This window comes from Brevundimonas sp. TWP2-1 (assembly GCF_049897645.1).
GTDB lineage: Bacteria > Pseudomonadota > Alphaproteobacteria > Caulobacterales > Caulobacteraceae > Brevundimonas.
In genome coordinates, this window is sequence record NZ_JAFCWR010000001.1 from 775,500 (window position 1) to 832,247 (window position 56,748).

52 protein-coding genes (2 of these 52 running past the window's edge) are annotated in these 56,748 nt (G+C 65.9%); 17 read left to right on the top strand and 35 right to left on the bottom strand.

Translation table 11 applies throughout. The annotated features are described in order from the left end of the window. Positions 1–304, bottom strand: the 5' portion of a protein-coding gene (locus ACP7BH_RS04000) for a helix-turn-helix domain-containing protein (protein WP_425983512.1). The gene continues 26 nt to the left of window position 1, outside the view; only the first 304 of its 330 coding nucleotides appear in the window; the start codon lies at positions 302–304; its stop codon lies beyond the left edge, outside the window. Positions 305–461: 157 nt separating this feature from the next. Here ACP7BH_RS04000 and ACP7BH_RS04005 point away from each other — a divergent pair, with 157 nt between their 5' ends. The 4 genes from ACP7BH_RS04005 (at position 462) to ACP7BH_RS04020 (ending at position 3,300) form a co-directional block, all read left to right on the top strand. Next, positions 462–713: a hypothetical protein gene (locus ACP7BH_RS04005; RefSeq protein WP_426043329.1), complete on the top strand. Its 252-nt coding sequence runs from the start codon at positions 462–464 to the stop codon at positions 711–713. 2 nt (positions 714–715) lie between these two features. After that, complete coding sequence (locus ACP7BH_RS04010; protein WP_425983508.1) at positions 716–1,063, top strand: hypothetical protein; 348 nt, start codon at positions 716–718, stop codon at positions 1,061–1,063. A gap of 196 nt (positions 1,064–1,259) precedes the next feature. After that, positions 1,260–1,673 (top strand): TadE/TadG family type IV pilus assembly protein, encoded by a 414-nt coding sequence (locus ACP7BH_RS04015; protein WP_425983506.1) that lies wholly within the window; start codon positions 1,260–1,262, stop codon positions 1,671–1,673. A 1-nt stretch (position 1,674) separates the two neighbouring features. Beyond that, the gene (locus ACP7BH_RS04020; RefSeq protein ID WP_425983504.1) at positions 1,675–3,300 is read left to right on the top strand and encodes a TadG family pilus assembly protein; all 1,626 of its coding nucleotides are present in this window, start codon (positions 1,675–1,677) and stop codon (positions 3,298–3,300) included. 432 nt (positions 3,301–3,732) lie between these two features. Here the strand turns inward: ACP7BH_RS04020 and ACP7BH_RS04025 are convergent, their stop codons facing one another. Further along, positions 3,733–3,945, bottom strand: coding sequence for a hypothetical protein (locus ACP7BH_RS04025; protein WP_425983502.1), 213 nt, complete (start codon positions 3,943–3,945; stop codon positions 3,733–3,735). A 285-nt stretch (positions 3,946–4,230) separates the two neighbouring features. Here ACP7BH_RS04025 and ACP7BH_RS04030 point away from each other — a divergent pair, with 285 nt between their 5' ends. Beyond that, on the top strand, positions 4,231–4,407 hold the full coding sequence (locus ACP7BH_RS04030; RefSeq protein WP_425983500.1) for a hypothetical protein: 177 nt from the start codon (positions 4,231–4,233) through the stop codon (positions 4,405–4,407). A 67-nt stretch (positions 4,408–4,474) separates the two neighbouring features. Here ACP7BH_RS04030 and ACP7BH_RS04035 read toward each other — a convergent pair whose 3' ends face one another. Both ACP7BH_RS04035 and ACP7BH_RS04040 read right to left on the bottom strand, forming a co-directional pair. Continuing rightward, positions 4,475–5,569, bottom strand: a complete 1,095-nt coding sequence (locus tag ACP7BH_RS04035; RefSeq protein WP_425983498.1) for a cytochrome-c peroxidase — start codon at positions 5,567–5,569, stop codon at positions 4,475–4,477. Positions 5,570–5,590: 21 nt separating this feature from the next. Further along, positions 5,591–8,089, bottom strand: coding sequence for a hypothetical protein (locus tag ACP7BH_RS04040; RefSeq protein ID WP_425983496.1), 2,499 nt, complete (start codon positions 8,087–8,089; stop codon positions 5,591–5,593). Between the two features lie 106 nt (positions 8,090–8,195). On the opposite strand from ACP7BH_RS04040, the gene ACP7BH_RS04045 reads away from it, so the two are divergent. Beyond that, a complete protein-coding gene (locus ACP7BH_RS04045; RefSeq protein WP_425983494.1) occupies positions 8,196–8,963 on the top strand; it encodes a TonB family protein in 768 nt (255 codons plus the stop codon). Between the two features lie 77 nt (positions 8,964–9,040). Here the strand turns inward: ACP7BH_RS04045 and ACP7BH_RS04050 are convergent, their stop codons facing one another. Continuing rightward, entirely contained in the window at positions 9,041–10,249 is a 1,209-nt protein-coding gene (locus tag ACP7BH_RS04050; RefSeq protein WP_426043330.1) for a tyrosine-type recombinase/integrase, read from the bottom strand. Between the two features lie 193 nt (positions 10,250–10,442). Next, positions 10,443–11,234: a hypothetical protein gene (locus ACP7BH_RS04055; RefSeq protein ID WP_425983492.1), complete on the bottom strand. Its 792-nt coding sequence runs from the start codon at positions 11,232–11,234 to the stop codon at positions 10,443–10,445. 153 nt (positions 11,235–11,387) lie between these two features. Between ACP7BH_RS04055 and ACP7BH_RS04060 the strand changes: the two genes are divergently transcribed. Continuing rightward, positions 11,388–12,719 (top strand): Hsp70 family protein, encoded by a 1,332-nt coding sequence (locus ACP7BH_RS04060; RefSeq protein ID WP_425983490.1) that lies wholly within the window; start codon positions 11,388–11,390, stop codon positions 12,717–12,719. On the opposite strand, the gene ACP7BH_RS04065 is transcribed toward ACP7BH_RS04060, so the two are convergent. From ACP7BH_RS04065 to ACP7BH_RS04105, 9 genes are all read right to left on the bottom strand, one after another. After that, positions 12,716–13,834 (bottom strand): acyl-CoA dehydrogenase family protein, encoded by a 1,119-nt coding sequence (locus ACP7BH_RS04065; RefSeq protein ID WP_425983488.1) that lies wholly within the window; start codon positions 13,832–13,834, stop codon positions 12,716–12,718. The genes ACP7BH_RS04060 and ACP7BH_RS04065 overlap by 4 nt on opposite strands. Positions 13,835–13,838: 4 nt before the next feature. Next, a complete protein-coding gene (locus ACP7BH_RS04070; protein WP_425983485.1) occupies positions 13,839–15,020 on the bottom strand; it encodes an acyl-CoA dehydrogenase family protein in 1,182 nt (393 codons plus the stop codon). 131 nt (positions 15,021–15,151) lie between these two features. Beyond that, positions 15,152–16,306, bottom strand: coding sequence for a rod shape-determining protein RodA (gene rodA, locus ACP7BH_RS04075; protein ID WP_425983483.1), 1,155 nt, complete (start codon positions 16,304–16,306; stop codon positions 15,152–15,154). Beyond that, complete coding sequence (mrdA, locus tag ACP7BH_RS04080; RefSeq protein ID WP_425983481.1) at positions 16,303–18,333, bottom strand: penicillin-binding protein 2; 2,031 nt, start codon at positions 18,331–18,333, stop codon at positions 16,303–16,305. Before mrdA ends, rodA begins: the two co-directional genes overlap by 4 nt. Beyond that, entirely contained in the window at positions 18,330–18,848 is a 519-nt protein-coding gene (locus ACP7BH_RS04085) for a hypothetical protein (RefSeq protein ID WP_425983479.1), read from the bottom strand. Before ACP7BH_RS04085 ends, mrdA begins: the two co-directional genes overlap by 4 nt. Then, positions 18,845–19,993 carry a rod shape-determining protein MreC gene (mreC, locus tag ACP7BH_RS04090; protein ID WP_425983477.1) on the bottom strand — a complete coding sequence of 383 codons (1,149 nt, stop codon included), beginning with the start codon at positions 19,991–19,993 and terminating at the stop codon, positions 18,845–18,847. The genes ACP7BH_RS04085 and mreC overlap by 4 nt, the downstream gene beginning before the upstream one ends. Before the next feature lie 151 nt (positions 19,994–20,144). Continuing rightward, on the bottom strand, positions 20,145–21,185 hold the full coding sequence (locus ACP7BH_RS04095; protein ID WP_135195469.1) for a rod shape-determining protein: 1,041 nt from the start codon (positions 21,183–21,185) through the stop codon (positions 20,145–20,147). A 209-nt stretch (positions 21,186–21,394) separates the two neighbouring features. Continuing rightward, positions 21,395–21,850: a hemerythrin domain-containing protein gene (locus tag ACP7BH_RS04100; protein ID WP_425983475.1), complete on the bottom strand. Its 456-nt coding sequence runs from the start codon at positions 21,848–21,850 to the stop codon at positions 21,395–21,397. A gap of 73 nt (positions 21,851–21,923) precedes the next feature. Next, positions 21,924–22,637 (bottom strand): TVP38/TMEM64 family protein, encoded by a 714-nt coding sequence (locus ACP7BH_RS04105; RefSeq protein ID WP_425983473.1) that lies wholly within the window; start codon positions 22,635–22,637, stop codon positions 21,924–21,926. A 125-nt stretch (positions 22,638–22,762) separates the two neighbouring features. On the opposite strand from ACP7BH_RS04105, the gene ACP7BH_RS04110 reads away from it, so the two are divergent. After that, positions 22,763–23,968, top strand: coding sequence for a pyridoxal phosphate-dependent aminotransferase (locus ACP7BH_RS04110; RefSeq protein WP_425983471.1), 1,206 nt, complete (start codon positions 22,763–22,765; stop codon positions 23,966–23,968). A gap of 48 nt (positions 23,969–24,016) precedes the next feature. Here the strand turns inward: ACP7BH_RS04110 and ACP7BH_RS04115 are convergent, their stop codons facing one another. The 9 genes from ACP7BH_RS04115 to serS all read right to left on the bottom strand — a co-directional run bounded on the left by ACP7BH_RS04115 (position 24,017) and on the right by serS (position 32,433). Then, positions 24,017–24,292: a hypothetical protein gene (locus ACP7BH_RS04115; protein ID WP_425983469.1), complete on the bottom strand. Its 276-nt coding sequence runs from the start codon at positions 24,290–24,292 to the stop codon at positions 24,017–24,019. Positions 24,293–24,378: 86 nt separating this feature from the next. Continuing rightward, entirely contained in the window at positions 24,379–25,368 is a 990-nt protein-coding gene (gene secF / locus ACP7BH_RS04120) for a protein translocase subunit SecF (RefSeq protein WP_425983467.1), read from the bottom strand. Further along, positions 25,368–26,960, bottom strand: a complete 1,593-nt coding sequence (secD, locus tag ACP7BH_RS04125) for a protein translocase subunit SecD (protein ID WP_425983465.1) — start codon at positions 26,958–26,960, stop codon at positions 25,368–25,370. The genes secF and secD overlap by 1 nt, the downstream gene beginning before the upstream one ends. A gap of 34 nt (positions 26,961–26,994) precedes the next feature. Continuing rightward, positions 26,995–27,312, bottom strand: coding sequence for a preprotein translocase subunit YajC (gene yajC, locus ACP7BH_RS04130; protein ID WP_135195462.1), 318 nt, complete (start codon positions 27,310–27,312; stop codon positions 26,995–26,997). Between the two features lie 104 nt (positions 27,313–27,416). Continuing rightward, on the bottom strand, positions 27,417–28,517 hold the full coding sequence (locus ACP7BH_RS04135; protein WP_425983463.1) for a peptidoglycan DD-metalloendopeptidase family protein: 1,101 nt from the start codon (positions 28,515–28,517) through the stop codon (positions 27,417–27,419). Positions 28,518–28,613: 96 nt separating this feature from the next. Continuing rightward, positions 28,614–29,345, bottom strand: a complete 732-nt coding sequence (locus ACP7BH_RS04140; protein ID WP_425983461.1) for an OmpA family protein — start codon at positions 29,343–29,345, stop codon at positions 28,614–28,616. 10 nt (positions 29,346–29,355) lie between these two features. Then, the gene (locus ACP7BH_RS04145; RefSeq protein ID WP_425983459.1) at positions 29,356–30,000 is read right to left on the bottom strand and encodes a protein-L-isoaspartate(D-aspartate) O-methyltransferase; all 645 of its coding nucleotides are present in this window, start codon (positions 29,998–30,000) and stop codon (positions 29,356–29,358) included. After that, positions 29,997–30,791 (bottom strand): 5'/3'-nucleotidase SurE, encoded by a 795-nt coding sequence (gene surE / locus ACP7BH_RS04150; protein ID WP_425983456.1) that lies wholly within the window; start codon positions 30,789–30,791, stop codon positions 29,997–29,999. Before surE ends, ACP7BH_RS04145 begins: the two co-directional genes overlap by 4 nt. 160 nt (positions 30,792–30,951) lie before the next feature. Beyond that, on the bottom strand, positions 30,952–32,433 hold the full coding sequence (gene serS, locus ACP7BH_RS04155; protein ID WP_425983454.1) for a serine--tRNA ligase: 1,482 nt from the start codon (positions 32,431–32,433) through the stop codon (positions 30,952–30,954). A 799-nt stretch (positions 32,434–33,232) separates the two neighbouring features. On the opposite strand from serS, the gene ACP7BH_RS04160 reads away from it, so the two are divergent. After that, entirely contained in the window at positions 33,233–34,990 is a 1,758-nt protein-coding gene (locus ACP7BH_RS04160; RefSeq protein ID WP_425983452.1) for a patatin-like phospholipase family protein, read from the top strand. Here ACP7BH_RS04160 and ACP7BH_RS04165 read toward each other — a convergent pair. After that, complete coding sequence (locus tag ACP7BH_RS04165; protein WP_425983450.1) at positions 34,987–36,792, bottom strand: aminopeptidase P family protein; 1,806 nt, start codon at positions 36,790–36,792, stop codon at positions 34,987–34,989. The genes ACP7BH_RS04160 and ACP7BH_RS04165 overlap by 4 nt on opposite strands. A gap of 15 nt (positions 36,793–36,807) precedes the next feature. Then, positions 36,808–37,671 (bottom strand): 50S ribosomal protein L11 methyltransferase, encoded by an 864-nt coding sequence (locus ACP7BH_RS04170; protein WP_425983448.1) that lies wholly within the window; start codon positions 37,669–37,671, stop codon positions 36,808–36,810. 184 nt (positions 37,672–37,855) lie between these two features. Here ACP7BH_RS04170 and ACP7BH_RS04175 point away from each other — a divergent pair, with 184 nt between their 5' ends. Then, the gene (locus ACP7BH_RS04175; protein WP_425983446.1) at positions 37,856–38,362 is read left to right on the top strand and encodes a hypothetical protein; all 507 of its coding nucleotides are present in this window, start codon (positions 37,856–37,858) and stop codon (positions 38,360–38,362) included. Positions 38,363–38,433: 71 nt separating this feature from the next. Here the strand turns inward: ACP7BH_RS04175 and ACP7BH_RS04180 are convergent, their stop codons facing one another. After that, positions 38,434–39,330 carry a LysR substrate-binding domain-containing protein gene (locus ACP7BH_RS04180; protein WP_425983444.1) on the bottom strand — a complete coding sequence of 299 codons (897 nt, stop codon included), beginning with the start codon at positions 39,328–39,330 and terminating at the stop codon, positions 38,434–38,436. A 104-nt stretch (positions 39,331–39,434) separates the two neighbouring features. Here ACP7BH_RS04180 and ACP7BH_RS04185 point away from each other — a divergent pair, with 104 nt between their 5' ends. Both ACP7BH_RS04185 and ACP7BH_RS04190 read left to right on the top strand, forming a co-directional pair. Then, positions 39,435–40,469, top strand: coding sequence for an aldo/keto reductase (locus tag ACP7BH_RS04185; protein ID WP_425983442.1), 1,035 nt, complete (start codon positions 39,435–39,437; stop codon positions 40,467–40,469). Positions 40,470–40,490: 21 nt separating this feature from the next. Beyond that, the gene (locus tag ACP7BH_RS04190) at positions 40,491–41,660 is read left to right on the top strand and encodes an MFS transporter (RefSeq protein WP_425983440.1); all 1,170 of its coding nucleotides are present in this window, start codon (positions 40,491–40,493) and stop codon (positions 41,658–41,660) included. 7 nt (positions 41,661–41,667) lie between these two features. Here ACP7BH_RS04190 and ACP7BH_RS04195 read toward each other — a convergent pair whose 3' ends face one another. From ACP7BH_RS04195 to ACP7BH_RS04205, 3 genes are read right to left on the bottom strand one after another with little or no spacing between them, the layout of a single operon-like run. Next, positions 41,668–45,030, bottom strand: a complete 3,363-nt coding sequence (locus tag ACP7BH_RS04195) for an error-prone DNA polymerase (protein ID WP_425983438.1) — start codon at positions 45,028–45,030, stop codon at positions 41,668–41,670. Next, the gene (locus ACP7BH_RS04200; RefSeq protein WP_425983436.1) at positions 45,027–46,583 is read right to left on the bottom strand and encodes a Y-family DNA polymerase; all 1,557 of its coding nucleotides are present in this window, start codon (positions 46,581–46,583) and stop codon (positions 45,027–45,029) included. Before ACP7BH_RS04200 ends, ACP7BH_RS04195 begins: the two co-directional genes overlap by 4 nt. Then, positions 46,510–47,289 (bottom strand): ImuA family protein, encoded by a 780-nt coding sequence (locus tag ACP7BH_RS04205; RefSeq protein WP_425983434.1) that lies wholly within the window; start codon positions 47,287–47,289, stop codon positions 46,510–46,512. The genes ACP7BH_RS04200 and ACP7BH_RS04205 overlap by 74 nt, the downstream gene beginning before the upstream one ends. Before the next feature lie 251 nt (positions 47,290–47,540). On the opposite strand from ACP7BH_RS04205, the gene ACP7BH_RS04210 reads away from it, so the two are divergent. The 3 genes from ACP7BH_RS04210 (at position 47,541) to ACP7BH_RS04220 (ending at position 51,092) form a co-directional block, all read left to right on the top strand. Continuing rightward, on the top strand, positions 47,541–49,145 hold the full coding sequence (locus ACP7BH_RS04210) for a DEAD/DEAH box helicase (RefSeq protein ID WP_425983432.1): 1,605 nt from the start codon (positions 47,541–47,543) through the stop codon (positions 49,143–49,145). Between the two features lie 110 nt (positions 49,146–49,255). Next, a complete protein-coding gene (locus tag ACP7BH_RS04215) occupies positions 49,256–50,305 on the top strand; it encodes a GGDEF domain-containing protein (protein ID WP_425983430.1) in 1,050 nt (349 codons plus the stop codon). A 37-nt stretch (positions 50,306–50,342) separates the two neighbouring features. Next, positions 50,343–51,092 (top strand): lysophospholipid acyltransferase family protein, encoded by a 750-nt coding sequence (locus tag ACP7BH_RS04220; RefSeq protein WP_425983428.1) that lies wholly within the window; start codon positions 50,343–50,345, stop codon positions 51,090–51,092. Between the two features lie 59 nt (positions 51,093–51,151). On the opposite strand, the gene clpX is transcribed toward ACP7BH_RS04220, so the two are convergent. Continuing rightward, the gene (gene clpX, locus ACP7BH_RS04225; RefSeq protein ID WP_135195870.1) at positions 51,152–52,420 is read right to left on the bottom strand and encodes an ATP-dependent Clp protease ATP-binding subunit ClpX; all 1,269 of its coding nucleotides are present in this window, start codon (positions 52,418–52,420) and stop codon (positions 51,152–51,154) included. Positions 52,421–52,614: 194 nt separating this feature from the next. On the opposite strand from clpX, the gene ACP7BH_RS04230 reads away from it, so the two are divergent. Then, positions 52,615–53,262 carry an HAD-IB family hydrolase gene (locus tag ACP7BH_RS04230; RefSeq protein ID WP_425983426.1) on the top strand — a complete coding sequence of 216 codons (648 nt, stop codon included), beginning with the start codon at positions 52,615–52,617 and terminating at the stop codon, positions 53,260–53,262. A 6-nt stretch (positions 53,263–53,268) separates the two neighbouring features. Here ACP7BH_RS04230 and ACP7BH_RS04235 read toward each other — a convergent pair whose 3' ends face one another. From ACP7BH_RS04235 to tig, 3 genes are all read right to left on the bottom strand, one after another. After that, positions 53,269–53,589: a hypothetical protein gene (locus tag ACP7BH_RS04235; RefSeq protein ID WP_346495330.1), complete on the bottom strand. Its 321-nt coding sequence runs from the start codon at positions 53,587–53,589 to the stop codon at positions 53,269–53,271. 74 nt (positions 53,590–53,663) lie between these two features. Then, positions 53,664–54,311 (bottom strand): ATP-dependent Clp protease proteolytic subunit, encoded by a 648-nt coding sequence (locus tag ACP7BH_RS04240; RefSeq protein WP_135195868.1) that lies wholly within the window; start codon positions 54,309–54,311, stop codon positions 53,664–53,666. A 160-nt stretch (positions 54,312–54,471) separates the two neighbouring features. Further along, positions 54,472–55,818, bottom strand: coding sequence for a trigger factor (gene tig / locus ACP7BH_RS04245; protein WP_425983424.1), 1,347 nt, complete (start codon positions 55,816–55,818; stop codon positions 54,472–54,474). Positions 55,819–56,022: 204 nt separating this feature from the next. Between tig and ACP7BH_RS04250 the strand changes: the two genes are divergently transcribed. Beyond that, positions 56,023–56,724 carry an MBL fold metallo-hydrolase gene (locus tag ACP7BH_RS04250; RefSeq protein WP_425983421.1) on the top strand — a complete coding sequence of 234 codons (702 nt, stop codon included), beginning with the start codon at positions 56,023–56,025 and terminating at the stop codon, positions 56,722–56,724. Between the two features lie 14 nt (positions 56,725–56,738). Here the strand turns inward: ACP7BH_RS04250 and ACP7BH_RS04255 are convergent, their stop codons facing one another. After that, positions 56,739–56,748: the final stretch of a hypothetical protein gene (locus ACP7BH_RS04255; protein WP_346495334.1), read on the bottom strand. It continues 284 nt past the right edge of the window; only the last 10 of its 294 coding nucleotides appear in the window; its start codon lies off the right edge, out of view; the stop codon is at positions 56,739–56,741.

Genomic DNA, 56,748 nt, shown 5'->3' on the forward strand with positions numbered 1-56,748 from the left:
CGACGGCCAGGACAGCTAGCCGCTGATCCTGGCGCAGCGAGGAAAAGGCATGCAAGAGCGGCCGCGCTTCCGGAGCGATACCGTCCTCGCCGCAGAGCGCCGCGACGGACGTGTCGAGGGCATCGGCGCATTTCATCAGCGTGGAGGCTGACACCCGATTCACCCCGCGCTCGTATTTCTGCACCTGCTGGAAGGAGACGCCAATGGCGTCTCCGAGCTGGGCCTGGGTCACGCGGCGGGATTCTCGCGTCTCTCTAAGGCGAGACGCAATCGAGATATCCAAAGGGTCGGGGCCGTCGATCATGCGGCGAAGCTAGCAGGGTCCAACGGCGCCGCCCATGAGCAATGTGACGTCTAAATACAGAATTAATCAATCCGCCCGCAAACTGAGCGTGTGTAGATACGCGTCTTACTAGTCCCGGCTGTTTCCATAGGAGAGACCCATGGCCGCTAGACTTCAGATGATCGGTGCTGCCTTCAACGCCTGCCGACACGCTACCGAGGGCGACGATATGGATCATATCGAAAGACTCGAACAGTTGATCCTCAAACACAAACCTCTCGGCGCCGAGGACGCCGGCATCGTCCTGTTCACCGCTTTGGGCAACCTCCGCAACGGAGGGCGACCCGACGAGCTGGACGTCCACGCTGTCGAGCGCGTGATTGAATGGATCGAGCAGCAGTCGACACCGGCGCTTCAAGCCACGGGCTGACCATGTCGGTCGTGATCTCGGAAGATCGCGCGTTTAGCCTGATCGCATCTTATGCGAGGGTTCATCCCGAGGTCCTCCAGTCACACTCGTCCCCGGAAGCCTTTGCGCAGGCGCTTCATCGCGCCAACGTCGAGGCCTTTCGGCGGCGATACCCGCAGTCTGAAGACGCGCGTCCTCCGGTTTGCGTCCAGTGGACCGACGAGGTTGATCCTGGCGACGTCAGCAAAGCGATCAATGACTGGCTGTACAACGTCGCACTTCCGGACGACCAAGATCTTGAGCGCGGGCTTGAGGCGATCGTTCAAGACATCGCGCAGAATCGAAAGCCGCTGGACCCTGCTCAATCCTGAGGCTGGCTTCGCTTGGGATGAGGCGCCTGGAGACGTCCGCGTCAGACGAATATCCCGGCGACCAAGATCTTGGTGACGTGCGCGTTTTCCTGACGCTGCTTTCCGCGCAAGCGACAAGCACAACTGGCAACCATGGCGAGTAACGAGTCGTTATCTAGGCGTGTGATACTATTTTGACGTGTGAGGAGCGCGTCAAATGGAACGTTCAATCCGTCGCCGTCCTGAGCGCCAAGGCGCCGCCGCCGTGGAGTTCGCCCTCGTCGGCCCGTTGTTCATCGGTATCCTCATCGCCATCGTCGTCTATGGGTTCTGGTTCCTGAGCGCACAGTCCGTTCAATCACTGGCCGCAGAGGGCGCCCGAGCAGGGATCGCTGGCCTGGATGCGGCGGAGCAGACACGACTGAGCCAGGCCGTAGTGATGGCCCGAGGCCGCGACATGGGACTTCAGCCCGACCGGCTCTCCTCGCAGGTGCAGACCGATCACTCCTCATTGCGTGTCGTGGTCGCCTATGACCTCAGCGACCACCCCCTGCTCCTCATCGGCGGATTTCTGCCTCAGCCCCCCAAGACGATCGCGCGCTCTGCTGCGATCCAGATCGGGGATCAGTAGGATGGCTCGCGATCCGCTGTGGACCGACCGCGACGGCGGCGTTGCGGTCATCAGTGCGGTTGGCGCGGCCTTGGCCTGCATCGCGGCGGCGGTCGCCGTCGATCTCGGAGCCTTGGCGCTGCACACCCGCAAGGTCCAGGGCGCTGCGGATCTCGCAGCCCTGGCCGCCGCCCGGCGATTGGACGGCGCTGACGCAGCCGCCCGGACAACGGTCGCGCTCAATCTGACGAACGTCCGCGTCGTCGGGACTGAAACAGGCCGGTATGTGCCGGATCCGGCACGAGAGCCGGCGGACCGCTTCGAAGCCGGCGCATCCGAGGTCGATGCGGCGCGCGTGACCGTCACGGCCAAGGCGCCGGTCTATTTCAGCCGCTGGCTCCTCGGCCGCGACGAGGTGCTGGTCACCCGCCAGGCGACGGCCGCTGCGCCGCAGACGCCGAAGGCGATGATCAGCCTCGGCTCGCGACTGGCCCGGCTGGATAGAGGCGTCGCCAATCAGGTGCTGAGCGGTCTGCTGGGCAGCGAGGTGTCGTTGAGCGTGATGGATTACCGCACCCTGGCGGATCTGGACGTCAATCTGCTTCAGTTCTCGGACGCCCTGGCGACCAAGGCGGGCGTGACGGTGGGCGACTACGATCGCCTTCTGGCGACGGAAGTGGACGCCGGAGACGCGCTCGACGTGGTGAAGGCGCTGGCGGGAGGGCGCGACGGCGGCGCCCTGGGACGGTTGACCGCAGCGGCGGCCGGCCTGGACCTCAAGATCGATCGCCTGATCGGCGCCGAAGTCGATGCCCGGCAGGGATTGCGTGATGGCCTGGACGCTCAGGTCAGCGCGCTGGATCTGGTCATGGCCATCGCGGAGATCGCGGGCGGCGACCGACAGATCGATCTCAAGCTCGGCGCCCAGGCCGGCATCGCGGATCTCAAGGTGACGCTGGCGATCGGCGAGCGGCCGAATACCTCGCCGTGGATCGCCGTGACCGCGCGGGGTGAACCCGTCCTGCACACGGCGCAGGCGCGGCTCTATCTCCGTGCGCGAACGGCGCAGACATTGTCGGGTCTGGCCCAGATCAATTTGCCGATCCTGATCGAACTGGCCTCCGCCGAAGCCCGCCTCGAAAGGCTGAGCTGCGCGCCGGAGCGCGCCGTGCGCGTCGCCGCGCGGCCGGGTCTGGCCCACGCCATGGTGGGCGCGGTCGATGAAAGCCGTCTGGAAGATTTCAAGGCGCCCATCGCGCCGGCGAAGGCGACCCTCGCGGCCGTGCTGGGTGTCGTGACGGTGAAGGGCAAGGCGGATGTCGAGGTCGCGGATGTCGCGCCCCAGTCCGTCGCCTTCAACGCCCAAGATATCGCCGCGCGCCGGATCAAGACCGTGAAGAGCCGGAACCTGGCGACGGGCCTTGTGACCAGCCTCCTGCAGCGCCTTGAGCTCGACGTCATCGGCCTGCCCCTTGGCGGCATCGCATCGGCCGTCGGCCACCTCCTCGCCCCCTTGGGACCGGTTCTGGACAGCGCGATCTCGCCCGTCCTCGACGTCCTGGGCCTCAAACTGGGAGAAGCCGATGTCTCGGTTCTCGGTCTATCCTGCCCGGACACCGGCAGAGCGCCGCCACGTCTCGTGGGCTAGGCGGCAAGAAGGTCTGACGTTGCGAGCTGCCGGGCCATGGCCAGAATAAGCTTGCGTGCGTCGGCAGCGAGGTCCGACTCTTGCGAGATCAGTTCGTTGGCCCAAGCGTGACGGGCGGATCGTCAATCTGGCGTCAGCGCCGGCCGCGAGACCTTCGAAGACAAGATCCCCGGCGCGTCCAGGGCTGCGGCCATCTATTTTTGCAAGCTTCGACGAGGAGATCCGATTTCCTTTGCTCTCGCACGGCTGATCCTGCTGGAAAATTCACTCCAATATCCGGCGCGAGCGCCGTCTGACTGAGGACCATCGCCAGCCAGGGCGTGGCGACCGTGGGACGGTTGCCCCCCACCGGCCGTCGTCCGGCAACCTCCGCGTATGGGGCGTCGGCGGTTAGGCTGGATCCAAGCGGCCAGGAGTGCGAACGCGATCCGATCAAGGCCTCGACCGCACCTCGAAATCGAGGGTCCAGCGGCCCTCCCCTGCCCGACGAAAGTCTGCGACCGGCGCAGCGATCTGGCGATCCAAGCCGTCGAGCAGCGCAGTTCCCCCGCCAACCGAGGCAACCGTTGCGTTCGTCTGCCAGAACGGGCCGCTCTCGCCCTTCAGCGTGAAGCGCAGATGGACGGTGTCGTTGGCTTTGGGCATGGCGCGCTCGGACAGGAGATCGTTCCGGACAAAAATCAGCCCCGTCGCACAGGGCGACGAGGCCGGAAGTCGATTGGGAGGAAACGCCCAGGAAGGGCAGACCCCAGATGGCGATAGCCGGCCGGCGGTTCAAGGGCGATCCCACGACCTCCGCCGTTGTCGTCCCTAGCTGTCTAACAGTGCGGCCGCCACGACCGGCGCCAGACCATCGGCGATGATGCGCACGCTCTGCGTCCCGCCGACGAAAATGCACTGACCCATACGCTTGGAGCGGACTTCCGCGAGGTGAACATCATCAGTGTGCCCGAGCAGCTTGAAGCCGCAGCCACCCTGTTCGACCGCCTCGCTCTCGCTATCCGCAAGGCCGCAGCCGTCGCTGGTCTCGCAGGCCTCCTCGTTCGGGTGGGAGCCATCGCGGCGGGCGTGCGCGAGCGGGCGCGCGAGGCGGCCCGCCTCAAGTGAGACGAACGTCCCGGGTCTCTCACAGCGCCGCGGCGAAGCGGGGCTTCCGCTGTCGGCAGGCCCAGCGTCACAGGGTTTCCAGGAAGGCCGCCAGCGCCTCTCGCTCCTCCGGCGTCAGGTCGAGGCGCTGGACCAGGGGATCGGTCGTGGGAAACAGCGGATCCTCCGCCTGGTCCTGACGGGGCCGGGGTCTCGCCCCGCCCGCCGTGTAGAAGTTCACGACGGCGTCCAGGGAGGGAAAGAGGCCGTTGTGCATATAGGGCCCGGTCTGAGCGACGCCGCGCAGGCTGGGCGTGCGGAACCGGCCCACATCGGCGGACGACCGGGTGACGGCGTAGCGGCCCCGGTCTTCGAGCGGGCGACCGTAGAAGTGCAGACCCAGATTGTGGAACTTCATGTCGCTCAGGAGCGGGCCGCTGTGGCAGTTGGCGCATCCGCCCCGCGTCCGGAAGAGATGCAGCCCCTTCAGTTGCTGATCATTGAGGGCGCGGCGGTCTCCCTTGGCGAACCGTTCGAACCGTCCGCCTCGCGGGCGGAGCGACCGCTGAAAGGTCGCCAGGGCCATGGAAATCCGCCGCGCCGTAACCCGGTCGTCGCCAAAGGCCGCCGCGAACGCCGGAGCGTAGGACGGGTCGGCCGCAACGCGCAGCTCGACCTCAAGGAGGTCGCCCGCCGCCATCTCCACGGGATCGATCAGAGGGTGCAAGGCCTGGTCTTCAAGGTCCGGGCTTCGGCCATCCCAGAATAGCGGCTGAACCCAGGCCACCGTCAACAAGGACGGGGCGTTGCGGCGCCCACGCTGCCGGTCGTGACCGAAGGAGGTCCTCATGCCGTCGGCGAAACCCAACTCCCGCGCATGGCAGGAGGCGCAGGCGATCTGACCCGATTTCGACAGCGTCGGATCATCGAACAGACGCGCGCCGAGAGCGACCTTGGCCGCACTGGGCGGGTTGTCCGCTGGATGTTGGACGGGCGGCAAGGGTCCAAACTCGGTGAAGGCCGCCCCGGGATGCAGCGTCGGTCTCGGCCAGGTCTCGGGCGGGCCGGCGTAGGCGAGGCGCAACTCTCCCACCGTCTCGGGCCCCTGAACCCCCGACACCGCCGATCCGGCGACAAGGTGGATCGCCAGAACGAAGCCGCAGACGATCAGCCCGTCTTTCACGAACCCCGCTCTTCTCATCGTCTAGTAGCGATACTTCAGGCTGAGCCAGAGGTTTCGACCGAGCTGATAGGGTTGAGAACCGCCGGAGTAGTCCTGATCCAGCACGGTATTGAACAGGTTGTTGATCCTCAGATCGAGCAGGGCCGAGCCGTACGGGGTGCTCACCAGATCGATCGTCGCCGCCAGGTTCACATCGACGGAGGAGCCGAACTCGACCTTGTCAAAGACATCGTAACGGACCCCGTCGACCGTGATGTTGACCAGGGTGTCGGCGACCTTGGTGAAGCTGTCGCGCCAACGCGCATTGATATTGGTGCGCAGCCGACCGCCGAACCAGCGCGCGCCCCAGTCGGCGTTGATGATGAAGGGGTTGGCGTAGTCTTCGAGCTGGTTGTCCGCGAGCGCCTGAAGCTTGGGCACGACCTTGCCCTGGTAATAGACCTGCTCGCCCTCGAACTCGGTTTCGTCGGCGATGTCGAAATAGCTGATGTTGGTCGCATCGGTGTGCGACAGGTTGGTGCTGAACGACACAGTATGGTCGCGGCCGAAATCACGCACATATTCCAGCGACAGGCCCTCGTAGCTACGTTCGCCGTCATTGGTGATCGTGCGTATCGATCGCCGCGCCGTCGTGCCGGTCTCGGTGTCGTAGACGCTCGTTTCGGCGACGGAACTGGAGAACTGGTCCCGGCTCTCGCGGATGATGCCCTTGATGCGGTATTCGCCGCCCAGCCAGCGGACTGGCCCGTTCAGAGCCAAGGTGAACTCGTCCGAATAGGGCGTGGCCAAGCCGATATTGGACCAGCGCGAGGTGTCGGAGTGGCTGGTAAGGACCCAGTTGTCGGACCACACGGCCTGCCCGTTCACGACCCTCGCTGTGCGGGTGTATCCGCGTGTGACGCCCGCGCCTTCGCGCAGCGCATAGCCGAGGAAGCTGCGTCCATAGTAGCGGTTGGCCCCGACCGTGAGATTGAGCCCTGCCCAAGGCAGATCTCGCGAGATCGACAGGCGCGGCGCAAGGTCGTGGTTGCCCAAGAAGCTTTCGTAGTCGTAGCGCCCGCCGGCCCGGATCATGAACCCGGCCCAGTCGAAATTATACTCCGCCCACAGGCCTAGGCTGTCGATAGACGCGCTAGCGTCGAAGGCCGCATAGCCGTTGCGTCGCGCGGCGGCGTAGACACCGGGGATACAGCTCAGCCCCTCGTCGAACGCGCAGGCGGTGGTCGGACTGACTACGCCCCCCAGATAGGAATAGACGGTCTGGGGCCGTCGCTTCTCGCCTTCGATATGGGCGTAGTCGAAGCCAGCCCGCAGTTGACCCGCGCCCAGCGCCTGCTCCCACCGGCCCTTCAGGCCCGTATCGCTCTGCTGCTGGGTCAATGGCCCGACACTGCCCAGAACACAGGAGGCGCCGAGGGAACAGGCGGAGAATCCCGGAGCGCCCGTGGGGATCTGGATCGTGCCCGCAGGCCCGTCCCGATCATTGTCCGACCAGGCGTGGGTCAGATCCAGCGTCCAGCTCGCCTGCCCCCGTCGGCCTTCCAGCCCAAGTTTCGCCGTCAGGCCGCCGCCATGGGATTCCAGCAGATTGTCGCGACTATTGATCGGATGGAACTCGCTCTCGTACGGGCTGTAGTTGACCTGACCGGTCACCAGCAGATCCGACGCCAGATCGTATTCGCCCTTCAAGAGGAAGTTGTCGCTGACGCTGCGTTGGCTGAGGTTGCCGAGCGCTACGTAGTTGGCGGACGGATAGTTGGTGACGCGAGACTCGGACCGATTGTAGGCGGCCAGGACCCGCAGCCGTTCCGATACGGGAAGATCCACGCTGACCCCATAGCGTCGCTTGTCGTAGTCAGGCTTGGTCGGCATGACGCTCAAGGCCTCGCGCGCCCTGTCCGACACTCGAAAACGGGCCATGTCCGTGCGAGTCAGGCCGTAGTAGGCCTCGCCGCCATAGGTCCGTCCCGGCGCTCGGGTGTCGACCTCGACGACGCCGCCCGTGAACTGACCGTATTCCGCTGAGATATTGGAATCGCGCACGGTCAGCGCGCCGATCAGGCTGGCGTCCATCCAGACCGTCTGGGCCGAGCCGTTCGCCACGTCGTCGAACATCGCGAAGTTGTCGTTGCTGACGTCGAGGCGGGAGTTCACCCCGACCCCGTCCAGCAGGAACAGGTTTTCGTAGATCGAGCCACCCGAGATCGAGAGGTTTTCGGGTCGCAGGTCCTGAAGCGCCGCACGGGTCGCGCGCCCCTGCGTGGAGGTGAACTGCACCGTCGGGAGCGCCTTCAGGATTTCGTTCACGTCGCCCGACCCGGGCGCCCGCGCCTCGACGGACTCGCGGGTGAAGGTGCTGGCGCCCGAATCCTGGCCGTCCCCCAGACGATAGGTGGGCGCCACGCGCCCCTGATCTTCGACCACAACGGTGGGCACGTCCGGTGTCGATTGCGCGGCTGCGGCCCCGGCCAGGGTCAGGACGGCGGTGACGCCGACGGAAGTCAGCAGAGCGATACGCATGGGTGGAAAGCCCCTCGTTGAACAGGGAAAGCGGCCTAAACTGTCACCCTACAAATTGCAACTGACTCGCAGTTGCGTGTGAGAGGCCGTCTTGTTAGAAGCGCGCGTGTCCCCGCGTAGCGCCAATTCCTCCACCTTCGCGCCAGCGGCGAGAGCCCTCGCCGGATCGGTGGTGGTCGCACTCCATATCAGCGTCGTGGCCGTTTTCTCCCTGGGCCTGCGCCCATCGCCGGCAATGGTGGGCGGCGCTCCCGTCATCCAGCTCACCCTGACGCCACGGGCCAGTTTCGATGGCGTCAACGCCCCGGTGACCTCGTCAGTCAACGACACGCCCTCTCATGCTCCGGACGAAACGCCGCAAGCCGATCCCGAGGCGCCGCGTCAGGATTCCCCGACCCCACGTCGCTCCACGCCGGCGGCGGCTGTGAGCATCGACAGCCATGATGCGAAAGCGGTCCAGGCCGATCCGTCGCCGCCTTCGGCACGGCAGGCTGAGCGAGGCGGCCGTGTCGGCCAGCCGAGTCCCGCCTCCGCGCCCGGCCTGACCGCAGGCGGCAGCGCTCCCATCCTCGGCGCGGCGGCGGCCTCGACCACCGACGCCTATGAGGCCGCCGTCCTCGCCTGGATCGAGCGCCACAAGCGACACCCCGGCGGCGCAGCCGGCATTGTCACCGTGCGCTTCACGCTCGATCGTCGCGGCGGCGTCAGAGCCAGCGAAGTTTTGGCGAGCAGCGGCGCCCGGACGATGGACCAGGCCGCCCTGTCACAACTGAAAGAGGCCGCGCCCTTCCCCAGGCCGCCCGCTACCGCGCCCTGGCGCACGCGGGAATTCACCGTCCGCCTCGACTTTCGGGCGCTCAGACCAGCGGCCTGACGGGGCGCCCAGAGCCGGCGGTTCTTCAGCAGATTAGCGCCAAATCGACCGGTCCTGTTCAGACGCCCTCCTGCCGCTCAGCGACCCAGACCGCAGAACACCGCCCAGTCATTCATCAAGACGACGCGCCGCTCAAACAGGTCGCCTCGACGATAGGCGGCTTCGACCTTGCTCCCCACCGCGTGGGCGAGGGCCATCTCAGCCAACTCGTTCGCATGCTCAGTTCGCTCTGCCGCCCAATCGCGGAATGTGGACCGAAATCCGTGAGGAACTGCGTCTACCTTCATGTCGCGCAGCACCTTGGTCAGGGTCATGTCCGAAAGTGTGCCGCCGTTTGCCGCGGGAAAGACGAGGTCATCGGGTTTACCTGGTACGCCTAGGAGACTTAGCGCGGCGTCGGAGAGCGCGACGCGATGCGGCCGACCACCTTTCATCCGTTCTGCGGGCAAGGTCCAAGTCCCGCGACCCAGATCGATCTCGCCCCATGTGGCGCCCCTTGTCTCACCGGAGCGAGCAGCGGTGAGAATTCCGAACATCAAGGCTCGAGCGCCCATTCCGCCCACTTTCGAAAGGCGAGCGATGAACTCAGGCATCTCGTCAATCGGAAGAGCGCGATGGTGCCGGACACGCGACACCTTCCCTGGATCGGCCAGGAGCTTATCGAGATGGCCCTTCCAACGCGCAGGATTAGGGCCAGAGCGAAGTTCCCGGGTCGTAGCCCAGTCCAAGACCGCTTCCAGTCGGCCGCGCACCCGCTTGGCCGTCTCGGTTTTGGTGGTCCAGATGGGGGTGAGAATATCGAGGATCTGGGGTACGCCAATCCGATCGACGCTTAGGTCCCCGATGACGGGGTAGGCATAGGCTTCGAGACTGGATGACCACTGGGCTCTATGCTTGGCGTTCTTCCAGGCCGCCTCATGCGTGGCGACATAGGTTTCGCTCGCCTTCCGGAACGTCCAACCGGCATTGTCGGATTTGCGGACGAGCGCCGCCCTGGCTGCCCTGGATTTGGTGATTGGGTCGACGCCTGCCCGGATCAAATCTCGCGCCGCTCGCGCCGCATCCCTCGCGCCCGCAAGCGTCACGCTGGGATAACCGCCCAAGCCCATTTCCCGGCGTCGCCCCCCAATCGCAGCCCGCAGGATCCAAGTTCGCCCCCCTGCAGGGAGGACCTGAAGATAGAGGCCAGTGACCCCGCCCACGGCATGGTAACCGGGAACGTCCAGACGACTGACAGCGAGAGCGCCCAATTCAGCAGCTTGGCGTGGCATGAAACCCTGCGACATTTCTGCAATAGCGTTTTCCGTCCGCCATTCTAAAACACCCGCCCTTACACCCGCCATAAAATTTGCGACTGGGCGCTACCAGGTGAAAAGCACTGGAATGGCCGACATCGGCGGACGTTGTAACTTTTCTCCGCCGTGAACAGACTGCACTGTGGTGAAACGCGATGAATCGGACACCGCTTCCGCCAGCCGTTCAGAACAAGCGATTAAGTGTCTTGGGTTCGCTAGCCTTCAAGCGCTCCAACATGCTGTTGACATAAAACATGTCAGGAGAAGCATTCACGGGCAGGACAACAACCACATAGTCGGGCTGCGCCTTGTTCAAAGTGAACGTGATAAGTCCGACGCCATGAATACTACAAAGCGATTTAAGTCGATTCATGTCGTCGCTACTCGTTGAATTCGGAATAACGATGTAGCTTTTATGCGAAAATAGTCTGTATGCTACAGCTTGACCAAAGGCGACGACAGGTTGGTTGGCCACAGCTTTGATTTCCGCAGTCACGATCTGCGGCTCAAACTTGAAAATGTCTTGCGCTCTAGGTTTTAGTACGCCGATTACATCGGGCGTGCCCCACTTACCTCCTAAACTGGCTCCCCCAAGGGGAGCGGCAAATGTGGCCTCATCATTTTCCTCAAGCCATTCAGCGAAGCTATCGTAAAAGTCTTGTTCGGTGACGGTTACGGTTTCAGCTGTTTCGGATTTTACCGAAGTGATCACGGCATCAGCATCTAGTGCAGCAGAGCCTGCAGACTCTTGCTCTACGTATTCGGCAAGCTGGTATGTTCCACGCGCGACTTTCACGATGTCAGACGTTCGTGTCGTCAACAAATTATGGATGCCGCCGTGAATGCTGTTGTGCGGCGTATCATCAGCACCGTTTTCGACCGCGCGAAGCAGATCCGACCACCTAATGCCCTTTGGATGAGCCTTGAGAACTTGAATTGCTCGTTCGTGAATTTGTTGCCGATTGAGCCTGGGCACACCCATCTCCCTAATCTCGAAAGTTGCAGCACTTAGGTGTGCCTGAGCACGAAATGCAAACTTGCCAACCGATCACATCCGAGATCGGGGTTTAGCCCTTGCTATTGCCCTGCCTGACGCTAGGAACCCGGCTCCCCTGCCTGGAGCCCTGCCATGACGGCGACGAAACCGATGACGATCGGGATCGATTTCGGCACGACCAATACGGTCGTCGCCCTGACCGATGCGGACGGCCTCGCCCGGCTCGTGACCTTTGATGCGGTGGAGGGCCAGACGACCACCTTCCGCTCGGCGCTCAGCTTCCAGATCCATCAGGGCGTGGACGGCCAGCCGCCGGAGCGGGTGGTCGAGGCCGGGCCCTGGGCCATCGCCGCCTATGTCGAGGATCCGCTGGAGACCCGGTTCATCCAGTCGTTCAAGACCTTCGCCGCCAGCGCCGCCTTCACCGAGACCCGTATCGACAATCGTCGCTATGCGTTCGAGGATCTGCTGGCCGCCTTCCTGCTGCGCCTTCGTCACCATGCGGGCGACGAACTGGCGCACACCCCGCCCGCCGTCATCGTCGGCCGTCCCGTCACCTTCGCAGGCGGCAATCCCGACGAGACCCTAGCCTTGTCACGCTATCAGACGGCGTTCGAGCGGCTGGGCTTCACCGACATTCGCTATGCGCACGAGCCGGTGGGCGCCGCCTTCTATTTCGCGCGCACGCTGAAGCAGGACGCCACGGTCCTGGTCGCCGACTTCGGCGGCGGCACCAGCGATTTCTCCATCATCCGGTTCGAGCGGACGGAGGACGGCCTACGTTCGACGCCGCTGGCGCGTTCCGGCGTGGGCGTGGCGGGCGACGCCTTCGACTATCGGATCATCGACCAGCTGGTCTCGCCCGAACTGGGCAAGGGCGGCCTCTACAGTTCGGTCGGCAAGCAGTTGCCGATCCCCCAGCGGTATTATTCCGCCTTCGCGCGCTGGGACCAGCTGGCCCTGCTGCGCGCATCGCGGGACATGCGCGATATCCGTTCGCTGGCCCGCACCGCGCTGGAGCCGGAGAAGATCGAGCGCCTTATCGAGGTGCTGGACGACAACCACGGTCATGACCTCTACCGCGCCGTCTCCACCCTGAAGATGGCCCTGTCGGCCGAGGAGACGGCGACCTTCCTGTTCGAGGCCGGCGGCGTCCATATCGAAAAGCCGGTCGCCCGCGCCGATTTCGAACGCTGGATCGCGCCGGAACTGGCCGCCATCGAAGGCGCGGTGGACGAGGCCATGGCTCGCAGCGGCCTGCACCCAGACGCCATCGACCGAGTCTTCCTGACCGGCGGCACCTCCTTCGTGCCGGCCGTGCGCGCCATCTTCCAGAGCCGTTTCGGCTCCGAGCGTATCGAGACCGGCGGCGAGTTCGAATCCATCGCCGCCGGCCTGGCCCTGATCGGCCGCGAGCCGGATTTGGATTTGTGGAGCGAGAAGGCCGGCCAGAACCGAACCTAGAACCCCTGCGCCCGCGCCACGCGTTCGGCGTGGAAACTGGCGTCGCCCAGCAGTTCGTTCAGCACCCGCACCCGTTTCATGAACAGGCCCACGTCGTATTCGTCGGTCATGCCGACGCCGCCGTGCATCTGAACCGCCTCCTGCACCGCCAGTTCGGCGACGCGTCCCGCCTTGGCCTTGGCGACGGAGGCCGCCAGAGACGCCCCCTCGCGCCCCTCGTCGATGGCGATCTGGGCGCCGATCGTCGCCGCCCGCGCCAGCTCCAGCTCGGAGAAGAGGTGGGCGGCCCGATGCTGCAACGCCTGGAACTCGCCGATCAGCTTGCCGAACTGTTTGCGGGTCCGCAGATAATCCAGCGTCGTCTTGAACGCCTGATCGCCCGCGCCGGTCAGGCTGGAGGCCGCACAGGCCCGCCCCAGGCTCAGCGCGCCGTCCAGCAAAGCCTCCCCGCCCCCGACCGCGCCGATCACCGCGTCCGCATCGACCGCCACGTCGGTCAGCGTGATCCGCGCGGCGTTGTGCGCATCCACCATCATCGTGCGCTCAATCTCGATACCCGCCGTCGTCGGATCGACCAGGAACAGCGTCGTCCCCTCATCCGCCGTCGCCACGACGATCAGGGCGTCCGCCACATGGCCGTCCAGCACGAAGGCCTTGGCGCCGTTCAGCTTGAAGCCGTTTCCAGCCCGCTCGGCCCGCGTGGTGATCCGCGACGGCGCGTGCTTGGCGCCCTCGTCCACCGCCAAGGCCATAATGGCCTCACCCGACGCGACCTTGGGCAGCCACGCCTGCTGCGCCTGCGACCCGCCCTCGATCAGCACCTTGGCCGACAGGATCGACGATCCCAGATAGGGCGACGGCGTCAGGGTGCGCCCCAGGCTCTCGGCGATCACCCCGGCCTCCACGGCGCCCAGCCCCATGCCGCCCATCGCCTCGGGAATGATGACGCCGGCGAAGCCCATCTCGCCGAACGCGCGCCACAGGTCGCGCGACACCCCGTCGGCGTCGCGCTCGTTGCGCAGCTTACGCATGTGGGCGATCGGCGCCTGTTCGTTCAGGAAGCCGTCGGCGGCGTCCTGCAACATCGTCTGTTCTTCAGTCAGGATCACCGGCATCGTCTCACGCTCCCGGCAGTTGCAGCAGGTGTTTGGCGATGATGTTCAGCTGAACCTCGCTGGTGCCGCCCTCGATGGAGTTGGCCTTGGTCCGCAGCCAGTCGCGCGCCGCCTTGCCGTCGTGCGACCGTTCGCCCTCCCATTCCAGCGCATCGGCCCCGCCCGCCGCCATCAGCAGTTCGTGCCGCCGCTTGTTCAGCTCGGACCCATAGTATTTTAGCATCGACGCGATGGCGGGGTGCGCCTGTTTGGCCTTCACCTGATCGCCCACCCGCTCCATCGCCAGACGGAAGGCGGCGGCGTCGATCTCCAGATCCGCGATCCGGGCCCTCAGCATCGGTTCGTCCAGCCGACCGGCCTCGTCCGCGCCGATGGCGTCCAGCGCCACCTGTCCCACGGGCCGCCCGCCGCCGACCTCGCCCATGGCGCCGATCATCGTCCGCTCGTGCGCCAACAGATATTTGGCCACGTCCCAGCCCCGGTTCAGCGTCCCGGCCAGGTTCTCCTTCTCCACCCGCACGTCGTCGAAGAAGGTCTCGCAGAAGGGCGACTTGCCGCTGATCAGGGTGATGGGCCGCGTCGTCACGCCCGGCGTCTTCATGTCAAACAGCACGAAGCTGATGCCCAGATGTTTGGGCGCCTCCGGGTCCGTCCGCACCAGGCAGAAGATCCAGTCGGCCTTGTCGGCATAGGAGGTCCAGATCTTCTGGCCGTTGATTATCCAGTGATCGCCCCGATCCTCGGCCCGCGTCTGGATGGCGGCCAGGTCCGATCCCGCCCCCGGCTCGGAATAGCCCTGACACCAGCGGATTTCGCCGCGCACGATCTCAGGCAGGAAACGCTTCTTCTGCTCTTCGGTCCCGAAGGCCAGCAGCGCCGGGCCCAGCATCCAGACGCCGAAACTGGCCAGGGCCGGTTGCGCCTTGATGCGGCGCAGTTCCGAGGCCAGCACCTTGGCTTCTTCGCGGCTCAGCCCCCCGCCGCCGTATTCCGCCGGCCATTCCGGCGCGGTCCAGCCACGCGCGCCCATCCGCTCCAGCCACAGCCTGTGCGCCGGCGTCTTGAACGTGGCGTCTCGCCCGCCCCAGATCATCTCGTCGTCGGCCATCGGCCCGCGACATTCGGCCGGGCAGTTCGCCTCCAGCCAGTCGCGCGTCTCGGCGCGACATCGCTCCAGATCGGTCATCCATCGTCTCCCATGGCGTGCGTCGCTGACCGGCCTGAGCCGATGCGAAACATCTTTGGAAGAGAGCTTACCCGCGAAATCGCCGCCTTAGGAAGCGAAACCTGAATGCCGATCACTTAGCTGACGTAACGTCAGATCAGCCCATGACCCTTGGGCAGTTCGGCGTATCGGTGGACCCGCGTCGCCATCACCAGGCCGAACCCGATCATGACGGTCAGCATGACGGTGCCGCCATAGGACAGCAGCGGCATCGGCACGCCCACCACGGGCGCCAGCCCCATCACCATCGCCCCGTTGATCAGCACATACAGCGCGAACGTCGCCGTCACCCCCGACGCCGCCAATCGCCCGAAGTGGCTGTGCGACAATGAGGCGATCCTCAACGAGATCAGGATGATGGCCGCATAACAGGCCAGCAGGGTGAAGGTGCCGATAAAGCCGAACTCCTCGGCGAAGGCGGCGAAGATGAAGTCGGTCTGGCGCTCGGGCAGGAACTCCAGCTGGCTCTGGCTGCCCAGGCCGAACCCGCGCCCCAGCGGTCCGCCCGACCCCATGGCGATCTTGGACTGCACGATCTGATAGCCCTTGTCCGACATGTCGGCCTCGGGGTTCAGGAAGGTCAGCACCCGGTGGCGCTGATAGTCGTGCATGCCGAACATCACATAGGGAGGGACCAGCACGGCTGCGGCTACGATCAACGGCAGGATGATCCGCCAGCTCAGTCCGGCGACGAACATGATCGCCGCTCCCGTCATGCCGATCAGCATGGCCGAGCCCAGATCGGGCTGGTGCGCGACCAGCAGGAACGGCAGGCCGATGATCCCGACCGGGAAGATCAGCTTCCAGTGGAAGCTCGCCTCCTTGGCCGATGCGCCGTGATACCAGCGCGCCAGGGCCAGCACGACGCCGATCTTCATGATCTCGGACGGCTGAAGACGTATGAAACCCAGATCCAGCCATCGCGTGGCGCCCAAGGCCGTATAGCCCAGCGGCGTCTCCACCAGCGCCAGCATAAACAGCGCCATCCCATAGATCGGATAGGCCAGGGCGAACCAGTAGCGGATGTTGATCATCGACAGCATCAGCATCAGCGCCAGACACATGCCGAACCGGATCAGATGCTTCGCCGCCCACGGCGACCACGACCCGCCCGCCACCGAATAGAGCATCAGGGCGCCGGTGCCGGACACGACGCACAGAAGCGCCGTCAGCCGCCAGTCGATCTGGCCGATCTTGGTCGAGACGCGTTCGCGCTCGCCGGGACGTGAAAGGGCCGATGCGGTCAACGGCGCGGCTCGGACAGATAGGGACGCGGGCCGCTGGTCGTCGTGGGCGCAGGTCGAGGGGCTTGAGGCGTCGCGACCACATCCGGCTCGGGCGCAGCGCCGACCACGCCGTCCTCGACGATAGCGGCCCCGGTCGGTTCGGGCGGCAGCGGCCGCTCGATCCGCGCGCGCATGTCGGGGTCCTTCAACAGGACCGTGCGCATCACTTCACGGGCGCGCGGCGCGCCGGCGGTCGCCCCGCCCTTGCCGCCGTGCTCCACAATGATGGCGACGGCGTATCTCGGCGCATCGACCGGCGCGAAGGCGACGAACAGGTTGTGGTCCTTCAGCGCCCAGATCTCGCTCTTGCGTGAGCCGGTGCCATAGTTGCGGACCTGCGCCGTGCCGGTCTTGCCCGCCATCTGGATGTCGCCCAGACCCAGCTGGCTCTGACGATAGGCCGTGCCGGAACGGTCGTTGGCCACGGCGATCATGCCCTGGCGCACATATTCGACGTGGGCGGGATCGAACGGCAGATCCGGCGCCTCGGCCCCGCTGGGCTGTTCGACGCCACCGATCGATTTGATCAGACGCGGCTGCAATTGCTTTTTGCCGTTCGCCAGGCGCGAGGTCATGACCGCCAGCTGCAAGGCGTTGACGGTGATGGCCCCCTGCCCGATGGCGACCGACGTCGTCTCGCCCGGATGCCAGACGGGATCGCGCGGGAAGGTCCGGGCCTTCCATTCCGTGGACGGCAGCAGGCCCTTGCGCTGGTTGCCCACGCCGATGTCGAACTCATGCTCGAAGCCCAGGGCCAGGCCGGCCTTGCGGATATTGTCGACGCCCGCCCGGTTGCACATGGCGTAGAAATAGACGTCGCAGGAGTTCTTGATCGCGTCGTGCATGTTCTGGGTGCCATGCCGGCCCCAGCAGCGCTGCGTCCGGTTGCCGGTGCGATACGAACCCGAGCAGAACACCGTCAGGTTCGGATCGACGCCCGCCTCCAGCAAGGCCAGCGCCGTCGTCGGCTTGAAGGTCGATCCCGGCGGAAAGGTGCCGTTCAGCGTCTTGTCGAGCAACGGCTTGCGCTCATAATCCGCCAGCGCACGATAAGTCTTTGTCGGCACCCCGCCGACGAACAGGTTGGGATCGAACGACGGCGCCGACATCATGCACAGGATGTCGCCGTTGCGCACATCCATGACGACACAAGCCCCGGACTCGTCGCCGAAAACCTCAAGCGCCCGATTCTGCACGTCGGCGTCCAGCGTCAGGACGACTTCCTTGCCTGGAACCGCCGGCCGCGATCCGCCGATGTCTTCGGCGACCACGCGCCCGCGCGCATCGACCTCGACCCGGTTGCCGCCCGGCTCGCCGCGCAGCGACAGGTCCAGCGCCTTTTCGACGCCCTGGCGACCGATACGGAAGCTGGGGTTGAACAAAAGGGCCGGCGGCTGCTCGCCCTTGTCGCGGATCGCCTTGACGTCCCGGTCCGACACCTTGGCCACATAGCCGATGACGTGGGCGAACGATCCGCCGAACGGATAGTATCGCGCCTCGTTCATATCGACCATCACGCCCGGCAGTTCGTTGGCGTACTGGTTGACCTTGGCGAACTCTTCCCAGGTCAGGTCGCTCTTGACCGGCACGGGATTGAACTTGGACGCCGCATTGACGTCGCGGATGATGGCCCGTCGCCGCTCCAGCGTATCGGGCAGCAACCGCCCCAGCAGGTCCAGCGTCTGATCCAGATCCTTGGTCTCGTCGCGCACGACCAGCACCCGGAAACTGGGGCGGTTGCCGGCGATGACCACGCCGTTGCGGTCCTTGATCAGGCCGCGTGGCGGCGGCACCATGCGGAAGTTGAACTGGTTCTGCGACGACAGGGTCGCATATTCCTGGGCCTGCACGACCTGCAGCTGACCCAGCCGCCCGATCAACGCCGTGATGCCCAGCGCCGAGACCCCGCCCAGCACGAAGGTCCGCCGCAGGAACGACCCCTGACGCTCGTTCACGTCCGCAAAGAAGATGGAGGGTTCGCCGCTCATCTGAACCGAATATCCCCGTCGTCGAACCGCTCCGACATCCAGTTGGCGATCGGAAACAGCAGCAGCGTCGGCACGACCTGACCGATCAGCGGCAACAGCGCCGGCGCATTCGCCGCCCGCATCGTCACCACCAGATAGGCCAACAAAAAGGCGCCCAGGGTGCAGGCGGCATAGGCGCCGAACCGAACCAATCCCTCATGGCCCGCCAGCAGGTTACGCGACAAGAGCACGGTCCCATAGACCGCCATCAGGCACAGCGCCCAAAGACCGAGAGGCGCATTCCAGAACAGGTCGAGGAAAAGCCCGACCAGAAACAGAACCGCCGGCGCCGTCATCGATGGACGGATCAGCGGCCAGGCGAAGGCCAGGATCATCGGGATCACCGGCTCGGGCAGATGCAGGCCGAACATCTGGATCGGCGTGCCCAGGACGACGGTGGCGGCGAGGACGACCAGCGCCGGATAGACGATCCACTGCAGAGGCCCGACGACGCGGACCGCGACCGGCCGTCTCACGCCGCGCCCCCCGGAGCATCCTCAGGGACCGTCGGAGCCGTAACCGGCGCAGGCGGCGGCGTCGCAACGGCGGGTCTAGGAGCCGTCGTCGCAGGCCGTGCGGCGTTTGGCGTCGTCGAAGGCCCGGCCGCAGGCGTGACCGGAGCAGCCGAAGCAGCGCGAGCGCGCTCCGCCTGGGCCTGCTGCGCGGTCTGACGGCGCGCGGCGGCGTCGCGAATCGCCCCGGCCTCAGCGGCGTTCGGCTCAGGCGCCGTGGCCAGCCCCGCCAGCGGCGGCGCATTCAGGGCGTCCGGGCTGACCAGTTGGCCGAAGGTCTGGAACAACAGTACACGGACATAGTCCACCGCGCCGTGATCGCTGAACAGTTTGACGCGCCAGGTGCCATCGACGCCCTTGGCCGCCACCCCGACCGGCAGACCGCGCGGCAGACCGCCGCCGTCGCCAGAACTCAGGATCCGGTCGCCCGCCTGGATCGACCCTGCGCCGCGAATGAACTCAAGCCGGGGACTGTCGCCGCCGTCGCCGGTCAGCATGGCGCGCGCATCGGTCCGCTCGATCATGACCGGCGTGCGCGAGGCCACGTCGGTCAGCAGGACCACGCGACTGACGCCGCTGGTCACGCCGGATATGCGACCGACCAATCCGTGTTCGGTAACGACCGGATTGCCGATGCGCACGCCCTTGGCCGAGCCGACATCGATCAGCTTGGCGCGGTTGAACGGTCCACGCGCGTCCGAGATCGCCCGCCCCGTCGCCATGGCGACCGCCGGCTCGGTGCGCAGACCCAGCAAGGCTTCATACCGACCATTGATGTTCTTCTGTGCGATCGCTTCGTCGCGCCAGCCGCGCAGTTCAGCGATCTCGGCCTTCAGGCGGCGGTTCTCGCCGATCGCAAAGAAATAGCCGCCGACATAGTCTCTGGCGGCGCCGCCCCAGCGCACCGGCGCGGCGAAAACGCCGCCCACCGGCCCCGCCGCCGCTTCGAATCCGCCGCGCGCGGCGCCCATGCTGGATCCGCCCTCGGGCGTCGTCCGGTCGCCCAGCAACAGGAAAATCGCCCCGATGACGGCCACGACAACGACCACCGCAGCGGTCCACGCCAGCGGCACCTTGATGTTTTCAAAAGGGCCGTCGCGAAACGCCACGGGCGACCTTCCACTCAAAGGGTTGGAATCGGCAGGACGCCCCCTGCCGCTAGGCCTGCCTATCGCAGGATCAAGGCCGGAATGGAACCGTGATCACGCAGGCCTGACAAGGATTTGCGGCCAAGCTCTCACTTGGCCGCAACGATAATCATCAGAGCGCGGAGTCGAGGATGCCCTTCATCCAGCGCGGGTGTTCCAGAACACGGCCGCAACCGATGGCGACGCACGACAGCGGATCGTCGGCGACCGAGACCGGCAGGCCGGTGTGATCGCGGATCTCGATGTCCAGACCACGGAGCAATGCGCCGCCGCCCGTCAGCATGATGCCCTTGTCGGCGATGTCCGCGGCCAGTTCCGGCGGCGTGGCTTCCAGCGCGACCTTGACGGCCTCGATGATCTGGGTGACCGGCTCGGCCAAAGCTTCGGCGGCCTGGCGTTCCGAGATACGGACTTCGCGCGGCACGCCCTGCATCAGGTCGCGACCCTTGACCTCGATCGACAGGCCTTCGCCGTCGGCCGGGATACGGGCGGTGCCGATGTCCTTCTTGATGCGTTCGGCGGTCGTTTCGCCGATCAGAAGGTTATGGTTGCGACGCATGTAGCTGATGATGCTGTCGTCCATCTTGTCGCCGCCGACGCGGACCGAACGCGAATAGACGATGCCCGACAGGGACAGGACGGCCACCTCGGTGGTGCCGCCGCCGATGTCGACGACCATCGAACCGGTCGGCTCGTGGATCGGCAGGCCGGCGCCGATCGCGGCGGCCATAGGCTCGTCGATCAGGCCCACGCGGCGGGCCGAGGCGTTCAGGCAGCTGTCGTTGATCGCGCGACGCTCGACCGCCGTGGCGCCCGAGGGCACGCAGACGATGATCTTCGGGTTCACGAAGCCCTTGCGGTTATGAACCTTGCGGATGAAGTGCTTGATCATCTCTTCGGCGACTTCGAAGTCGGCGATGACGCCATCGCGCATGGGGCGGATCGCCTCCATGTGACCGGGGGTGCGGCCCAGCATCTGCTTGGCCTCTATGCCCACGGCGTGGACGACCTTGCGTCCGCCGACGTTTCTCAGCGCCACGACCGACGGCTCGTTCAGGACGATGCCCTTGCCCTTCATGTAGATCAGGGTGTTGGCGGTGCCCAGGTCCATCGCGATGTCATTCGAGATCGCGCCGAAAAGGGAAAAACTCATGGGAATCGATACCGTTGTTAGCTGGCAGGGCGTCTGGTTATCTCAGTTGACCTGGCGACGCCCCAACTGCCCTGACATCCCCACGCCGGACAGTTCCTGATCGTCTTCGCCACGCCTACTAGCGGCGGGTGTGCCTGTATGAAACCGGGATTACAAGCCCTGATGACGGTCTCGTCATATAGGGTTCGCATCTGATGTGGATGCAGGGCTCAGACCGAACCGGCGTCCTCGTCCCGCGATGCCGCCGATCGCGCATCCGCCGCCTCCATCGCCGGATACAGGGTGTCGTCCTCGCGCTCGACCCGGTGCGCCAGGGCGCCGATTAGCCCCTTGGTCGCCACAGCGAACCGGCCCCGATCCGACAGGATCCGGGCCTGCGACCACTCACCGAAATAATGAGCCCAGGCGCCGCTGATCGCGCCCATGTCATCGACATAATGCTCCGCTAGCTGACGAACCGACGCGTCATCCGCCTTCATCAGCTCGGGATAGAGTTCGCCGTCCTCTATCGCGAGATGTTCGATCAAGGCCGCGTTCAGCGCGGTCATCAGCTCTCGCGCACGAGAAGCGTCATCCTGAGTCTTCAGGGTTTCGGCCAAGCCGCCCAGCGCGCTGGCCAAGCGAATGATCCGGCGGTGCTGCGCCTTCAGTATCTCGACGTCCATCGCGATACCTCCCAAACAGCATACTGCAACCTTTGGGTGAACCACTCCTAAAGGAAACACTAAGCGAATTCCCTCAGTCGCCTCGCGCGGTCTCGCGTCGCTTCACCAGTTCGCGCACCACAAGCATCAGGATCAGCCAGGCCAGAGCCACGCCCGCCAGAATCGCCGAGGTCCAGATTCCGTCGCCGCTGACCGCCGTCATGAAGGACCCGCCAAAGAAGGCCACCAGCGCCGTCTTGGGCAGCACGCCAAGAGCGCACCCGGCCAGGAACGCCGGAAACGACGTCCGCGCGGCGCCGAACGCCATGTTGACGACGATGAAGGGCGCGGACGGCACGTTACGGATCATGAAGCTGGCGTAGAAGCCGTTCTTGCCGACGAACCGGGTCAGCCGCCCAACGGTGCGCCCGCCATGGCGCTCCAGCAGCCGCGCCGTCGGTCCCCGCCCCAGCCAATAGGTCACGCCCGCCGAAACGACGGTCGCGATCCAGCTGTAGAGAAATCCGAACCACGGCCCGAACGCCACGACGCAGGCGGCGATCAGGATGAACTGCGGCGCGGCGAAGAAGGCGGCGAGCGTGAACACCACGATGGCGGCGGCCAGGCCCCACGGCCCCTGACGGAACCCGACCAGCCAGTCCTCCAGCCGTCCCTCGGCCTCCAGACCCAGTTGGCTCTTGCCCACGGCGAACAGGGCGATCATCGCGCCCAGCAACAGGGCCGTCGCCAGCGCGGCGCGCCAGCGACGCGCCTCCATGTTCGACAGGAAATCGATGATCCAGCGCATCAGAGGCGCCGCTTAACACCCCGCCCGCGCATTGGCGAGCTTCAGCGCATTGTCCCGCGCCGCGACCGCGCGTAAACAACCCCGCCCTCCCCAGGCAAGAATCTTCCAAAACCCACGGGATAGTCATGTCCAGCCTGCAATCTTCCGCCCTCGCCCGCGTCAAGCCTTCGGCCACCATCGCCGTGACCGCCCAGGCGCGAAAGCTTAAAGCGGAAGGTCGCGACGTGATCGGCCTGGGCGCCGGAGAGCCGGACTTCGACACCCCCGAAAACATCAAACAGGCCGCCATCGACGCGATCAATCGCGGCGAGACCAAATACACCGACGCCGACGGCATGCCCGAACTGAAGGCGGCCATCGTCGCCAAGTTCAAGCGCGAGAACGGCCTGGACTATACGGCCGCGAACATCCACGTCGCGCCGGGCGGCAAGCCCGTCATCTTCAACGCCCTGGTCGCCACTCTGAACCCCGGCGACGAGGTCATCGTGCCCGCCCCCTACTGGGTCTCCTATCCCGACATGGTGCTGCTGGCCGGCGGCGAGCCCGTCACCGTGGTCGGCGAGGAGAAGGACGGCTTCAAGCTTCTGCCCGCCGTGCTGGAGGCGGCGATCACGCCCCGCACCAAGTGGCTGATCCTGAACAGCCCGTCCAACCCCACCGGCGCCGCCTACACGCGCGCCGAGTTGGAAGCGCTGGCCGAGGTCCTGCGTCGCCATCCGCACGTCTGGGTGCTGACGGACGACATGTATGAGCATCTCGTCTATGGCGACTTCGAATACACCACCATCGCCCAGGTGGCCCCGGATCTGATCGACCGGACACTGACGGTCAACGGCGTCTCCAAGGCCTATGCCATGACGGGCTGGCGCATCGGCTATGCGGGCGGCCCCAAGCCGCTGATCGACCTGATGCGCAAGGTCGCCAGCCAGACGACGTCAAACCCCGCCAGCATCAGCCAGTGGGCGGCGGTAGAGGCCCTGAACGGAACCCAGGACTTCATCCCCGAACGCAAGGCCGCCTTCGAGAAACGCCGCGATCTGGTCGTCTCGATGCTGAACCAGGCGACGGGCATCACCTGCGCCACGCCGGAAGGCGCCTTCTACGTCTATCCGTCCATCGCCGGCCTGATCGGCAAGACCACGGACAACGGCGTGGTCATCGACGGTGATTCCACCTTCGCCGCCGAACTGCTGAACGCCGAGGGCGTCGCCGTCGTCCAAGGCGAGGCCTTCGGCCTCAGCCCCTATTTCCGCATCAGCTACGCCACCTCGGACGCCGTGCTGGCAGAAGCCTGCACCCGCATCCAGCGCTTCGCCGCCTCGCTGCGCTGACCAAACCAAGGGCGGGGGCTTCGGCCTCCGCCCGCCATTGCGCGGCCTTTAGGTGCTCGGCTGCGTATAGACGACGCGGCAATCGCCATCGATGGTGGTGTAGCGATTGTTCGCCGCATCCACGAACGAGATCCGGCCGCCGTCGTCGTATTCGACCTTGCCGGTCGAGCGCCCCTTGAAGTTCTCCACCCCATAGGTCCAGCAGGTGATGTCCGCCGGCTTGTCGCCCCAGGTGGCGTCGTTGCGCGCACGCTTGCTGTCGGTGCAGGCGGACAGGGCGCCAATCAGGGCGATGGCGGTGACGGTGATGGCGAGAGCTTTCATAAGCCCAGCCTTGCATGGACGGCGCCCAAGGAAAAGGCCGCCCAAGCGATGCAGGGGCGGCCTGATTTTCTTCGATAGATCCCGACCTACGGCCGGCTGGCCATGCCCAGCTTGATCGGCTTGGCGTCGTCGGCCAGCGCGCCGCGCTTGACGCCCCACAGCAGGATGATCGGCGCACCGACGTAGATCGACGAATAGGTGCCGATGATGATGCCGAACATCAGGGCGATGGAGAAGCCGAACAGGGCCTCGCCGCCGAAAACGGCCAGGGCCGCCAGCACCATGACGGCGGTCACGCCGGTGATGATGGTTCGCGACAAGGTCTCGTTCAGCGACAGATCGATGACCTCACGTAGCGGCATGGTCTTGTATTTGCGCAGGTTCTCGCGAAGACGGTCGAACACAACCACGGTGTCGTTCATCGAATAGCCGATGACGGTCAGGATCGCGGCCACCATGTTCAGGCTGAACTCCAGCTTGAACAGCACGATCAGCCCGAACGTCAGGATCACGTCGTGCAGCAGGCCGATCACGGCGCCGAAGCCGAACTGCGGCTCGAACCGGAACCAGATGTAGAGGAACATCAGGCCGATCGCGACGGCGAGCGCCAGCAGGCCCGAGGTGAACAGTTCCCCCGACACCTTGGAGCCGACGACGCTGACGCCCGAATACTGGACCGCACCGACGGTCTGGCTGATCGTGCTCTCGACCTGATTGACCACCTGGGTCTGGTCGCGGCCTTCCGGCACCTGGAAGCGCAGGATGGCGGTCGAGCCGTCATCCGCATTGGTGTCGCGGCGCGCGATGCCCTGAACCTGGACGTCGCCCAGGTTCAGGCCGTTCACGGCCTCGCGCACACGATCCAGTTCGATCACCTGACCGGCGGGCTTGGACACCTCCATCGAGGCGCCGCCCCGGAAGTCGATGCCCATGTTCAGACCCGGATAGAAGCAGGCGATGATCGAGGCGACGCACAGAACCACCGACAGTACGCCCGCGGCTCGGGCGTATTTGACGAAATGGAAGTTCGTCTTCTGCGGCAGCAGTTTGATGAAGGGCCATCCACGCATCGCCATCACTCCGCGATCGGCAGTTTTTTGGGCTTGGCGGTCTTGAGCCAGTAGGCCAGCAGCACCTGGGCCACCAGAACCGACGAGAACACCGAGGTGAAGACGCCGATGCTCAGCGTCCAGGCGAAGCCGCGCACCGGGCCGGCGCCGAAGATGAACATGATCCCCGCCGCCACCAGGGTGGTGACATTGGCGTCCAGGATCGTGCCCCAGGCCTTGTTGAACCCGGCATCCATGCTGGCGATCACGCTGCGGCCCGACCGGGCCTCGTCGCGCATCCGCTCATAGATCAGCACATTGGCGTCCACGGCCACAGCGAAGGTCAGGATCAGACCGGCGATCCCCGGCAAAGTCAGAGTGGCCTGGGTCAGCGACATGGCCGCCACGATCAGCACGCCGTTCAGCACCAGTCCGACCACGGACACGCCCCCGAACAGGAAGCCGTAGGCCAGGATCATGAACAGCACGATGATGCCGAAGCCCACAGCCGTCGATAGGGCGCCGGCCTGCACCGCATCGGCGCCCAACTCGGCCGTCACGGTCCGGCGTTCCTCGACGTTCAACGGCGCCGGCAGGGCCCCGCCGTTCAGCAGGTTCACCAGGGTCGCCGCTTCCTGGATGGAGAAGGTGCCGGTGATCTGGCCCGAGCCGCTGGTGATCGCGCTCTGGATCGTGGGAGCCGAGATGACCTTGCCGTCCAGAATGATGGCAAAGGGCTTGCCCAGGTTTGCGGCGGTCGCTTCGCCGAACCGGCGTGCGCCTGCCCCGTCGAAGCGGAAATCGATGGCCGGGCGGCCGCTCTCGTCCGAGCCCACGCCCGCGCGGGTCAGGTTTTCACCCGACACCAGCACGCGCTTCTTGACCAGGTACGGCGTGCCGTCCTCGCCGACCAGCAGTTCCGAATCTGGCGGCACCCGGCCGGCGACAGCCTCGGTGACCGAGTTTTCGACATCCACCATCTGGAACGTCAGCTGGGCCGTCTGGCCGATGACTTCTTCCAGCTTGGTCGGATCGCTCTCGCCCGGCGCCTGGACCACGATGCGGTCGGCGCCCTGACGGGTGATGGAGGGTTCGCGCGTGCCCAGGCTGTCGATCCGGCGGCGCACCACCTCGATCGACTGATCCACGGCCGTCGCGCCCATGCCGTTCAGCGCGGCGTCGGTGTAGGCGAAGCGGATGCGGTTGTCGCCCAGGCGCGTGGCTGCACGCTCGACCTGCCCGCCCGCCCCGGCTTGACCAGCCAGTTGCTGCAGCGCCGTGAAGGCCGCATCGTTCTGGGCCGGATTGGCTAGGGTGACGACCACGCCGCCGGCTTCACGCTGGAAGCCGTTGGTGGCGATGCCTGCGCCGTTCAGCGTGACCCGAACGTCTTCGATCAGGTTGGTGATGCGCTTCTCGCGCATCGCCGGCACGTCGACTTCCAGCAGCAGATACGACCCGCCCTGAAGATCCAGCCCCAGGTTAAGCTTGTTCTTGGGCACGAAGCCCGGCAGCGCCTCGCGTTGGGCATCCGACAGCACGTTCGGGAATGCGAACAGGCAACCGAAGACGGCCGCAGCGACGACGAGTATGACTTTCCAGCGCGACAGCTGAATCATGAGGGCGGTCTCGGTTCAGCGATACGCGAGCGTATCAGGCCTTGGAATCGTTGGCGGCGATGGCGGTGCGGTTGCGCACCTCGGCGATCATGGACTTGACCACGCGCACGTTGACGCTGGGCGCGATCTCGACATTGACCTCGGCCTCTTCGACACGAGTGACCTTGCCGATCATGCCGCTGCCCAGGACGACCGTGTCGCCACGCTTGACCGCGCCGATGGCGGTCGCATGTTCCTTGGCACGCTTCTGCTGCGGACGGATCAACAGGAAGTAGAAAAGGATGAAGATGCCGATGATGGGCGCGAAGCCGATCAGTTGCGCCATCAAGCCGCCGTCAGCCGCTCCGCCCATGGGTAGTCTCCGAACATAGAAGGGGCAGCCCTCGTCGGCGCCCCATTAAAACGAGGCGCGGAACCTAGGGCCGCGCCTCCCGGATTGCAACGCGACTAAATCGATCAGCGCGGCAATACCGTCAGGGGATCGACCGCTACGGGGTCATCGCCGCGCATCTGGCGCGTCTCGAAGTGGATCGAGGGTCGGCCGTCGCCAGCCGTCAGACCCACGGTGCCGATCTGTTGCCCCGCCCGCACGTCGTCGCCGTCCTTCACCGTGGCCGAGCCCAGATGGCCATAGACCGTGCGCCAGCCGTTGGCGTGGACGATCAGAACCGTCAGCCCCTGCCCCACCAGATCGTCGCCGACATAGGCCACGCGCCCGGCGGCCGAGGCGCTGACCGCCGCGCCCGCAGACGCGCCGATGTTCACGCCGTTGTTGCGCTCGCCCATGCCGACCGGGCCGAACCGCCGCACGATGTCGCCGCGCACGGGCCACAGCAGATTCGGCTGTCCGGCCGCAACCGGCCCTTGGGCGGCAGGCGCCTGTGCGGCGCCTGAGTTAAAGGGCTGCGTCACGGGTCGCGTCTGTACCGGCAGGGCCGCATTGCCCGAAGGCGGCGGCGGCGGCGGCGGGATCACGCCATTGTTCGGCACCAGCACCCCGACAGGCGAAGGCCCCGTCGCATAGGGATCGTTGCCCGTGTCCACCGCCGCTTCCGGCAGAATGATTCGCTGGCCCGTCGTGATCGCCCCGCGCGGCCCCAGGCCGTTCAGGTCGATCAGGGTCTGCACCGGCGTCTGGAACCGCCGCCCGACACCCGAGATCGTGTCGCCCGGCTGGATCACATAGGCCGCGCCCGGACGAACCGGCGCGGACGACGACGGATAGGGGGCCGGCGTGTAGACGGGCGGCTGAGCCGCTGGCGGCTGATAGGTCGGCTGGCTCGGCCCCACGCTGACGGTCGGCGGCAAGGCCCCGCCCTCCACCTGGCCGATGAGCGCCGTCGCGGGCGGCGGCGATTCATAGGGCGCGGGACGATACGGCTGGTTCTGTGCGCCGTTCGGATAGGCCGGCTGCGGATAGCCCCCCGTGCCCTGGGCCGGCGCCGGGTTCGCATGCGTCGAATAGCGTGGCTCGGACGGATAGCTGATGCAGGCCGCCGTGCTCAGCGACGCCCCCGCCACCAGAACCGCTCTCATCCAGCCCGAAATCACCGCCACCGGCTGCTCCTCACATGGTTAAACTCGCCCGCCCGGTGTGCCCGCTCGCGCCCCATAAGCCAACCCCGCAATCATCGCGGAATTGGGGCGCGAAGGTTAACGGGGCTGCATCCGCATATCGATCCCCACCCTGCGGTTCATCCAATAGGATACGCCGTCGGCGGTCGGTCTCATAAGATTTGTCTCGCCATAAGCCGTCGTCTCGACGTCCCGAGCATGAACGCCCAATCGAATGAAGGCGTCCGTGACAGCGTCTATCCTACGCCGGCTCAGCGCCAGATTGACCTCCGGCGATCCTGCCGTGTCAGTAAAGCCATGCAACACGACCCGCATTCCAGGCTGGTAGGTCGCGGCGTAGACCCTCAGAGCCGACATCGCCTTTGGATCAACCACAGCACTGCCGCTATCGAAGAAAACGGGATAGTAGTGCCATGTTATCAAAGACGGCGGTCGGCCGGCTTCAAGCGGTCTGACAGATATCGAAACACAGCGTGGCTCCGCGCTTTCATAGGGTTTCAGGATTTCAATCGCGGGCGAGAAGCCAGCATGAATGACTTCCAGATAGGCGATAGTCAGGCGTTCTTTCGCGGCTGGATCAGCTTCATCGTAACCGGGTTGCGCATAGAGCGTAACCGTCGAAGCCCATGCAGGCCCATGCTCGTAGGCTTCACGCGCTTCTCGAAGGGCGCGATATCCTTCCGGTGTCAGCACAGCACCATCCTTGAAGCACACCGGCCAAGTCTGCGCCCCGACACTCGTCGCTGAACACAGGAAGATGGCGGCGGCGGCGAGCGATGAGCGGACCATCGGTGAACCATGCAGGCTCAACCCACGGCTGTCACCCCTCCTTCGCCGTCCCCTCGACCAAGGGCACGAACCGAACCTCCGTCAGGCTCTCGCGGTGGAACGAGCCATCGCCCTGGCCGACGTAGCGATGCAGCATCTGCACCGACGTCCGCCCCACCGGCGCGACCAGCACCCCGTTCGGCTTCAGCTGTTTCAGCAGTTCGGTCGGCTCGGTCGGGGACGCGGCCGTGACCATGATCCGGTCGAACGGCGCCTGCTCGCCCCAGCCCAGGCCGCCGTCGCCGTGTCTGGTGATGACATTGTCGATCTGAAGCGTGCGCAGTTTCGCCTCGGCCTCGACCAGAAGGCTGCGATACCGCTCCACCGAATAGACATAGCGCGCCAGCCGGCTCAGCACCGCGCACTGGTATCCGCTGCCGGTGCCGATCTCCAGCACCCGGTGGCGCGCCTGCACCTCCAGCGCCTGGGTCATCAGGCCGACGATATAGGGCTGGCTGATGGTCTGGGCGCAGTCGATCGGCAGGGCCTGATCCTCCCACGCCTGGTCCAGGAACTTCTCGTGCACGAAGACCGCGCGGTCGATGCTCTCCATCGCCTTCAGCACGCGCGGGTCCGTGACCCCCTGCTGCCTCAGCGACAGGATCAGCCGCCCGGCCCGGTCGTCGTGCAGATTCATGCAGCCGTCACCACAGTTTTAGGCGGCGCCCCGCCCAGGACCTTCTTCAGGTCATGCACGCTGGTCATATGCGTCAGGTCGATATGCAGCGGCGTGACCGAGATGCGCCCTTCCTCGATGGCCCTCAGGTCCGTGCCCTCGGCATGTTCCTGCTTCTCGCCGCGGAAACTCATCCAGTAATAGTCGCGCCCGCGCAGGTCGACGCGCCGCACCGCATGCATCTCGCCCACATTGCGGAAGCCCTGGGTCGTCACCTCGACCTGCTCCACCGCTTCCGGCGGACGATTGGGAAAGTTCAGGTTCATCACCACGCCGTTCGCCCATTTCTGGTCCAGCAGCCGGCTGATGATCGCCGGCGCGAACGCCTCGGCCGTCTCCCAGTGCGCCACGACCTCGTCGTGGAACCGCTCCAGGCTCTGGCTCAGGGCGATGGAGCGGATGCCGAACGCCATCCCCTGCAGCGCGCCCGCCACCGTGCCGGAATAGCTGACGTCCTCGCCGATATTGTGCCCCCGGTTCACGCCCGACAGAACCAGGTCCGGCTTGTCCGGCATCAGGTCGTTGACCGCCAGCACGACGCAGTCGGTCGGCGTCCCCGTCACCGCAAACCGCTTCTCGCCCAGATTCATCACCCGCAGCGGCTCGGTCAGGGTGATCCCCCGCCCCTTGCCCGACTGCTCGACCGCAGGCGCGCACACCCACACGTCGTCGCTCAGCGTCCGCGCGATTTTTTCCAGAGCGACAAGGCCCTCGGCCTCGATGCCGTCGTCGTTCGTTAGAAGAATTCTCATGCGCCAACCCTTCCTTCTCCCATAGGGAGAAGGTGGCCCGAAAGGCCGGATGAGGGGTTACGGTGCTGATCGCATCGCACAGCGTAACCCCTCACCCTTTCGCGCCAGGACGACTGCTGCGCCGCCGTGCGCTCAAGCCCTCTCCCTCTGGGAGAGGGGCTCACTTGGCCGCTCCAACGAATTGAAGACCGCCCATATAGGGCTGCAACACGGCGGGAACGGCGATCCGCCCATCCTCCTGCTGATAGTTCTCCATGATCGCCACCAGCGTCCGACCGACCGCCAGGCCCGAACCGTTCAGCGTATGGACGAACTCGGTCTTCTTCTCGCCGGCCCGCTTGAACCGGGCGTCCATCCGCCGCGCCTGGAAGTCCCCACAGTTCGAGCAACTGCTGATCTCGCGATAGGTCCCCTGGCTGGGCAGCCAGACCTCCAGGTCGAAGGTCTTCTGCGCCGAAAAGCCCATGTCGCCCTTGCACAGCAGCATCCGCCGGAACGGCAGCTCCAGCGCCTTCAGCACCGCCTCGGCGCAGGCCGTCATCCGCTCGTGCTCGGCGTCGGAGTCTTCCGGCCGCGCGATCGACACCATCTCGACCTTGGAGAACTGGTGCTGACGGATCAGCCCGCGCGTATCCCGCCCCGCCGACCCTGCCTCGGCCCGGAAGCAGGGCGTCAGCGCCGTCATCCGCATTGGCGTCGCCAGCTCGTCCTCGGACAGGATGGTCTCGCGTACGAGATTGGTCAGGGAGACTTCGGCGGTGGGGATGAGGTAGCGGGAAACCGGCTTCATCAGTCGGTCGTCATTGGAGATCGTCGCTAGGGCTTCTTCGATGCGGCGACGGACGAAGATCGCCGCTTGCCCCTTGCTTTGAATAGCGGCGTCATATTCGGGGTGCCAGTCACCGCAAACGGCATCGAAAATGACGTCACTGCCAAGCAAGGTGTTCCAAAGCTCCCGGTCAACTTCGGGAATCTTGAACAAATCTTCTTCGAACTTCGGCAACTGCCCCGTACCGAACATCGCCTCGTCCCGCACCAGCAGCGGCGGGTTCACTTCCAGATACCCATGCTGGTCCGTCTGCAGGTCCAGCATGAACTGGCCCACGGCCCGTTCCAGCCGCGCCAGCTGACCCTTCAACACCGCAAACCGCGCGCCCGACAGCTTCGCCGCCGCCTCGAAGTCCAGCATCCCCAGGGCCTCGCCCAGGTCGGCGTGATCCTTGGCCGGGCCGCCCTCGCGGGGCGTTCCCCAGCGCGAGACCTCGACATTGCCCGCCTCGTCCTCGCCGTCCGGCACATCCTCGGCCGCCAGGTTCTTCAACCCCGCCAGCAGGTCGCGCAGTTCCTTGCCGACGCGCGCCTCGACCTCGGCCGCCGCCGCGATATCGCCCTTCAGCGCTTCGACCTCGGCCTTCAGCCGGTCGGCTTCGGCCATGTCCTTGCGCCCCATGGCGGCACCGGTCAGCTTGGACGCCGCATTGCGCTTGGCCAGGGCGTCCTGCCCCGTCGTCTGGGCGTGACGCAGTTCGCCGTCCAGCCGCAGGATGTCCGCCACCAGCCCGTCCGGCTCATCCACCCCGCGCGACGACCAGCCCGCCACGTAAACCTGGGGGTTCTCGCGAATGGCTCTGATGTCGTGCATGGTCTGAAACTTCGGCTGGGCGGGAGAAGCCGAACGCTCTACCCGCCCACGCGGTTACGGGCAACGCGCGAAGCTCGGAAAGGCCTGCCCCGACTGCGAGGCAGACAATCCCTTTCCCTTCTCCCCTCGGGGGAGAAGGTGGCTCGCGGAGCGAGACGGATGAGGGGGTTGGTTCCGCAGCCTCTCCCTCACCGTTTCGAGGCGGATAGATCCCCCTCATCCGAGGCCTCCGGCCCCACCTTCTCCCCCAAGGGGAGAAGGAACGCGTAGCGCTGGTTTGACCTCAGCCATCACAATGCCGCTGGTCCATTCGTAGCGTTTTCAATCGCTTGCCGATTCATGTCCCCCTTCTCCCATCCCCCCTCCAAAACTGGCGTATTCTAAACCCGTCCCGTCGCCCGGAGGGCTCGCTTGGCCTGCGACCTTGCGGCGGCGGGAGCGGATGGAACGGGAGCGATGGTGAAACTCCATCGCGCTGACATCGACTCATGGAGCGGTGTCGGAGGGTCGAGGGGGATACTCGATCGCACTCGGGACGGGGTTTCGCAGACCCCGCCGACCCGTCGCAGGCTTATGGGGTTAGGCGATAAGACCGCCACCGCTCGACGCCCCGAGCTTGCAGGCCAACCAACCGCGCGGAGCGTCATGCCCTTCGTCGAAACGGTACTTGCAAACTCACACTCCGGGCGAAGGCCCGGCGCTCCGCCCAGCCCTCCAAACTTCGCAGCGAAAGCGCGAAGACGAAGCCGTTTCTCCCTCCCCAATTCACCAACCCTAGAATCTCGCCTACAACCCCATCATGGCCACGCTTCGTCCCGACACGCTGGCGGCATCGCTCGCGCGCATTTTCGAAGGTCGGATGATCGACCGGGCCAGTTGGTTCGCCCTGACCGGCGGCGAGCCGCTGTTCTCGGAAGGCGATCCCTCCGACACCCTGTATCTGGTCCGCTCGGGCCGTCTCGGGGTCTTCCGGCTGGACACGGATCAGCCGCCGCACATGCTGGGCGTGGTCAAGACGGGCGAGCCCGTGGGCGAAATGGCCATGCTGGCCGGCACCCCCCACACCGCCACCGTCGTCGCCCTGAGGGACAGCGAGATCCTGGCCCTGCCGCGCGAGGCTTTTTTCGAGGCCGCCCGCACCGAGCCGGACCTGATGGTCGAGCTGTCGCGCCTGATGATCCACCGCGCCCGAGAGCGCACCGCCGGCGCATCGGAACCCAGCGTCTTCGGCTTCGTCTCGGCCCGTCCCCGCCCGATCCGCGCCTTCGTCGAACGGATCGGCGCCGCCATCCAGGCCATGGGCTTCACCTGCCAGGTCATCGACCAGTCGGCCCTGACCTCGGCCGCCGAATGGTTCAGCCGCGTCGAGGGCGACCACGACTACGTCCTCTATGTCGCCGAACAGGATCAGCCCGCCTGGGCCAATCTTTGCGCCCGCCAGGTGGACCGGATGTTCATCGTCGGCAGCGGCCTTCTGGCGCCGCCCGCCGCCCTGCCGCGCCGCATGGGCTTCGGCGACGGGCGTCGCCTGACCGATCTGATCCTGCTGCGCGATCCGCGCATGCACCAACCCGCCAACACCCGTGTCTGGCTGGACGCCCTCCAGCCCGACCGCTGGTTCCACTGCGTCGAGGGCCAGGCCGGCGACGCCGAACGGATCGCGCGCGTCGTGACCGGCACGGCCGTCGGCCTGGTCCTGTCGGGCGGCGGCGCGCGCGCCTATTGCCACATCGGCGCGATCAAGGCGCTGGAAGAGGCCAGGGTGCCCATCGACTTCGCCGGCGGATCGTCCATGGGCGCGGTCGTCGCCGCCGGGCCCGCCCTGGGCTGGAGTTCCGAACGACTGGACTTCGAGATCCGCCGCGCCTTCGTCGATTCCGACCCGCTGTCGGACCTGGCTGTCCCCATCATCGCCATGTCGCGCGCCCGCAAGGTCGCCGGCCTGCTTGAGCGGGCCTATGGCGACATCGACCTGGCGGACCTGGCCCTGCCCTTCTTCGCCGTCTCGTCCAACCTGACCTCGGGCCGGATCGAGGCGCACCGCACCGGCCTGATGCGCCGCGCCATGCGCGCCTCCATCGCCATTCCCGGCGTCCTGCCGCCCGTCGTGATCGACGGTCAGGTGCTGGTGGACGGCGCCGTGCTGAAGAACTTCCCCACCAGCGTGATGCGCCAACTGAACAGCGGCCCCATCGTCGGCGTGGACATGTCCCAGACCCGCGGCGTCGATCCGCAGTCGCTGGAGAACCCGCCGTCCTGGTGGAAATGGATTTTGTCGGGCGCCTGGAAGGCCGGCCCGCCCATCGTCTCGATCCTGATGCGGTCGGCCACCATCACCACCGACACCGAGATGAAACAGTCGCGCGCCGACGCCGATGTGCTGATCCTGCCCCGGCTCGACAGCACCGACATCCGCGACTGGAAGACCTACGACGGTCCCGTCGCCACGGGCTACGAGGCGACCAAGGCGGCGCTGGCGGACCTGCCCTGCCCCGTCACCCAGATCCGACACTGTCCGACCGAAAAACCCAAACCGTCAGCAGAGGCGAAGGTTTAAAGCGGCGCGCACGCCCGTTCGAGCCAGGCCCGCACATCACCGTCCACCAACGGCCCGACCTTGGCCAGGGTCTCGGCGTGATAACCATCGACATAGGCCCGCTCGTCCGGCGTCAGCAGATCGACGGCGATCAGCTTGCGGTCGATGGGCGCGAACGTCAGCTGCTCGAACCCGTGCATCGGCCGCTCGCCGCCTTCCGGGACGACGGCCGGCGTCACCACCTGCAGGGTCTCGATGCGGATGCCCCAATGGCCTTCGCGATAATAGCCCGGCTCATTGGACAGGATCATCCCCTCCAGCAACGGCTGGGCCGTGCCCCATTTGGCGATCCGCTGCGGCCCTTCGTGGACCCCCAGATAGGAGCCGACGCCGTGGCCGGTGCCGTGATCATAATCCAGCCCCGCCGCCCACATCGGCGCCCGGGCGATGGCGTCCAGGGCCATGCCGCTGGTCCCCGCCGGGAAGCGGATGGTCGCCATGGCGATGTGCGCCTTCAGCACCAGGGTGAACTTGTGGCGCTGGTCCGCCGTCGGCTCGCCCACCGCCATGGTGCGGGTCACATCGGTCGTCCCGTCCAGATACTGACCGCCGCCGTCCACCAACAGCAGCGAGCCGGTCTCGACGTTGCGGATCGTGGCGCCGACCGGCTTGTAATGCGGCAGCGCCCCGTTCGGCCCGGCCCCGGCGATAGTGTCGAAACTCAGGTCCTTCAGCGCCCCGGTCTCCTCGCGGAACCGCTCCAGCGCCTCCACCACCTCGCGCTCGTTTGGCAGCGTCTCCTGAACCACCGTGTCGACCCAGTGCAGGAACCGGCTCAGCGCCGCCCCGTCGCGGATATGCGCCTGGCGGCTGCCCTCGATCTCGACCGCATTCTTGGCTGCGCGGCGAATGGCGCAGGGGTCCATCGCCCGCACCACCGTCGCGCCCGCCGCTTCCAGCCGGTCGAAATACCAGGCCGAGGACAGCGACGGATCGATCATGACCTTCTGACCCGACAGCCCGTCCAGCGCGTCCGCCAAGTGCTCGGTCGCCTCGATCCGAACGTCGTCGCCCAGCCAGCCGGGCAGCGCGTTCGTCACCTTGGCCGGATCCAGGAACAGTCGCGCCTTGCCGTCCGCCGCCAGGATGGCCTGGCCGATCGGCAGGGGCGAACGGATCACGTCGCCGCCGCGCACATTGAACAGCCAGGCGATCGACATCGGCGCCGTCAGCACCACGGCGTCGGCGCCGGCCTCGGCCACGGCCCTGCCGATCCGCGCCCGCTTCGACGCGTGGCTCTCGCCGGAATAGACATCTTCATGCGGCACGACCGGCGCCGTCGGCTGGGCTGGACGATCCGCGCCCCAGGCCAGGTCCAGCGGATTGGCGTCCACGGGCTTCAGCGCCGCCCCCGCCTTCTGCGCCGCCGCCTTGAAGGCGACCAGGGCGTCGGGGCTGTGCAGGCGCGGATCGTAACCGATCACTGCCCCCTTGGCCGCCGTCTCCAGATAGGCGGCGACCTCCGTCAGATCGCGGCGCTCGAACAGAGCCGGATCGGTCTGGGCCTTCACCTGAACCGTATAGCGGCCGTCGGTGAACATGCTGGCCCGATCCTGGAACACCACCGCCGCCCCGGCCGAGCCGGTGAAGCCGGTCGCCCATGCCAGCCGCTCGTTCGCATCAGGCAGATACTCGTTCTGATGCTCGTCCTCGTGCGGGATCAGAAAGCCGTCCAGCCCCTGCTTGCCCATCTCGGCGCGCAACAGCGGCAAGTGCTTGGCCCCAAAGGACGGATCGGTCGTTTCATCGAAGGTCTGGCGCATGATCGTCTTTGTCTCTCAGCCCTTGCGCAGTTGCAGCGCGCTCCAGGCGTCATGATGGATGGTTTGTTCGACCACGAAGCCCAGCGGCAGATAGGCCTCCAGCACCCGCTCCTCCTGCGTGCGCAGCAGGCCCGACAGGATCGCGACCCCGCCCGTCTTCAGCGCGGCGCCGATCTCAGGCGCCAGTTCGACCAGGGGCGCGGCCAGGATGTTGGCGAACACCAGATCGTACGGCAGGTGCCGGGCAATGCGCGGATCGCTCAAACCGTCGGCGAAATAGAAGTCGCACTTGGCCTCGTTGATCTCGGCGTTCTCATTGGCGATCCGCGCAGAGGGCTCGTCGATGTCGGTGCCGACGGCGATGGGCGTGCCGGTCTTGGCCGCCGCGATCGCCAGCACGCCGGTGCCGCAGCCGACATCCAGCACCTTCTCGAAGGTTTCGGTCTTCAGCAGGTTGTCGAAAGCCTCCAGGCAGCCGACCGTAGTACCGTGGTGACCGGTGCCGAAGGCGGCGCCCGCATCGATCTTCAGCGTGACCCGACCCTCGGGCACCTTGCCCTGATCGTGCGCGCCATAGACGAAAAAACGTCCAGCCTCGACCGGCGGCAAACCCGACAGCGACATGGCCAGCCAGTCGGCGTCGGCCAGCTTCTCGACCAGGACCGTGACCGGATGATCGGCCAGCACGGCCTTCAGTCCCTCGACCTCGTCATTGGTCGTGGGAAAGGCGTCGATGCGCCAGACGCCCTTGTCCTCGTCCTCTTCCAGAATGGAATAGGTCGCGCCTTCCAGCCGGGGATCAGCGTCGATGGCCTCTGCGGCGGCTTCTGCGGCGGCGCGGGGACCGCGAGCGATTATCTGAAGAGCGGACTCGGACATTTCTCAAACACCGGTAATATGGCGAATCGTAGCGATCCGGCGCTGTCTGCCCGTCGCCGCCGCGTTTTTATCAAACCGAGGGGTCGGGGAATACATGGCCAAGTCACCGTCTACGTCTAAACCAGCGTCGCCAAAGCCGGCGACCGCCGCTTCCAAGCCTAAAGCCGCGCCGAAGTCGAGCGCCGTGAAGCCCGCCGCCGCGAAAACCGCTGCGCCCAAGGCCGCCGTCAAGCCAGTGACAGCGCCCAAACCCGCTGCTGCAAAGGTCGCTGCACCCAAGGCTGCCTCTCCCAAGCCCGCCGCCGCGAAAGCCGTAGCCCCGAAGGCCGCCGCCAAACCGAAGGCCGCACCGGCCGCCAAGGCTCCGGTCGCCGTCAAGGCCGCGGCGCCTAAAGCCGCCGCGAAGACCGCCGCACCGAAGGCTGCTGCCCAGAAAGCCGCCGCGCCCAAGGCTGCCCAGAAACCCGCTGCAACGCCCAAGGCCGCTCCGGTCGCCAAACCCGCCGCCGTCGCAGCGCCCAAGCCCGCAGAACCGGTCGCCGCGCCAAAGCCGGTGACCGCAGCCGCTGCTCCGGCTCCAGCGCCCAAGCCGGTCGAAGCCCCCAAGCCTGCGGCCGCACCAGCCGCCGCCAAGTCCGAGGAAAAGGGCTTCTTCGCCAAGCTGGGCGACATCATCTTCGGCAAGCACTGATCGCACCTCACGTCTGATCTTGCAGATCGCCGGACGGTTCGCCCGTCCGGCGATTTTCGTTTGAGGCCGTCTCAGCGCAGTCGTTCGGCCAGATAGTCGACGAACACCCGCACCCGCGCCGGCATGTTTGCGCCGCCGACGAAGACGGCGTGGATCGGCTCGCGGTCCCCAGGATTGAAATCCTCCAGCAGCGGGACCAGCCGCCCCTCGGCGATGGCGTCGCCCACGCTGAAATGCCCCACTCGTGTCACCCCCACGCCAGCCAGCGCCAACTGCGTCAGGGTTTCGCCATTGTTCGCCTCCACCGATCCCCTCACCGTCAGCGCATAGTCGCGCCCGTCCCGACGAAACGGCCAGACCGGCTCCTGACGCCGAAAGTTGAAGTTCAGGCAGTCGTGATCGTGCAGATCCTCTGGCACGTGCGGCACGCCTCGCCGCGCCAGATAGTCGGGCGAGGCCACGATGGTCCGCCCCGTCTCACCCAGTCGCCGCGCAGTCAGGGGGCTGTCGGCCAAAGGCCCGAACCGGATCGCCACATCCGCCTGCCCCGCCGCCACATCGACCACCACGTCCGTCAGATTGATATCGACCAGGATATGCGGATAACGGCGCACGAACTCGCCCAGCAGCGGCACTACCTGCTGACGGCCATGGGCCAGAGAGGCGCTGACTCTCAACCGCCCGCGCGGCGCGCCCTGGTCGGCGATGGCCTGTTCGGCGTCGTCCAGCTCGGTCAGTATCCGGCGCGCCGCGCCCAGATAGGCCTGCCCCTCGGGCGTCAGCGTCAGCACCCGCGTGGTGCGCAGCATCAGCCGCACGCCCAGCCGCGCCTCGATCCGGTCGATGGTCCGACTGATGGCCGAGGGCGTCAGACCCAGCGTCCGCCCCGCCGCCGAGAAGTTGCCGCCCTGGATCACGGCGACGAAGACTTCCATCTCGCGCGCCCGATCCACCCCGATCATCTGCATCTTTGCGCCCAGATCAAAAATGTTTGGCCTGACGCCTGCCTACCGCCGTCGCACGCCGGCGTCCATCTGTGCCTCCGAACACGAACGCGGTCACGAGGACAGTCATGGAATATCGTCAACTTGGAGCATCGGGCCTGCGCGTTCCGGTCCTCAGCTTCGGCACGGGCACCTTCGGCGGTTCCGGCCCGCTGTTCGGGGCCTGGGGCAACAGCGATGTGGACGAGGCGCGCCGCCTGATCGACATCTGCCTGGAGGCCGGGGTCAATCTGTTCGACACCGCCGACGTCTATTCCGACGGCGCCTCGGAACAGGTGCTGGGCCACGCCATCAAGGGCCGCCGCGATCAGGTGCTGATCTCGACCAAGACCGGCCTGCCGACCGGCGACGGTCCGGGCGACTGGGGCGTGTCGCGCGGCCGGCTGATCCGAGCGGTCGAGAACGCCCTGCGCCGCCTGGACACCGACCATATCGACCTGCTGCAACTGCACGCCTTCGACGCCTCGACCCCGGCGGACGAACTGCTGGCCACGCTGGATACGCTCGTGACCTCGGGCAAGGTCCGCTACACCGGCGTGTCCAACTATCCTGGCTGGGCGCTGATGAAGGCGCAAGGCATCGCCGAGCGTGACGCCCGCCCCCGCTTCGTCGCCCACCAGGTCTATTACTCCCTGGTCGGCCGCGCCTATGAGGCCGACCTGATGCCGCTGGGCGCGGACCAGGGCGTGGGCGCTCTGGTCTGGAGCCCGCTGGGCTGGGGCCGTTTGACCGGCAAGATTCGTCGCGACGCCCCGATCCCCGAGGGCAGCCGCCTGCACCAGACCGCCGCCTTCGCCCCACCCGTCGAGAACGACCACCTGTATCGCGTCGTCGATGCCCTGGACGCCGTCGCGGCAGAGACCGGCAAGACCGTGCCCCAGATCGCCATCAACTGGCTGCTGCGACGCCCGACCGTCTCCTCGGTCATCATCGGCGCCCGCAACGAGGAACAGCTGCGCCAGAACCTAGGCGCCGTCGGCTGGAGCCTGACACCCGACCAGATCGCCGCGCTCGACGCCGCCAGCGACGTCCTGCCGCCCTATCCCCACACGCCCTATCGCCAGCAGGAAGGGTTCGCTCGCCTGAACCCGCCGCTGGTCTGAGTCTCGAAAGTCTCCTCCTCAATGAAACTCAATCCTCCCCTCCTGGCCCTCGCGGCCGGCGCTTTCGGCATCGGCGTGACGGAGTTCGCGCCTATGGGCCTGCTGCCTGTGATCGCGACCGATCTCGGCGTATCCATCCCCACCGCTGGGCTACTGATCAGCGCCTATGCACTCGGCGTCATGCTGGGCGCGCCGTTGATGACGCTGACGACCGGCCGCGTGCCGCGCCGGGCCCTCCTGGTCGGCCTCGCCGCCATCTTCACCGTCGGCAACCTGCTGTCGGCGATTTCGACTGACTACACGATGCTTCTGATCGCGCGGGTCATCACTTCGCTGAACCACGGCGCCTTCTTCGGCGTCGGTTCTATCGTGGCCGCCAGCCTGGTGGCGCCGAACCGTCAGGCAGGCGCCGTCGCCGCCATGTTCATGGGCCTGACCATCGCCAACGTCGTCGGCGTGCCTTTGGCGACCTGGGCCGGAGACGCCCTGGGCTGGCGCGCCAGCTTCTGGGGCATCGCCGGGATCGGCGTTCTGGTCATGGCCGCCCTGCGCTTCACCCTGCCTAATCTTCCCGCACCGACTGGCGGCAACATCGCCGCGGAACTGCGTGTCCTGGGTCGCGGCCCAGTGCTGGCGGCCCTAGCCCTGACGGTGATCGGCTCCAGCGCCATGTTCACCGTCTTCACCTATATCGCCCCGATCCTGCGTGAGCAGACCCACGCTTCGCTCGGCTTCGTCACCGCCATGCTGGTCACCTATGGACTGGGCCTGACGCTGGGCAACTGGCTGGGCGGCAGGTTCGCGGACAGGTCCGTGGACCGCACTCTGATCGTCACCCTGGCCTCGCTGTCGGCCATCCTGGTTGCCTTCGCCTTCGCCATGCCGTTCGCGGTTCCGACCTCGATCCTGGTCTTCCTGTGGGGGATCGCCAGCTTCGCCTTGGTGCCGCCCCTGCAGGTTCGGGTCATGGCCGCCGCCGGCGACGCGCCCAACCTGGCCTCGGCCATGAACATCGGTGCCTTCAACCTGGGCAACGCCATCGGCGCGGCCGTTGGCGGGGCGGTCATCGCCGGCGGCCTGGGCTATCCAGCCGTCTCCATCGCCGGCGCCATCGCGTCGGGCCTGGGCTTGCTGCTGGTCCTGTTCCTGACCCGCAAGCGTGCGTCCGCGACGGTCCCCGCCATCGGCTGACCCCGCCTCAGTGAAAATCGCGCGACCCCGGCAGAATGCGGACGTCGCGCGGATGCCGGCCGGTCGGGCTGCGTGGACCTTGCGGATATTTCACCGCATCCGCCCGCGACAGCTCGACCTGCAGGTCATAATCCTCGGACAGCCGGCTCAGTTCGGCCGAACGGTCCACCACCTTGCGCACCATGATGTGAAGCACACCCTCGACGCTCTTCTCGACCGTGCCCTCCACCTCCATCAACCGCGCCGCCATAACCTCGCGCCGGAAGGTCTCGAACAGCCGCGCCCAGATCAACGCGTTCACCACCCCGGTCTCGTCCTCCATGGTCACGAAGATGGCGTTGCCCGTGCCCGGCCTTTGCCGCACCAGCACCACCCCGGCCGTGCGCACCAGCCGCCCATGCTTCTGGGCCATGACCTCGGCCGCGCTTAGCACCCCCTCCGCCCGGAACACCGGCCGCAGGATCTGCATCGGATGTCCCTTCAGCGACAGTCGTGTCGTCTGATAGTCTGTGGCGATATGTTCCTTCAGCGGCATCAGCGGCAGGTTCGCCGCCGCCTCGGCGCCCAGCTCCCGCGCCCGCGCGGCCTGGAACAGCGGCAGAGGTTCGTCGTCCGGCAACCGCCTGACCGCCCACAGCCCCTCGCGCCGGTCCAGCCCGATCGACCGGAACGCATCCGCATCCGCCAGTTTCCGCATCGCCGCCGCCTCTAGCCCCGTTCGCCGCGCCATCTCCTCGACATCGGTGAAGGGAGCGTCGCGCGCTTCGACCAACTTCGAGGCCCACCCCTCCTTGAACCCGTCGATCTGACGCAGCCCCAAGCGCAAGGCCGGAAATTCCTTACCGCGATCCGTAGGCTCCAGCGTGTTGTCCCAGACGCTGTGGTTCACATCGATCGCCCGCACCTCGACCTTCTGCGGGCTCTCCTGCGCATCCCGCACCAGCTGAGCTGGCGCATAGAATCCCATCGGCTGGCTGTTCAGCAGCGCACAAGCGAACACCGCCGGATGATGGCATTTGATCCAGGACGAGATGTAGACCAGCCTGGCGAACGAAATAGCGTGGCTCTCGGGAAAGCCATAGGAGCCGAAGCCCTTGATTTGCTCGAAACAGCGCTCGGCGAAGGCCTCATCATACCCTCGCGCCTTCATGCCCTCGACCATGAGTTGACCGTAGTGGCTTAGGTTCCCATCGCCCCTGAAGGTCCCCATGGCCTTGCGCATGCCGTTCGCCTGCTTGTCGTCAAAGCACGCCGCGACCATCGCGATCTTCATCGCCTGTTCCTGAAAGAGCGGCACGCCCAGCGTCGCTTTCAGCACGTCCTTCAACTCATCGGGATGTCCGAACTCTGCACCGGGAGAAGGATAGTCCACGGCTTCCAGACCCTGCCGTCGCCTCAGATAGGGATGGACCATGTTTCCCTGAATCGGCCCGGGACGAACAATCGCCACCTGAATGGCCAGATCGTAGAACCGCTTCGGTTTCAGCCTCGGAAGCATATTGATCTGCGCCCGACTCTCCACCTGGAAAACTCCGATGGAACGCCCCTGCTGCAGCATTTCGTAGGTCTCCTCGTCGGCATCGGGGACCGTATCCAGCCTGAAATCCAGTTGCCTATGTTCAACCAGAAGATCGAACCCCTTTCGGATACAGGTCAGCATCCCCAGAGCCAGCACATCGACCTTCATCAGCCTCAGCGCGTCGATATCGTCCTTATCCCATTCGATGAAGGTTCGGTCCGGCATGGCCGCATTGCCGATGGGAACCAATTCATCCAGCCGATCCTGGGTCAGGACGAAGCCCCCGACGTGTTGGGACAGATGTCGGGGAAACTCCAGCAGCCGCCGGGTCATGGCGACCGCACGGGTTACGGTCGGATTGCCGACCTCGAGCCCGGCCTGCTCCAGATGCCGATCCGGGATGTCCGATCCGAAACTGCCCCACTGGCTTCCTGCCAGACGCGCCGTCACATCCTCGGTCAGCCCCATGACTTTTCCGACCTCGCGGATGGCGCTGCGCGGGCGATAACGGATCACGGTGGCGGCGATGCCGGCTCGGTGACGACCGTATCTTTCATAGATGTGCTGAATGACCTCCTCGCGCCGCTCGTGCTCGAAATCGACGTCGATGTCGGGCGGCTCCTTTCGATCCGACGAAAGGAAGCGCTCAAACAGCACGTCATGCACACTGGGATCGACCGAGGTGATCCCCAGAACATAGCAGACGGCCGAGTTCGCCGCAGAACCCCGCCCCTGACAAAGGATGCGCTGATCGTTCGCAAATCTGACGATGTCGTGGATCGTCAGAAAATAGTGGGCCAGATCCTCCTTGGCGATGAAGGTCAGCTCCTTCTTCAGAAGGTCCTGCACCTTGCCCGGCACGCCTTGCGGATATTTCCGCTCCTCATAGGTCGCCACCAACTCAGCCAACCGATCCTGCGCCGTCATGCCGGGCGGCACCGGCTCTTCGGGATAGTTGTAGCTCAGGTCCCCCAGGTCGAACGCCACCCGCGCCAGAACATCCTGCGTCTCGGCCACCGCCTCGGGCGCGTCGGCGAACAGGCGGCTCATTTCGGCGGGCGGTTTCAGGTGGCGTTCGGCGTTCTGGTCCAGGCGGCGGCCGGCCCCCTCCAGCGTCACCCCCTCGCGGATACAGGTGACGACATCCTGCAGGTCACGCTGTTCGGCGTCGTGATAGAGAACGTCGTTGACTGCCAGCAACGGCGCGCCTGCCGCCGCAAAGGCCTTCAACCGCGCCAGGCGGCGGCGGTCGTCGCCCAACCGACGCATGGCGCCGCCCAGCCAGACGGCGCCCGGCGCAGCGTCGTTCACCTGGCGCAGCAGGGCCTCTAGCCCCTCCAGCCGGCGCGGCGGCATGACGATCAGCAGCAGCCCCTCGGGCGCGCGCAGCAGGTCGCGCAGGCCGATCTCGCATTGGCCCTTCTTTGCTCGGCTGTTGCCCAGGGTCAGCAGGCGGCACAGGCGCCCCCAGCCTTGTCGATCTTCCGGATAGGCCAGGATGTCCGGCGTCCCATCGTTGAACCGCAGCCGCGCGCCCAGGATCAGCTTGAAAGCCTTGGCCCTCGCCTTGATCTCCTCCGGGTCGATGTCGATGGGAAACGAATCCTCCACCAGCACCGTCTCGCCAGGTCCGCCGCCCTGGCGCACCCGGTCCGGGGGCGACCAGCCCTCCTCGCGCAGCGTCTTCAGCGCGCTCCAGGCCCGCACCACCCCCGCCAGGGTGTTGCGGTCGGCCAGCCCCATGCCGGTGTGGCCGCGTAGGATGGCGCTCAACACCAAATGTTTCGGATGCGACGCCCCTTCCAGGAAGGAGAAGTTGCTGCGCGTCGCCAGTTCGGCATAGGCGCTCATGCGAAGACCCCGTGCACGAACCAGCGCGGCGCCGGCTCCTCGCCGTAGAAGCCGGAGCGGAACAGCCAGAAACGGCGGCCCTCCTGGTTCTCGACGCGGTAATAGTCGCGGGTGGGCTCCAGCGGCCCCCGCAGCCTGCGCCACCATTCGGGGGCGATGCGTTCGGGGCCTTCGACCCGGACCAGACGGTGATCCACCCGCCGCCAGATGAAGCGGTTCGGCGGATGGTCGGGCACCTCCGCCGTGGCCACGACAGGCTGGGGCGGATCGAACATCTGCAGCGGCCGTAGCGGCGGGTCGGCGGGATCCGGCTCGGGCCAGGCGGCGATCTCACCCATCGGCAGGGCCGCAGGGGTCAGACGCACTGCGCGCTCGGGTCGATGCGACTCTACCGATTCGAATCGGCTGACGGCCTCCGCCCCCAGGCGCGCGGTCAGACGGTCGATCAGCCGGCCCAAGTCCTCGGCGCCCGGCGGCGTCCGGTCGAAGCCCCGCTGCTTGGACGCCAGACGATCGGCGACCGGCACGGACAGCCGCAACTGGTCGAAGCCGAAACCGGGATCCAGCGGCCGCGCCAAGGCCGCCAGCCGTTCGCGGAACAGGCGCAACACTCCAACGACATCCCGGCTGGGCCGACCGGTGCGAACCGTGATGTGGCGCACCTCTCCATCCAGACGGAAGAAGGCGGTCTGGAAGGCCCGACCGCCCTGACCGCGCAGGTCGAGCTGATCCATGGCCTCGACCAGCAGATCGCCGATAACCGCCTCAATGTCGGTCGTCTCCGTGATCGGCTCGACCAGAATGCGATTGACGCAAATGACCAGCACAGGCCGTTCGGGCCGGATCCGAGCGTCCTCACGCCCCATCACCCGGTTCAGCCGCGTCGCCGCCGCCACGCCGAAGCGCGCGGCGATGGGCGCGGTGGGACGGTCGGCCAGATGAGCCAGGGTCTTCAGTCCCGCCCGCGACAGGGCCTGCGTCTCCTTGTCCGACAGCTCCAGCGCCGCGACAGGCAGGTGGCGCAGCGCCTGGCTCTGCCCCTCCCCCTCGTAAATTCCACCACGCCCGAACCGCGCCAGGGCGCGCGCCGTCTCGGGCGTGCCGGCCAGGGCCAGACGAACCGCCAACCCGACACCTCGCGCCCTAGCCACGACCGACCGGACCAGACCTTCTTCGCCCCCGAACAGATGGGAGCAGCCCGTCACGTCCAGCGTCAGCCCGTCCGCACCGTCGGTCGCCGCCATCGGCGTGAACCGGCCGAAATCCAGCAACACCCTTTTCAGCAGGGCCGCGTCCGCCTCGGGCCGGTGCGCGACCACCCGGATGTCCGGCGCCCGCGCCCGAGCATCGGCCAGGGTCATGCCGGGCGAAAGGCCCAGCGCCAGCGCCTGCACATTCGCGGCCGCCAGACGCAGCGCGCCCTTCACCTTTTCCACCAAGACGGTCACCGGCTCAGCCGAAGAGTCGGCCTGTCCCTCCTCACGCCGCAACCGATCCGTCGGCAACAGGGGAAACCAGATCGCCAGATATCGCCGCTCGTTCCAAGTATTCATGTCCGCCTTTTTGGAAGACTTCGCGCTCACGATCCCACTCCATGATCCAGGTGTTAGGCTGCGCGCCCAGCCGATGTCGCAGTAGTTCAACCGCATAGGTCGGATGACCGGGCGCCTCGGCTTCCAGCGCGCGCGACAAAGCCCCCCTGACCCGCCACCGGGTCTCGGCAGCGCTCGGCTGGGGTTGGGCCGCCAAGCGCGTCAGAATCGCCGTCGCTCGTCCCTGCCCCGCCGCCATCGACAACCGCCGCGTCGCCGTCAGACTCAACATCTTGCTCTCGCCCCAGGTGGTCAGCAGCACCGCCCCCACGGCGCCGCAAGTCAGCGCCTCTTCTCCCGCCGTCAGCAGGTCCTTCGTCTCCTTGACTCGCACCAGCACCACCCGGCCGGGATCCAGCCCCATCTCGCGCAAGCCCGGCCCATGGATCTGCCCCGTCTCCAACCCTGCCATGGCCTGCACGCCCCAGACCACGGGCCGGTCGCCCGCCGCCCGCTGAACAAGCCCCACGGCGAACCCCAAGGCCGCCGTCGTATCTGGCGTGGTCGGGGCGTAGATCTCGTGCAGGGCATGGATCGCCAGCCCGCCTAGATGCCGGTCCGCCTCCTCATACCCCAGGTTGAAGCGTGCATCGTCGGTCGGAGATGCGTCCGTTTCCATCGCTTTCAGACGTTCGCGCAGGACTTCGATATCGTGATCGGGCCGCACCACGGTTCTCCTTTTGTTCTCTTATATGCATCCTTCAGGGGACAAGGAGTCAAGCAGAGTTCCAGCTTGACCGTGGGAATTTATTCCGCACAGTCCGCTCGGACGACATATCGTGAATACTTGACTTTGGCGCAGGGACTTCTATATCGCCCCCAGCCTCGGGACAGGTCTGCGAAACGCGCCGCCCGCTCGCCCAAAGAGGGGCGGTTCCGTTGCTTGATGCACGCAGACGCTTTCTCTCCCAAGGATTCATGACCGAATTTTCCCAATTGGGCCTTTCGCCCACGACTCTTAAGGCCGTCGCCGACACCGGCTACACGACCGCCACCCCCATTCAGGAACAGGCGATCCCGGTCGCCCTCGCCGGCCGCGACGTCCTGGGCATCGCCCAGACCGGCACCGGCAAGACGGCCGCCTTCACCCTGCCGCTGGTCGATCGCCTGTCCACCGGTCGAGCCCGCGCCCGGATGCCGCGCGCCATCGTCCTGGCCCCGACCCGCGAGCTGGCCGACCAGGTCGCGGAAAGCTTCGCCAAATACGCCAAGGGCACCAAACTGACCTGGGTGCTGCTGATCGGCGGCGTCTCCATGGGCGACCAGGTCGCGGCCCTGAACAAGGGCGTCGATGTCCTGATCGCCACGCCGGGCCGCCTTCTGGACCTGTTCGAACGCGGCAAGATGATGCTGAACGGCGTCGAGATCATGGTCGTGGACGAGGCCGACCGCATGCTCGACATGGGCTTCATCCCCGACATCGAGAAGATCTTCAAACTGACGCCGCCGCGTCGCCAGACCTTGTTCTTCTCGGCCACAATGCCGCCCGAGATCACGCGCCTGACGGCCGCCTTCCTTAAGGATCCGACCCGGATCGAGGCCTCGCGTCCGGCGATGACCGCCGACACCATCACCCAGTACGTCGTCCGCATCCCCACCTCGGACCCCAAGGCCAAGCGCACCGCCCTGCGCGCGCTGGTCGGCCGTGAGGACGTGCGCAACGGCATCGTCTTCTGCAACCGCAAATCCGAAGTCGATATCGTCGCCAAGTCGCTGAAGCAGCACGGCTTCGACGCCGCGCCGATCCACGGCGACCTGGACCAGTCGCAACGCACCAAAACCCTGGCGGACTTCCGCTCGGGCGCGCTGAAGATCCTGGTGGCCTCCGACGTCGCCGCGCGCGGTCTGGACATCCCGGACGTCAGCCACGTCTTCAACTACGACGTCTCGCACCACGCCGACGACTATGTTCACCGGATCGGCCGCACCGGCCGCGCGGGCAAGCTAGGCCAGGCCTTCATGATCGTGACCCCGGCCGACGACAAGTCGCTGGATAAGGTGCTGAAGCTGATCAAGATGGACCCGCAGGAGCTGGTTCTGGACGGCATCGACTTCGCCGCCATCAAGGACGGCCCCGCCCGCGACGACAAACGCTCCGGCGGACGTGAGCGTTCGGGAGAGCGCAGCCGCAGCCGGTCGCGCAACAGCAGCGCCCCCGCCGCCGAGCCGACCGAAGTCGTCGCCGTTGCTGCACCTCAAGCTGCTCAGGCTCAGGAAACCGAAGCCCCCCGCAGCCGCAGCCGGCGCAAGGCCCGCCCGGAAGCCGCCGCTGTCGAAGTTGCCGCTCCTGCCCCGGTAGCGGTTGAAGCCGTCGAGACGGTCGAAGCGGTCGAGGCACCCCGCGCCCCGCGTACGGACCGTGCAGAGCGTCCCGACCGCGCCGACCGCGAGCCTCACCTGCTGCAATCCGACCGTCGCGGCGACCGCAAGGCCGCCAAGGACGACACGCAACGTCAGGGCGTGCGCGGCTTCGGCGACGACATCCCGGCCTTCCTTCGCCGCCCGGTCGTCGTCCGCCCCTGAATTCGTACATAACGGCGCGGTGAAATCCCGCGCCGTTTACCCTGCATTACGGAACACTCCTTAGTCTGCGCCCCGATACAGCTCCAGAACAGGAGCCAAGGGGAAGAAGAATGTTCAATCAGGTCGAGACGTCGCTCCGGGGTCCACAAGCCTACGCCCTGGCGCGTGATGTCATCGCCGAAATGGAAAAGGCGGGCGTCTGGCCGACGCCGCTGAACTTCGAACTCTGGCTGCACTATCTCAGCGATCCTGACGGCGCCCTGGCCCAGGAAATCCGACGCCTTCTCGCACAGTCCACGGTCATCACCGACAAGACGTCGGAGATGCTGGCCGCGGAGTTCCTGCCGCGCGGGCGTCTGCCGGATCAGATCCGTGATGTCGGCGCCGTCCTCGACCGCGAACTGGCCAGCGTCGCCAGCGCCATCGCCATGGCCCACAAGACCCAGCACGACTATGGCGAGACCCTCGCCGACGCCTCACACTCCATGGAAACCGTCGAGGATCCATCCTCGCTGAAGGATCTGGTCGGCGGTCTGTCTACCGCAACCAACCGCGTGCGCCGCGAGACCGCGATCCTGGAAAAACGCCTGGAGAAGTCCAACAAGGAAGTCATCCGCCTGCGCGAGAACCTGGAACAGGTGCGCCGCGACGCCATGACCGACGCCCTGACCAACCTGGCCAACCGCAAGGCCTTCGACGAACGGCTTGAGGCCGCTTGCGCCGAGGACGACGGATCGCCGCTCAGCCTGGCCATCCTCGACATCGACCATTTCAAGCGCTTCAACGACACCTGGGGACACCAGACCGGTGATCAGGTGCTGCGCTATGTCTCCACCGTCCTGTCCAACATCTGCGGCAAGACCCGATTTGCGGCCCGGTTCGGCGGCGAGGAATTCGCGATCATCTTCCCCGGCGAAGGCGCGGGCGTCGTCATGGCGGCGCTGGAAAGCATCCGCAACGACGTGGCCTCACGCGCCCTGCGTCGGCGCTCGACCAATGATGACCTCGGCTCCGTGACACTGTCGTCCGGCTTCGCTCAGCGTCAGCGGGGCGAAACCGCCGCCAGCCTGCTGGAGCGCGCCGATGCCGCCCTCTACGAATCCAAGCGCGCCGGTCGAAACTGCGTCACCGCTGCGGCCGCACTGGAAAAAGCGGCTTAGAGCCTGACAAGGCCAAGCTTTCTGCCATAGTCGCCCGATGCGCAGCTTCGCCTTCAATGTCGCCTACTGGATCTTGTCGATCAGCTATGGGCTGACGGCTGCATTTGCGGCGCTCGCGCCCGGTCGCGGTCCCGCCAGCTGGGTCATCCGCCGCTATGTGAAGCGCATGGTCCAGGCCATGGCGATCTTCGCCGGCATCCGGCTGGACGTGCGCGGCAAGGATCGGCTGCCCGAGGGCGCCTTCATCATCGCCTCGAAGCACCAGAGCTGGGGCGACGGCTTCGCCACCTACGACCAGTTCGACGACATCGCCTTCGTCACCGGCGACCATCTGGAGAAGTTTCCACTGCTGGGCGGCGTGCTGAAGAAGCTGGGCGCCATCGTCGTCAATAGCTGCGGCGGCCATGAAGCGCGCAAGGCCCTGGCCATGCGCGCCGCCGAGGCCCTTGCCGAAAACCGCAAAATCCTGATCTATCCCGAGGGTCACCTCGCGCCCGTCGGCCGGAAGTTCAGATATCGGTCCGGCGTCTGGCACATGTACCGCGATTTCGACATGCCGGTCGTGCCGCTCGCCAGCAACCTCGGCGTCTTCTGGCCTGAGGAAAAATACGAGAAGCATCCCGGCGTCGCCACGCTGGAGTTCCTCGACCCCATCCCCGTAGGCCTGCCCAAGGACGAGTTTCTGGCCCGCCTGGAAGCCGTCATCGAAACCCGCACCGCCGAATTGGTCGCCCAGGCGACGGGTCAGCCGGTAACGCCGGCCGTGCTGATCAATACGCCGAACTGAACGAAAAAGGCCGGGGAGGTCGCCCTCCCCGGCCCAATTCTTTTCGATCAATGGCCCGATCAGGCGGCGCCGTCGGCCTTTTTCTTCGACACTTCGGAATAGATCAGCAGGGGCTGAGCCTTGCCTTCGATGACCTCGGCGTTGACCACGACCTCTTCGACGCCTTCGAAGGTCGGCAGTTCGAACATGGTTTCCAGCAGAATGCCTTCCAGGATCGAACGCAGACCACGCGCGCCGGTCTTGCGGGTGATGGCCTTCTTGGCGACGGCGATCAGGGCGTCGTCGGTGAAGGTCAGCTCGACATTCTCCATCTCGAACAGGCGCTTGTACTGTTTGACCAGCGCGTTCTTCGGCTCGGTCAGGATGGTGACCAGCGCCGCTTCGTCCAAGTCTTCCAGCGTCGCCAGAACAGGCAGACGGCCGATGAACTCGGGGATGAGGCCGAACCGCATCAGGTCGTCAGGCTCGACGCCCTTGAGGATGTCGCCTGTGCGACGCTCGTCGATTTCCTTGACCTTGGCGCCGAAGCCGATCGAGGCGCCCGCCCCGCGCGCCGCGATCACCTTCTCAAGGCCGGCGAAGGCGCCGCCGACGATGAAGAGGATGTTGGCGGTGTCGACCTGCAGGAACTCCTGCTGCGGGTGCTTGCGACCGCCCTGGGGCGGAACGGAGGCGACAGTGCCTTCCATTATCTTCAGCAGGGCCTGCTGCACGCCCTCGCCCGAGACGTCGCGGGTGATCGAGGGGTTGTCCGACTTGCGGCTGATCTTGTCGATTTCGTCGATGTAGACGATGCCGCGCTGAGCCCGTTCGACGTTGTAATCGGAGGCCTGGAGCAGCTTCAGGATGATGTTCTCGACATCCTCGCCCACGTAACCGGCTTCGGTCAGGGTCGTGGCGTCGGCCATGGTGAAGGGTACATCGATGATACGCGCCAGCGTCTGGGCCAACAGCGTCTTGCCCGAGCCGGTCGGCCCGATCAGCATGATGTTCGACTTGGCCAGCTCGACGTCGTTGTTCTTCGTCGCGTGGTTCAGACGCTTGTAGTGGTTGTGGACGGCGACGGAGAGCACCTTCTTGGCGTGGCTCTGTCCGATGACATAGTCATCCAGGACGTCGCGGATCTCCTTGGGCGTGGGAACCCCGTCGGTCGTCTTCTTGAAGCCGATCTTGTGCTCTTCGCGGATGATGTCCATGCACAGTTCGACGCATTCATCGCAGATGAAGACGGTCGGGCCCGCGATGAGTTTGCGGACCTCGTGCTGGCTCTTTCCGCAGAACGAGCAGTACAGAGTGCTTTTGGCGTCTGAGCCGGCTGCTTTGGTCATAGACCCTTATCTCACTCCCGCGGGGCGAACCGAAATGGCCCGAAACGCGCTTCCCTCACATTGATGCCAGTACTCTGGCTGCGAAGGTCTTCAAAAAATGACAATTACCCATCCCACGTGCGACGACAACCCCGAAGGCGGCAAGGGATTGTTGCAGTGCGTGGATGGATCAGTGTCGGCGGGGATCAAGGCGAATGTCTGACATGGGGATCGTGCAGGATTTGCGCCAGTCCGAGGCCGCAGGGCGACCCATTGTCGCGTTCGATTTCGATGGGACACTGACGATTCGCGACAGTTTCACCGAATTCCTGCGTTGGCGTGCAGGTCCCGGCGCCTGGGCGCTGGGTCTGGTCAAGCTGGCGCCCGCCGTGGCGGCCTATGCTAGGGACCGCGACCGGGGTCGGATCAAGGCGGCGTCAGTGAAGGAGTTTCTGCAAGGCGTCGATCGTCAGACGCTGGAAGCCGAGGCCGAGCAGTTCGCGCAAGAAGTCTGGCCACGCTTCATGCGGCCCGATGCCCTTGCGGTCTGGAACGACTGGGGCGAGCGCGGCGCCCATCGCGTGATCGTGACCGCCTCCCCCACCACGACGGTCGCGCCTTTTGCCCGAAAGCTGGGCGCAGAAGCTCTGCTGGGCACCGAGTTGGTGTTCGACGCCGAAGACCGAATCACAGGCGCCTTTGCGGGTCCGAACTGTCGGGGTGAAGAGAAGGTGCGTCGGCTGAAGGCGGCCTATGGCGACGACATGACGCTGGTCGCCGCCTATGGCGACACCTCCGGAGACACCGAAATGCTGGCCATGGCCCAGGAGCCGGGCTTCAGAGTATTTCGCCAGAAGCCATGACGCCCTTCAGTTGCCGTCGGCGTCCACGTCAAACACCACGGCCTTGCCGCGTGAGGCCGGATCCCATCCGGCTGCGATAGCCGAGGTGATGGCGGTGCGCACCGCATCGACATTGACCCGCTGCTTTTCCACATCCGGCCGGCCGTTGGGTCGCAGCGGCGGGGGAAACTGCACGATGGCCTCGCGCTTGAAGTCGACGTGGCGCAGAGAGACGGCCATGCCCTCCCAGACATTGCCGCCCTTGGGCTGAGGCTGGCGACGAAGCTCCCAGGCATAGGTTTCGCCGTCGACTTCGACCGTGCCGCTTGGATCTCGTGTGAACTGCATGGCGGTTCCGATAGCATAAAATGAAAAAGGCGCGCCGCGATCGGCGCGCCTTTTTTGGTCGTTTGTCGGGCGGCTTAGTTGCCGGGCGTCTTCACGCCGTCGGCGTCGGCCTGTTCGCGGCGATCATAGACGTGGTCCACGATGCCCCAGGCCTTGGCTTCCTCGGCCGACATGAAGTGGTCGCGGTCCAGCGTCTTTTCGACTTCCTCGTACGTCCGGCCGGTGTGGTGGACGTAAATCTCGTTCAGGCGCTTCTTGGTGTAGCGGATGTCCGCAGCGTGCAGTTCGATGTCCGACGCCTGACCACGGAACCCGCCCGACGGCTGGTGCACCATGATGCGCGCGTTCGGCAGGGCGATCCGCTGCCCAGCCGCGCCGGCCGTCAGGATCAGCGAGCCGGCCGAGGCCGCCATGCCCATGACCACGGTCGAAACCGGGCTCTTGATGTACTGCATGGTGTCGTAGATCGCGAGCGCCGAAGACACCTGTCCGCCGGGGCTGTTGATATACATGCTGATTTCCTTCTTCGGGTTCTCCGACTCAAGGAACAGCAGCTGGGCGCAGATCAGCGACGCCATGCCGTCCTCGAACGGCCCCGTCAGGAAGATGATCCGCTCGCGCAGCAGGCGCGAGAAGATGTCGAAGGAGCGCTCGCCACGGCTGGATTGCTCCACCACCATCGGCACCAGGTTCATGTTCATCAGTTCAATCGGATCGCGCATATAGCCTTCTCGGGAATGCTGGGGACGCGCGACTCAAAAACCGCACGTCTTGTTACTCTGCATATCGGTCATGAAGGCCGCCTTACAAGGCCGTGGCCAGACATGAAAAAGGCGGAGGCCCTGCGACCTCCGCCTTTGGATCATTTGGAAGCGAGGGCGATCAGCCCTCGTCTTCGTCTTCCTTCAGCAGTTCTTCCTTCGTGATCGGCGTATCGGTCACGTCGGCGACGCCCACGATCAGGTCGACGACCTTCTCCTCGTAGATCGGCGCGCGCATCTGGGCGGCGGCGTTGGGGTTCTGGCGGTAGAAGTTCAGGACGGCCTGTTCCTGGCCCGGATAGTTGCGGGCTTCCTGCAGGATGGCGGCGTTCAGCTCCTGGTCGGTGACCTGGACGTTGTTGGCGCGACCGATCTCGGCCAGGACCAGACCCAGGCGCACGCGGCGCTCGGCGATCTTGCGGTATTCGGCCTTCAGGTCTTCGTCGGACTTGGCGGCGTCTTCTTCAGGCAGGCGGCCGGCGCTCTTGTCGGCCTCGACCTGTTGCCAGATGCCGTCGAACTCGGCGTCCACCATCTTAGGCGGCAGCGGGAAGTCATGGGCTTCGTCCAGCTGGTCCAGCAGGGCGCGCTTCAGCTTGAAGCGGGCGGCGCCGGCGTATTGCTGGTTCAGGTTCTGGCTCAGCAGTTCCTTCAGCTTGTCCAGCGACTCCAGACCGATGCGCTTGGCGAAGTCCTCGTCGACCTTGGCTTCGACCTCGGCCTTGATGGCCTTAACCTTGACGTCGAAGGTGGCCAGCTTGCCGGCCAGGTGGGCGGCCTGATAGTTCTCGGGGAAGGTGACCTCAATGGTCTTCTCTTCACCGACCTTGGCGCCCGTCAGCTGCTCTTCGAAGCCGGGGATGAAGCGGCCCGAGCCGATCACCAGGTCCGCGTCCTCGGCCGTGCCGCCGTCGAAAGGCTCGCCGTCCAGCTTGCCCAGGAAGTCGATCGTCAGTTGGTCGCCTTCGGCGGCCTTGACGGTCTTGCCCTTTTTGTCCTCGTAGGACTTGGCTTGGCCAGCCAGTTCGGTCAGCGCCTCGTCCAGATCGGCGTCCGACGCTTCATAGGTCGGGCGATCCAGCTTCAGGGTCTTGGGGTCGATCGGCGTGAAATCGGGCATGATTTCCAGGGCCATCTCATAGGCCAGATCTTCCTCACCCTTGATGACCTTGTCCATGTCGGACGTCAGCTTCATCTCTGCAGGCGCAGCCGGACGGACCTTGGCTTCGTCCAGAGCCTTCTGGCTGGATTCGTTCAGTTCGACGTTGATGATCTCGCCCATGAATTCACGGCCGAAGGTCTTCTTGACGTGGGCGACCGGCACCTTGCCCGGACGGAAGCCCTTCAGCTTCACCTGCGGCGCGACTTCCTTGACGCGGGCTTCGAGCTTGGCGTTCAGCTCCGCAACAGGAATGGTCACCGCGATCACGCGGCTGAGGCCTTCGTTCGACTTTTCGACGACTTGCATGGTCGGGATTCTGACGCTCTGTGGCGCATGGGCCTTAAGGACGGCCGGCGCGGAATGGATAAAGCAAGAAGACCGCCCTGCCCCAGGTCTTGGGAATGAGCGGCGCCTCGAAGCCCGCCCTTATGTCGAGAAGGGCCCCAAAGGTCAACGCGGGCGTGATCGCGGCCGGTGGTTTCGCGCATCAGGCAGGGTTATGTTGGCCGCATGAGCCAGCCCGCCTCCCCCATCGGCGTCTTCGTCACGCCCGTCACCCCGCTTCAGCAGAACTGCACCACCGTCTGGTGCACCGCCACCAACAAGGCCGCCGTGATCGATCCGGGCGGATCGGTGGATGTGGTTCTGGGCGAGGTTCAGCGGCGCGGCCTGACGCTAGACCAGATCTGGATCACCCACGGCCATCTGGATCATGCAGGCGGTGCGGCCGAGATGCAGGAGAAGACTGGCGTCCAGATCACTGGCCCTCAGAAGGCGGATCAGTTCTGGATCAACCGAATCGTCGAGAGCGGACGGATGTATGGCCTGCCTGACGCTCGCCCCTTCACGCCTGATCGCTGGCTTGAGGATGGCGACACGGTCACATTGGGCGAAACCACTTGGGAGGTGCGTCACTGTCGCGGCCATACGCCGGGCCACGTGATCTTCTTCAATCGCGCGGCGCGTTTTGCTCAGGTCGGGGACGTCTTGTTCAAGGGATCGGTCGGCCGCACTGACTTCCCGATGAGCGATCCGCCGGCCTTGATCCGCTCGGTGATCGAAAAGCTCTGGCCGCTGGGCGACGACGTCACCTTTGTGCCGGGGCACGGACCGATCTCGACCTTTGGCGAGGAACGCCGCACCAATCCCTTCGTGTCGGACGCCGCAATGAGACAGGCCCCGATCCAGCGTGAACCGGCGGGGCCTGCCTAAAGGTCTCGCCTGGATCAGCGGCGC

Excerpts from the sequence above, each read along its gene's own strand:
- ACP7BH_RS04005 (WP_426043329.1), top strand. The coding sequence starts at position 462 with ATGATCGGTGCTGCCTTCAACGCCTGCCGACACGCTACCGAGGGCGAC.
- ACP7BH_RS04010 (WP_425983508.1), top strand. The coding sequence starts at position 716 with ATGTCGGTCGTGATCTCGGAAGATCGCGCGTTTAGCCTGATCGCATCT.
- ACP7BH_RS04015 (WP_425983506.1), top strand. The coding sequence starts at position 1,260 with ATGGAACGTTCAATCCGTCGCCGTCCTGAGCGCCAAGGCGCCGCCGCC.
- ACP7BH_RS04020 (WP_425983504.1), top strand. The coding sequence starts at position 1,675 with ATGGCTCGCGATCCGCTGTGGACCGACCGCGACGGCGGCGTTGCGGTC.
- ACP7BH_RS04025 (WP_425983502.1), bottom strand. The coding sequence starts at position 3,945 with ATGCCCAAAGCCAACGACACCGTCCATCTGCGCTTCACGCTGAAGGGC.
- ACP7BH_RS04040 (WP_425983496.1), bottom strand. The coding sequence starts at position 8,089 with ATGCGTATCGCTCTGCTGACTTCCGTCGGCGTCACCGCCGTCCTGACC.
- ACP7BH_RS04050 (WP_426043330.1), bottom strand. The coding sequence starts at position 10,249 with ATGTCGCAGGGTTTCATGCCACGCCAAGCTGCTGAATTGGGCGCTCTC.
- ACP7BH_RS04060 (WP_425983490.1), top strand. The coding sequence starts at position 11,388 with ATGACGGCGACGAAACCGATGACGATCGGGATCGATTTCGGCACGACC.
- ACP7BH_RS04065 (WP_425983488.1), bottom strand. The coding sequence starts at position 13,834 with ATGCCGGTGATCCTGACTGAAGAACAGACGATGTTGCAGGACGCCGCC.
- ACP7BH_RS04070 (WP_425983485.1), bottom strand. The coding sequence starts at position 15,020 with ATGACCGATCTGGAGCGATGTCGCGCCGAGACGCGCGACTGGCTGGAG.
- mrdA (WP_425983481.1), bottom strand. The coding sequence starts at position 18,333 with ATGAGCGGCGAACCCTCCATCTTCTTTGCGGACGTGAACGAGCGTCAG.
- ACP7BH_RS04095 (WP_135195469.1), bottom strand. The coding sequence starts at position 21,185 with ATGAGTTTTTCCCTTTTCGGCGCGATCTCGAATGACATCGCGATGGAC.
- ACP7BH_RS04100 (WP_425983475.1), bottom strand. The coding sequence starts at position 21,850 with ATGGACGTCGAGATACTGAAGGCGCAGCACCGCCGGATCATTCGCTTG.
- ACP7BH_RS04105 (WP_425983473.1), bottom strand. The coding sequence starts at position 22,637 with ATGCGCTGGATCATCGATTTCCTGTCGAACATGGAGGCGCGTCGCTGG.
- ACP7BH_RS04110 (WP_425983471.1), top strand. The coding sequence starts at position 22,763 with ATGTCCAGCCTGCAATCTTCCGCCCTCGCCCGCGTCAAGCCTTCGGCC.
- ACP7BH_RS04115 (WP_425983469.1), bottom strand. The coding sequence starts at position 24,292 with ATGAAAGCTCTCGCCATCACCGTCACCGCCATCGCCCTGATTGGCGCC.
- secF (WP_425983467.1), bottom strand. The coding sequence starts at position 25,368 with ATGGCGATGCGTGGATGGCCCTTCATCAAACTGCTGCCGCAGAAGACG.
- secD (WP_425983465.1), bottom strand. The coding sequence starts at position 26,960 with ATGATTCAGCTGTCGCGCTGGAAAGTCATACTCGTCGTCGCTGCGGCC.
- yajC (WP_135195462.1), bottom strand. The coding sequence starts at position 27,312 with ATGGGCGGAGCGGCTGACGGCGGCTTGATGGCGCAACTGATCGGCTTC.
- ACP7BH_RS04145 (WP_425983459.1), bottom strand. The coding sequence starts at position 30,000 with ATGAATCTGCACGACGACCGGGCCGGGCGGCTGATCCTGTCGCTGAGG.
- surE (WP_425983456.1), bottom strand. The coding sequence starts at position 30,791 with ATGAGAATTCTTCTAACGAACGACGACGGCATCGAGGCCGAGGGCCTT.
- serS (WP_425983454.1), bottom strand. The coding sequence starts at position 32,433 with ATGCACGACATCAGAGCCATTCGCGAGAACCCCCAGGTTTACGTGGCG.
- ACP7BH_RS04160 (WP_425983452.1), top strand. The coding sequence starts at position 33,233 with ATGGCCACGCTTCGTCCCGACACGCTGGCGGCATCGCTCGCGCGCATT.
- ACP7BH_RS04165 (WP_425983450.1), bottom strand. The coding sequence starts at position 36,792 with ATGCGCCAGACCTTCGATGAAACGACCGATCCGTCCTTTGGGGCCAAG.
- ACP7BH_RS04170 (WP_425983448.1), bottom strand. The coding sequence starts at position 37,671 with ATGTCCGAGTCCGCTCTTCAGATAATCGCTCGCGGTCCCCGCGCCGCC.
- ACP7BH_RS04180 (WP_425983444.1), bottom strand. The coding sequence starts at position 39,330 with ATGCAGATGATCGGGGTGGATCGGGCGCGCGAGATGGAAGTCTTCGTC.
- ACP7BH_RS04185 (WP_425983442.1), top strand. The coding sequence starts at position 39,435 with ATGGAATATCGTCAACTTGGAGCATCGGGCCTGCGCGTTCCGGTCCTC.
- ACP7BH_RS04190 (WP_425983440.1), top strand. The coding sequence starts at position 40,491 with ATGAAACTCAATCCTCCCCTCCTGGCCCTCGCGGCCGGCGCTTTCGGC.
- ACP7BH_RS04195 (WP_425983438.1), bottom strand. The coding sequence starts at position 45,030 with ATGAGCGCCTATGCCGAACTGGCGACGCGCAGCAACTTCTCCTTCCTG.
- ACP7BH_RS04200 (WP_425983436.1), bottom strand. The coding sequence starts at position 46,583 with ATGAATACTTGGAACGAGCGGCGATATCTGGCGATCTGGTTTCCCCTG.
- ACP7BH_RS04210 (WP_425983432.1), top strand. The coding sequence starts at position 47,541 with ATGACCGAATTTTCCCAATTGGGCCTTTCGCCCACGACTCTTAAGGCC.
- ACP7BH_RS04215 (WP_425983430.1), top strand. The coding sequence starts at position 49,256 with ATGTTCAATCAGGTCGAGACGTCGCTCCGGGGTCCACAAGCCTACGCC.
- ACP7BH_RS04220 (WP_425983428.1), top strand. The coding sequence starts at position 50,343 with ATGCGCAGCTTCGCCTTCAATGTCGCCTACTGGATCTTGTCGATCAGC.
- clpX (WP_135195870.1), bottom strand. The coding sequence starts at position 52,420 with ATGACCAAAGCAGCCGGCTCAGACGCCAAAAGCACTCTGTACTGCTCG.
- ACP7BH_RS04230 (WP_425983426.1), top strand. The coding sequence starts at position 52,615 with ATGTCTGACATGGGGATCGTGCAGGATTTGCGCCAGTCCGAGGCCGCA.
- ACP7BH_RS04235 (WP_346495330.1), bottom strand. The coding sequence starts at position 53,589 with ATGCAGTTCACACGAGATCCAAGCGGCACGGTCGAAGTCGACGGCGAA.
- ACP7BH_RS04240 (WP_135195868.1), bottom strand. The coding sequence starts at position 54,311 with ATGCGCGATCCGATTGAACTGATGAACATGAACCTGGTGCCGATGGTG.
- tig (WP_425983424.1), bottom strand. The coding sequence starts at position 55,818 with ATGCAAGTCGTCGAAAAGTCGAACGAAGGCCTCAGCCGCGTGATCGCG.
- ACP7BH_RS04250 (WP_425983421.1), top strand. The coding sequence starts at position 56,023 with ATGAGCCAGCCCGCCTCCCCCATCGGCGTCTTCGTCACGCCCGTCACC.